Here is a 46,359-nt window from a genome sequence, read left to right on the forward strand (position 1 = left end):
CATTAATAAAACCAAAAAAGTTTCTACTGGAAATTACTGGTTTAGCATCAGCTGGAATGAGAGTAAAAACAAGACTCCAATTAAATTCTCAGGATGGATCTTAGTAAAAAACAGAGAATAAATAATTTCTTTTAAAATATTTATAAAACCACGATATGAAATCGTGGTTTTTTTATTTATTTTTAAATGATTCAACGCATATTATTATTAAATTTGTGATAAAATCAAATACAGAATGAAGAAAATTCTATCTTTCTTTCTTATTTTTTATGTATTCTCTATTTCTTTCGCACAACTGGATAGAGAACATTGGTTTGCGCCAATGGTAGACCGCACAGGAAATGGAAATCCATATCAAAAATTATATCTCTCCACAAACCGTACAATACCGTTTGCTGTAACTATTTATAACAATAATGTTGTCATAGGCACGGTTACGATCAGTAAAAATAATCCACAGAAATTTGACGTTTTAAGAAATTACATCATCACTACTGTTCAGACTGATCTTTTTACGCCCGGAACCAAAGGACTCTATCTGAAAGCAGATTTTCCGTTTTATGCCAATTTGAGATTTTCAGTATTTAATCATGCAGAGATTATCACATCCAAAGGTATTCCTTCAACCGGTAAAAACTTTTATGTTGCCAATGCCCCGATTACTGTAAGCAACGGTATTCTTAATTTTATGACCAGTATTCTGGCCACTGAAGACAACACCACTGTTACTGTTTCAGGATATAAATCTACCGTTCAGTTTTCAAACGGAACCACGGGACTGACAAATCCCACAATGACTTTTATTTTAAATAAGGGACAGTCTTATATTATCGACGGTGTCGGCAATATCGCCGGAAATTTTGATGGATTTATTGGAGCAAAAATTACATCAGATAAACCTGTCAACATTACCAATGGAAATTTCAACGGTCAGTACGCTGGAAATGTTCCCCTAAGTTCAGATATACTGATGGATCAGTCGGTACCTGTTGAGCAGCTGGGTACTCAGTTTGCCCTCGTAAAAGGTAACGGAAGCATCGGAAGCAACATGGAGGGTGCCTTGGTAATCGCAACTGAAAACAACACTCAGGTTTTTCTTAACAATGAAGTATTACCGATAACGACTCTGAATATCGGACAGTATTATGTGGTTCCAGACACAAAATATCAGCTGCAGGGCACGAGCCACTACAATATGTATATCAGAACCACCAAAAACGCATACGTGTATCAGTTTTTGGCCGGAGATTCTTCCGGAGGAACTGAGATCGCCACAGGCGGATTTAATTTTATACCAGCCTTAAGCTGTTACCTGCCTAAACAGATCGATGAAATTGGATTAATTAATGAAAATTTTGTTCATTCTAATGCCAACCCCTCAGGAATACTGAATATTCCGACAAAATTAAATTTAGTAACAGAACGCGGTGCAATCGTGACAGTCAACGGGGTCGTTCCTCCTCCAAGTACAGGTCCTTTCGATATGACAGGATTAACACCTTGGGTTACGTATGGAATACCAAATACGGTAGGAACCATAACGGTTGTTTCCACAAAAGCAATTACTGCCGGGATCACTGCTGGAAGTGATGCAGTAGGATACGGAGGATTTTTTGCCGGATTTTCTACGCAACCCGTGATTATAAAATCCGGTGGAAACTGTGTGCCTGGAATTGTTTTAACCGTCGATCCTATTATCTACGAAACTTATCAGTGGTACAGAAACGGAAATATTATCCCTGGGGCAAACGGACCATCATTTACCCCTGTGTTATCAGGAAACTATACCTGCTCTGTAACGATGGGAAGCTGCGCACCTTTGGTAACAGCAGCATTTAAAGTTTTAAACTGTTTAAAAGAAACCACCGCCAGTTTTAATATTTGTGACGGTAAAATCATAACTCCAGCCTTTACCACTTCGACACAGACGCCGGTAGTTTCTACAGTAGCAATAACGTCTGCACCCACTTTAGGAACAGCCGTTATTAATACAGCAACGGGAGTGATTACTTACACAGTGACTAATCCGGCTGCAGGCGGAACAGATACATTTACCTATACTTTCTGCGGAAACGATCCTGATTTCCCTGATTGCGAATCTATAACGGTAACCCTGAACATTCAGCCTGTGACCGTAAATAATGCGACGCTGACGGCATGTAATGTCAATGGCTTAGGAACATTCGATTTAACAACAGCAAACGTTACTTTAAACACTCCGGTAACCAAAACATATTATACGAGTTTACTGGCAGCACAAACCGAAAATGCAGCAGGTTTGATTACGGTGCCTAATGCCCACTCTGCTCCCAACGGAACAATTGTCTATGTTGTTGTTAAGAATCCAACAGGCTGTAAGAATATTGCCGAGATTACGCTCAACTTATTTCCGTTAGCAGTGGTTACACCCGGAAATTTCGGAAACCAATGTGACGAAAATCTCGATGGAACGGTAAACGTTATTTTATCTGATATCACCCCTTTGGTTCTGAATAATCCTGCATATTTTACCAATGTGAGATACTACGCTCAGCTGGCAGATGCAAACTTAGGAAACAACAATATCCTTCCCAATAACTGGAGTTACACCGTAAACACAACGATCTATATTAGGGTGGAATCTCCTAACGGATGTGCGCCTGTTATTCAGCCTATCAACTTTACGGTAGGAACAAGACTTCCATTGATCACAACTTCTGTAATCACGACTTTCTGTGACGATGATCTGGACGGAAGCAAAGTAGTAAATCTATCCCAATTTATCCCTCAATTTACGATAGATCCTTCGGTTAGCATAACTTACCACGCAACGCTACTTGATGCACAGAATGACACGGCACCAATCAACGGAACGGTCACCCTTACCGGAACGCAGACTTATTATATCAGATTTGAAAAAGCAGGCTTCTGCCCGAATGTAGGAACTTTAAGAATCACACTTAAAATTCCAAAAAAATCTGACATCCTCGTTGACAAACTGATTTGTCCGAAGACTAAGACAACGCTGGATGCAGGTCCTGGATTTACGTCATACCTTTGGAGCACTGGTGCTACTACTCCATCCATCACCAATGTAGGCGCAGGAAATTATTGGGTAGAACTTACTTTTGACGGCTGCGTTTACAAACAGTTTGTCAATGTATCTGAATCTGTTTTACCGGTAATTACTTTAATCGATATTAATGGAACTACCGTCACTATTGGCGTTACAGGTGGAACTCCGCCTTACGAATATTCACTGGATAACAATACCTGGCAAAGCTCAAATGTATTCTACAATGTTCCGCAGGGCAATCATAAAATCTATGTGAGAGACTCTCAGAAATGTGATGTGGTAGAAAAGACTTTTGTGATTATTAATCTGATTAACACCATTACTCCTAATGCAGATGGCCATAATGATGATATCGATTATTCTTCATTAATGACCAAAGACAATCTTGAATTCAGAATTTTTGACCGATATGGCGCTGAGTTATTCAGAGGTTCGCCTTCAAACAAATTTACATGGGATGGAAAAATGAAAGGAAGACCTGTTTCTACAGCGACTTACTGGTATTTCATTTCCTGGACCGAGTTTGGAAATTCTACCACTGTGAAATATACAAGCTGGCTTTTGGTAAAAAACAGAAATGACAGTCTGTGGGACAAATAATTCTGAGTATTTAAGTTTAGAACCCTATTTATAACATTCATTAACAGTTTAAATATAAAGTTTAATATAATTTTAACCTGCATCACGGCGAGTATTATTAAATAATGCTGTTTTTCTTCAGTAATTTTGCACATTATATGAAGAATGTTATTACTCTTTTGTTATTGATTTTTATTGCTAAAGTTAATGCACAGATTTTTTCGGGTCAGGTTTTTTTAAGAGACAATTCGGTGTTGTATCTTAACCAGGTTTATGTGACCAATCTTACGACTTACAAAACCGTTCTTACTAACTACAATGGTGATTTTACACTACAGGCAGATCCTGGAGACGTTATCCGTTTTACCTCAATTGTTACAGAGCGAAAAGATGTAAAGCTTTCACCCCAGAGTTTCAACAATAGAAATTTAGTCGAATTAAAAGTTGCTTACCATGATATTCAGGAAGTCGTGATCAACAGATTCCGTCCTACTGGAAATTTGAGATATGACGTTAATTCTTTACGTAAAGAAGACAAAGCTTATGCGCTGAAAAAAGTCATTGGCCTACCGGAGCCTAAAGGTGACGGCACCCCTCCGGAACTTCCTGTTGCAGGTTTTCGGGACGGTGGTCTTACATTCAGTTTAGAAAGTATTTTTGATATTTTATCGGGAGAGCGAAAGAAAAAGCAGCGTTACGTTGCCTATGAAAGGATGACGAATTCTGTAACGCAGATTAAAAATTACCTCGGAAAAGACTACTTTACAAGATTTAAAATTCCTGAAAATCTAATCGATAACTTTCTTCAGTTTGTTTATACCTCAGAAAATGTGGAAGTTTATGTACAGACAGGAAATTTTGAAGCAGTAAAACTTCCAATCGAGAAATACATTCCGATTTACCAGAGAAGATTAAGAAACTCACACCTTCAAGATGTTTTAAAATAAGCATTGCGAGGATGTCTAAAATGTTTACTTAAAAAAAATTTAACGGTCTTTTTTTTTCAATCATTAAAAATATGTTTACTTTTATAGGTGTAAAGCCAATCACACCCGTCTTTTTATTCAAAAAACATATTTGAAGAAAAAAAATAACTTCAATCACCTTGATTTAATATTAAATGAAAAAGTTACTTTTAATCTTTAGTACGCTGATGTTTATCTGTATTTCTGCCCAGAAAAAGGGTAAGGACTACAGCAATATTTTGAAGAGTAAAAACATATACGAAATCAATGCTTTCCTAAGAGATGCCCATGAGGATGATCCCCGGAGATCTGTTCTGAAACCGAAAGTAATGGATCTCATGAAGGAGTATATAAAAAATGCAGCTCCAAATGATTCTAAAGTAAAGCAGATGCAGGATTGGCTTGCTATGCTGAAGAGAAAATCTTCTACAAAAATTACTTTTGATGAGATGAATGCAATCATCAAGCAGAAACAGATTGCAAAATATCAGCGTGAATTACAGGTCGGCCAGTCTGCCGTAGTCTACACACCCAGTTCCCCAAAAAACGTATTCGTAGCATCCCCAACTGTGGCAAAAACTTCTACAGCCATAGCCGACACCGAAGCATCAGAATTTAATATGCTGATGGCAGATAATCCTGTGGAACATAAAAATAAAACTGTCAAAATCCTGAATTCTCTCTTCGACAATGATCCGAATGCAAAAGAATGCATCATTATGATTGAAAATAAATCGGACTGTAATATTATTGTGAGGATAGAAGGTATCGGAACTACAAAATACAGACTTCCTGTTCCTGCAGGAGGAGACAATTCTCTTGTGGTACAAAAAGGCGATTATCTTCTGACAAGCATTGTTTGTGGGGCTCAGTACGCATCTCAGAAAACCATCCAAAAACCGCTGATGGTAGCATTGGGAAGTTCACTGAAAAAATAGTTTCTAAAATCTGATCGTCCGCTTTCTTTTCAGTTTAAATATCAGCAGATTCTATGTTATTTTTGCTAATTTTGCGCGATTTCATATTTAGACATGGGCAAGAACAAACTAGCAAGATTCGCAGAGAATAAAACATTACCAAACGTCATTCAGCCAACAAGAGATGAAGCTCTGAATGGTTTTGAACTGAAGGGAAACTGGAGAAAAGATTTCTTCAAAAATGACCATCCTATTGTAGTAGAATTAGGATGTGGTAAAGGAGAATACACGGTAGGTCTTGCCAAAACATTTACTGAAAAAAACTTTATAGGAATTGATATTAAAGGCGCACGATTTTGGTTCGGAGCTAAAGAAGCTGTAGAAAATGGCATGAACAATGTGGCATTTATCCGCTCTCAGATCGAGCTTGTAGATCATTTCTTCGCCGAAAATGAGGTTGATGAAATCTGGATTACATTTCCGGATCCACAGATTAAGTACCGACGTACAAAACACAGACTGACCCACCCAGATTTTCTGGAGCGCTACAAAAAATTCTTAAAACCCGGCGGAATTGTTCATCTGAAAACGGACTCAGAATTTCTGCATGGGTATACGTTAGGCTACCTTCAGGGAGCCGGCTATGAAATCATCAGTGCCCATCACGATATTTACGGTGCCGTAGAATATGATCCCGGAACACCACATTTAAAAGACATAAAAACCTATTACGAAGACCTTTTTTCGGCAAAAGGAAAAACAATCACGTATATAAAATTCAGGATTAATTAAATCCTTCTCAAGCTGTAAATGATTTTGCAGCTTTTTTTAATGATAATAAAGATGACATTTCTGAGTTTAATTAAAAGTGTAAACAAGTAAACATCAATATGAAAAAGTTTCTTCTCCTTTCAATTCTTATAAATTTCCTAATGAATAGCTGTGGAAGCTCCACGCCGACTACTCAAACGAGACAGCCTGTAAGAAAACCTGCTGTGTCAAATTCAGGAATTAGAGCGAATTCTGTTTCACAGACTGAGAGAGAATATCAAACTTTAATCAAGACCTACAAATCTGAAACTGCAGAAGTTTTAACCAGTCTGCTTAATGATTCTTCAGAAAGCCCTACTGTCCCTATCACCGTGGAAAACAAGTCGAATTGCAATATGGTTTTAACCATCAGTGGAAATAATTACTTTAAAAAAATTCCTATCGGCGTCAATAAAATCGGGTCTGCAATGGTACCGAAAAACCAGAACTATAATCTTTCCGCAATGCTTTGTAATTCTGTGTATCAGAAAACAAAATACATGACAAGCTCCTACAATATTAAATTATCAAACTAGAGAGCCTTTTGAAATTGATTTCCCCACCCTAAAAGGTATAATTTCCATAGCATTTCTTCTATAGGAGCGGAGAAAGAAAAAAACTTTGAAAATTGGCTTTTAATCATTTTTTAAGCAGACTCTAAATAATTTCATTATTTTTTTATCTTTGTGTTCAACACCTGTTCTGAATTATATTCAGAATTTGAAAACACAATTTGATGAAGAAAAAAATATCGAATTTTTTCTTCTTCGGTCTCATGCTTTCGTCATGTGCCTGTGCCAGCAATGGTGACAGAAGTGACATTCTTAAAAGCACCAATATCAATGAGATTGAAGAATACCTCGGGAAAACACATCCTGAAGATCCCAAAAAAAGAATTCTTAAACAGCGTATTATTGCGTTAAAAAATGCCGGCTGGACCAAAGGTGCAAAAGATGCAAAACCTATGGAAGCCAGGCCTGTTTTCATGGAATTGCCTGATCATCCAGGAAAAAAAATAAACAGTGAAACCCACCAGGAAGTTTTTAAAAAGCTGATGGCTGAAACTTCAGATGAACATCGTGAAAAAACCAAGACGCTTCTGAACAATATGTTTAATGAAGATATCAATCATAATGAAGCTGTTCTTCTGCTTAAAAATAATTCCGACTGTGATCTGGTTTTGGAGATATCCGGAAAGAAGTTTTACAATCTCGCCATTCCTGCAAAGGGTGAAAACTTTATTGTGTTAAACAAAGATCTTTATACTTTCTCGGGAAATGTGTGTGATGTGAAGTATCAAAGTTCAAAAGATATCCGCAAAAGTCTGGTTGTTGTTTTAAAAAATCCAGAACCAAAATCGTCCTACGGAAAAGATTTAATCGCTGAAAACGGATCAAATAAAGCTTCGGAAAAAGAAGCTAAGAAAAGTACCCTACCTAAAAGGCGAAAGAAAAAACTGTAATGCGCCTCAATGATAAAAAAACAAAAACCGCTGAAAAGATATTCAGCGGTTTTATTATTTTAAAGATAAATCTTCAATTATTCAGCAGCAGCGTCGAAATCTGCATCTTTATCAGCAGATACTACTTCTCCTTCTTCTTTAGATTTTTCTTTATCAGCTTTTCTCTGAGACTGACCTTCTTTGATAGAATCAGAAACAACGTTTAAGATCATATCGATAGATTTAGAAGCATCATCGTTTCCTGGGATAACGAAGTCTACTTTTCTTGGGTCAGAGTTAGTATCAACAATACCGAAAACTGGGATACCTAATTTCTTAGCTTCAGTTACAGCGATGTGTTCTCTCATGATATCTACAACGAAGATTGCAGAAGGAAGACGCACCATGTCAGAGATAGAACCTAAGTTTTTCTCCAAGTTAGCTCTTTGTCTGTCAACTTGTAATCTTTCTTTTTTAGATAAAGTTTCGAACGTACCGTCTTTTTTCATTTTGTCGATAGAGTTCATTTTCTTTACAGCTTTTCTGATTGTAACGAAATTCGTTAACATACCTCCCGGCCATCTTTCTGTAATATAAGGCATATTAAGTTCAGCAGCGTGCTTAGCAACTACTTCTTTCGCTTGCTTTTTGGTAGCTACGAAAAGAACTTTTTTACCTGCAGAAGTTAATTTTTCTAAAGCGCTGCACGCTTCATCCAATTTAACAGCTGTTTTATGTAAGTCTACAATGTGAATACCATTTTTCTCCATAAAAATGTATGGAGCCATATTTGGATTCCACTTTCTAGTCATGTGACCGAAGTGTACACCAGCCTCTAGAAGGTCTTTTACATTTGCTTTTGCCATGTTTTCTGTTTTTGTTAGTTTACTTTCCGTTTCTTAAACAATCAACAACTTCTTTAGATGGGAGAAGTGTTTGGATGCTAAACGTAACGGGCAAAGTTGCTGTTGGGCTGATTGCTTTCGGCAACTGGCTTCCCAGCTTGGGTTAAAAAATAATTTTTTAAAAATTTTTCTAAAGCTATCCGCCATAAGCCAATAGCCATACGCTTTTTTAACGTTTTGAGAACTGGAATCTCTTTCTTGCTTTTTTCTGACCTGGTTTCTTTCTTTCTACCATTCTTGCATCTCTTGTAAGCAAACCTGCAGGCTTCAACAACAATCTGTATTCAGCATTGATTTCGCAAAGCGCTCTAGAGATACCTAATCTGATAGCTTCTGCCTGACCTGTATTACCACCACCGAAAACATTTACGGTAACGTCATACTGACCAACAGTTTCAGAAAGGATAAACGGCTGATTTAATTTATAAACCATTACGTCTGTAGAGAAATAAGTTGCAGCTTCTTTACCGTTTACTGTAATCACACCAGAACCTGGCTTTACATAAACTCTTGCTACAGAAGTCTTTCTTCTTCCGATTTTGTGAACTATAGACATATTAATTATTTAAATTCGTTAATATTAAGTGTTTTAGGCTGTTGAGCTTCGTGCTTGTGCTCAGTTCCTTCATATAAATAAAGGTTTTTGAACATAGCAGATCCTAATTTAGTTTTTGGAAGCATACCTTTTACAGATTTTTCCAATACTTTTAAAGAATCTTTCTTTAGAAGTTCAGTAGCCGTCATAGACTTTTGACCTCCAGGATATCCTGTATGCCAAATGTAAGTCTTGTCTTCCCACTTGGTTCCGGAAAGTGTAACTTTCCCAGCATTCAAAACAATAACATTATCACCACAATCTACGTGAGGTGTAAAGTTTGCTTTGTGCTTACCTCTCAAAATCTTTGCAACCTTAGAAGCTAGTCTTCCTAACGGTTGTCCTTCAGCGTCTACTACAACCCATTCTTTATTTGCAGTAGCTTTGTTCGCTGAAACAGTTTTGTAACTTAATGTATTCACACGTTTTAGTTAAAGATTAAACATAATTTTCCCCATAAGGGTGTGCAAAGGTACAAATTATTTTTAGATTGTGAAAACTTATTTAAACTTAATCGATCTGCATCTATAGATAAGGAAAGATTTAAAGTTCTGAAATATTTTTTCGGAGATTAATTTTGAAGTATCGATCAGTTACGCAGAGACTTATTCGCTCTAAAGCTTGCGATTAAATAGTACGCCACAAAAACAGTGGAAAATTTCAGAATGGCAGGAATTGCCAGTTCCAGATTAAATATCAGAGAACCTACAAATACCAACAATCCCATCGTCGCAAAAGAACTGAGCAATTTTTGGACTAATGTGAATTTAGGTGTATCAAGATAGTAAGATAAGCCCCAGGCTAAGCCGAACGCAACTGCATAAAAAATATCAAGATCAACATTTTCACTGCTGATGAAAAAATAATTGATCACAAAACTGAGAACCGTTCCCAAAGCGAAATACATCAGTGCTTTCTGCATACCTTTTTTATATGACGCAAAAATAATGAATTTTTTGAAAGGAAACTCGTATAGTTAAATTAGTCCTTTCCGCTGTAAATTTTAAAATTTTGTATTTCGAAAATAAGTGAAAAGACCTGCTTATAATGACTGCACAGAAAAATTAATTTTTTTGTCTTCCATTACGTTTTAAATAACTACAAAGTCACTTCATTTAATAATGTGATACAATTATTTATTATCCACAACCATCTAACTTAACGTCACACTAAAGATGATCATATTTATCAATAACCGTATCAGACATAAAACTCAAAATCGGGAATGTGCATTTCTACAATTTCATTTAAATATTTAAAAATCAACATCTTAAATATTTAAAATAAGTTTTTATTAAATTGTTATATTTGGAAACTTAGAAATTTTCTACAAACAATATGGAAACCCAAAAATATACTCCAACAAACAAAGTAAGAATTGTAACCGCAGCTTCGTTATTCGACGGGCACGATGCGGCCATCAATATTATGCGCCGTGTGATTCAGGGAACGGGATGCGAAGTCATTCACCTTGGCCACGACAAATCTGCTGAAGAAGTAGTAAACACAGCAATTCAGGAAGATGCCAACGCCATTGCCCTGACTTCTTATCAAGGTGGTCACAACGAATATTTTAAATACATCTACGACCTTTTAAGAGAAAAAAACTCTCCGCAAATTAAAATTTTCGGTGGTGGTGGCGGTGTGATTCTGCCCGAAGAAATCGAAGATATTATGTCTTATGGAATCGACAGAATTTATTCTCCGGACGACGGCCGCGAACTTGGTCTTCAGGGAATGATCGATGATTTGGTGAAACGATCAGATTTCGCAACCGGAAAGGAAGTGACTGCTGAAGATTTGGATAACATCAGTTTCGAAAACTCGACCAGCATCGCAAAAATCATTTCTGCGGTTGAAAACTTCTCAGAAGAAAAACCGGATTTGGTAAAAGCGATTGATGAAAAATCAAAAGATTTAAATATCCCAATCATCGGGATCACAGGAACCGGTGGAGCGGGAAAATCTTCTTTAACTGATGAATTGGTAAGACGTTTCTTACGTTCAAATCCGGGTAAAAAGATTGCGATTATTTCCATCGACCCTTCAAAAAAGAAAACAGGAGGTGCGCTTTTGGGTGACAGAATCCGTATGAACGCCATCAATGACCCAAGAGTTTATATGCGTTCGATGGCGACGAGAGAAAACAACGTTTCTGTTTCTCCATTTATTCATTCAGCATTAAATGTGTTGAAACTGGCTTATCCTGATGTTATCATTCTGGAAACTTCGGGTATCGGACAGTCAGGTTCGGAAGTTTCAGATTTTGCTGATGTTTCAATGTACGTGATGACGCCTGAATACGGAGCTTCCACACAGTTGGAAAAAATCGATATGTTGGATTATGCAGACTTGGTTGCATTAAATAAATCCGACAAACGTGGCGCTCTCGATGCGCTTCAGGCGGTAAGAAAACAGTTCCAGAGAAACCATTTGCTATGGGAAAGTCCGTTGGATGATATGCCGGTTTACGCTACAAAAGCATCTCAGTTCAATGACCACGGAACGACCGATTTGTACAATAGATTAGTCGATAAAGTTAATGCTAAATATTCTGATTTAAATCTAAAAGGTTTTGTTGAACAGGAAGTTTCCGAAGATATCACGATCATTCCTCCAAAAAGAGTCCGTTATCTTTCTGAAATCGTTGAAAACAACAGACAGTACGATGCCAACGTTGAAAAACAGGCAGAATTAGCAAGAAAAATGTATCACATTGAAGGCGTAAAAAGTTTCCTTTCAAACGAAACTCTGGATGCTGAATATCAGAAGGCTGAAAAAGACCTTCAACAGGAAAACATCGACTTCTTAAAAAATTGGGATGACACCAAACAGGCTTTCAAAGCTGAGTTTTATTCTTATTTCGTTCGTGGAAAAGAAATCAAGGTGGAAACCTCAACTGAATCTTTATCTCATTTAAAAATTCCAAAAATATCTTTACCAAAATATACCGATTGGGGAGATTTGATTAAATGGAAGGGTCAGGAAAATCTTCCGGGCGGATTTCCTTACACCGCCGGAATTTATCCTTTCAAAAGAACAGGAGAAGACCCTACGAGAATGTTCGCAGGAGAAGGCGGACCGGAAAGAACCAACAGAAGATTCCACTATGTATCTGCGGAAATGGATGCAAAACGTTTATCCACAGCGTTTGACTCCGTGACGTTATACGGACAGGACCCTGCTCTACCACCGGATATTTATGGTAAAATCGGAAATGCGGGAGTTTCTATCGCAACATTAGATGATGCTAAAAAACTGTATTCCGGTTTTGATTTGGTGAATGCAATGACATCAGTTTCAATGACCATCAACGGACCTGCGCCGATGTTGCTGGCATTCTTTATGAACGCGGCCATCGACCAGAATGTTGAAAAATATATTGCTGAACATCAATTAGAAGCAAATGTTGAAAAAGCTTTAAAAGAAAAATTTGACGACAAAGGTTTGGAAAGACCAAAATACAATGGCGAATTACCACCTTCCAATAATGGTTTAGGTTTAAAACTATTAGGAATCACGGGAGATGAAGTAATTCCTGCGGAAGCTTATGCTGAAATTAAGGCTAAAACGATTGCAACAGTTCGAGGAACCGTTCAGGCAGACATTTTAAAAGAAGACCAGGCTCAGAATACTTGTATTTTCTCCACTGAATTTGCCTTGAGACTGATGGGTGACGTTCAGGAATATTTTATTACTGAAAAAGTGAGAAATTTCTACTCGGTTTCTATTTCCGGTTATCACATTGCAGAAGCGGGTGCGAATCCGGTTTCTCAGTTGGCATTTACCTTGGCAAATGGTTTCACTTATGTGGAATATTATTTGTCAAGAGGAATGGATATTAATGATTTCGCACCGAACTTATCTTTCTTTTTCTCCAACGGTATCGACCCTGAATATTCAGTAATCGGACGTGTGGCGAGAAGAATCTGGGCAAAAGCAATGAAACTGAAATATGGTGCAGACGAAAGAAGCCAGATGTTGAAATACCACATTCAGACTTCAGGACGTTCGCTTCACGCGCAGGAAATTGATTTTAATGATATCAGAACAACGCTTCAGGCGCTTTATGCAATCTACGATAACTGTAATTCACTACACACCAATGCTTATGACGAGGCGATTACAACTCCGACTGAGCAGTCTGTGAGAAGAGCTATGGCCATCCAGTTGATTATCAACAAAGAATTAGGATTAGCTAAAAACGAAAATCCGCTTCAGGGTTCATTTATTATTGAAGAACTGACAGATTTGGTAGAAGAAGCTGTGTATGCAGAATTCGACAGAATCACGGAAAGAGGTGGCGTTTTGGGTGCGATGGAAACGATGTATCAGCGTTCAAAAATCCAGGAAGAATCGATGCATTACGAATGGCTGAAACACACCGGAGAATATCCAATTATCGGTGTAAATACTTTCTTAGGAAAAGACGGTTCACCAACGGTTCGCCCGGGAGAAGTTATCCGTTCGACTGAGGAAGAAAAGCAGGTGCAGATTGAAACCCTTCATAATTTCCAGAAATCCAATGAAGATAAATCTGAAGCTGCCCTGAAAACGCTTCAACACGCTGCCATCAATCAGCAGAATTTATTTAATGTGATGATGGATGCTGTAAAATACTGTTCGCTTGGGCAGATTACCAACGCTTTGTTTGAAGTGGGTGGGAAATATCGTAGAAATATGTAGGTCCGTAGTCGGACTGGCAGTTTTTAATACTAAATGTTTTAAACATAAATCAAACCTCAAGGAAATTTCTTTGAGGTTTTTTCTTAATTTAGATTCAAATAAAAACTGTAAGAATGAAAATTATTCAAAATAGAAATCTTGTTGAAGAACTTGGTAAAACTTGTCAAAACACAATGAAAAGTTTTTGAACTAGTAGAATTAAACTTTATATTTAAAATAGCATGCAACTAAAAATAATATTTACATTCTTTATAATGATAACAATGTGTGGTGATAATATTGTTAATGCCAGTGATAAAAACACATATCATATAAATACAGAATTATTAGATAAAAATACGGTTAGAGTGAAGTTTAGCTTTTCAAGAAATAACGCCGGATGTGGAATCATTAAAAATGCTAACTGCTATGAAGTTGAAGTTGTTGACATCTCAAATCAAATTTTGTATGGTAAACTTCTCAGATTATATGTGATTTGCCCCGAGATACTTAACGGTATTTTACATAAAGAATATTACAACATCAAAATTACAAACGATATGACAAGTTTGGAAAAAACAGTTAATATGAGCTGTTCGAATAATCTTAAAAACCAAAATATCAGAGAAGCTCTTTTATTAAATATCGAGTAATCATGTTTTTCCATCGATGAAAGGTGGATCGTCACCGACCGAATTGTTTTATAATTTCCGTAGCTGTGATGGAGAAAAGTGGAAGAAGTTTTAAAGAGCTTTACAACAAGCGGCCAGCAATTAGCAGAATTCCTTCTATGTGATGATGGATGCCGTGAAATACTGCTCACTTGCGCCGATTACCAACGCTTTGTTTGAAGTGGGTGGGAAGTATAGAAGAAATATGTAAGTCCGTAGCAGGACTGGCGGTTTTAATACTAAATTTTTAAAATCATAAATCAAACCTCAAGGAAATTTCTTTGAGGTTTTTTCTTACTTTTACGCTCACATAAAAACAATTAAAATGATGAAATATTTTTTATTCCTTTTTGGAATTATTTTCAGTGGACTTTTTAATGCGCAGGAAGCTGACAACAATCTTCAGGGTTATTTTATGACCAATTCCTCAGAATCTCTGTATTCTTATTTTGCTTTTGACGGTAATGGAAAAGTAGATATTGCAGGATATGGAAAGGGCGACTATTTTGTAAAAAATGATTCTGTGATCGTCTTTCCGGACAAAGATATCTTTATTTTTAAAATGAATAAAAATCGTCTGAACGGGATTTCTGATTGGGTGAAAAACACCAAATGGGATTTGAAGAAAGACAGTATTGCTGAAAATAACAGGAAAGATGATGCTTTGGCTAAGAAAAATGCGCAACTTCTCTATGAATATTACCAAAAAACCAGAAAGAAAAGCAATGATTTGGGAAGACTTTTTGATGAAAGTGCTATGGGAAATTACACCAAAACCATTAATGATCTGTGCAGTAAAGGACTTACCAAAGCCTGTATGGAGAAATTCGGTTTAATGGTGATGGAAGACGTTGGCGGAATGGGTGCTGTCTTAACAAGCAAAACGAAAAAGCCCAAACTCAATCCTGAAATCATCAAACTGGGACAGAAAATCATCAGCATGGGTGAGGTGGAAGGCCATACCGTTTTAGGAAGTTATTATTATAGTATAGGCGACAAAGTAAAAGCTGAAAAAGAATGGCAGAAAGGCACAGATGAAGGAAGTACGAAAGCAGCGATGGTGCAGTTCGAAGCTGAAATGTCGGAGGCTCAGTAAGTATTTTATTTTTAAATATCTCAAGCAACAAAAAAAGGTCGGCGCAAAAATTTATTTTGCGCCGACTCTTGTTTATATTATTACTAGGAAATTATTTTTTATTAAAATCTCCCGCAAAAACTGAAGTCATCTTATCTTCACTGATGTATCTTTTCAACACTTCGTTCACCTGACCGACTTTTAATGCTTTTACTTTTGTTTCCAAAGCATCATAATCTTCCAAAGGAACTCCATATTGCAATTGCTGGTTAACCAATGTCATTAAAGATCCGTCGGTACCCAAATTGGTTTTTCTGGAAGTCAGCCAAGAGTTTAGATTAGACTTGAATTCATCTTCCGTGAAACCTTCTTTCACCGCCTTGTTTACTTCCTCTTTCAAAGCGTTGTTGACGTCACTTTTCTTTGTCGGGTTAAAAAATGAATACCAACCCCAGGATGCCACATCATTGATTACCGGTACGCTCATGTAAGAACCGGCTCCGTAACTGATTCCTTCCTTTTCACGTAGTCTTGTAGGAATTCTTGAAGTTAAAAATCCTCCGCTACCCAACATTTCGTTCGCAATTAGAAGGGCAGGATAATCAGGACTTTTTGTATCCATTGTGAAGCTTATCTTTCCTACGGCAGCGGCGTTCTCCTTATCCGGTGTTATAAAATCTTTATCCTGTTTTTTTGTTGCAAAAAGTTCAGGTTTTACATATTCATATTTCGATTTTGAATTCCATTTACCAAAGGTTTGTTCAAGCATCGCTGAAGCGGTTTTTACATCTAAATCTCCGACCATACTTCCCACTCCGTTATTGCTTCCCAAAATTTTATTGTAGAAATCTACAAGATCTTCTCTCTTCACTTTTTTGTTGTTGTCAATCTGTTCTTGAGTAGAAGATGTGTAGTAGATGCTTTCTTTAGGATAAGCTTCCGTCATTTTTTCGATTTCGGTAAAGGCAATGGACTGTGGATCGTTCAATGAACTTTCAAGATAGGTATTGTATTCATTTACCGTTTTTGCCAGTTCAGCTTCCGGGAAATTAGATTCAGTAAGGATTTCTTTAACTAATCCCATTACTTTAGGTAAATTTTCTTTGTAAGTGCTGACGTTAACGTATAAAGTCTGCCCGCCGAATCCGAAACTCACATTCGATTTCCATTGGTCAAGCATATCCTGAATCTGCTCCTTCGTATGCGATTTTGTTCCGGTTTTCATAACCTGTGCCATCAGAGAACCGACGTGAGATTTGCCTTTTAAATCATTAGCATTACTTACCGGAAACCTGAAGCTTCCAACTACTTTTCCGCCTTTTATTTCTTTTTTAACAATACCATATTTCATCCCGTTGCTTAATTTACCTTCCGTAAGATTAGCTTTAAGATTTTTTATGCTTGATTCAAAAGGTGCAACTTCTTTTTCAAGAGCCTTACCTTTATAATCTTTTGTAAGTGCTGCAATTTGTTCGTCAGAATATTCCAGATTTTTGACTCTCACCTCATCTTTCGTTGGGATGAAAATTCCGATTGTTCTGTTATTGTCTTTAAAATATTTATCAGAAACTCTTTGAACATCGGCTAGCGTTAATTTCTCTATATTATCACGGTAAAGCATTGATAATTTGTAATTTCCGGCACCTACAATCTCAGTTAAACTGATTGCTAAATTAATCGTATTATTTTTCGTGTTTTCAATCTGTTTCAGGATTTTAGCTTTTGCTCTTTCAACATCCTGAGCAGTGTATTTTATTGCAGTGATTTTACTGAGCTCTGTTCTGAAATCATTCTGTACAGCTTTAATATCTTTATCAGCAGGCACTTCCAGTCCAAAATACATAAACGCAGCATCTCTCACCGTAGGCTGATAAGAATAAACAGACGCAGCTTTGCGGGAATCAATCATCGCTTTATATAAATATCCTGAAGGATCTGAGGTAAGAATCTCTGATAGAGCATCCAGAGCTGCATAATCTTTATCTGCGTAAGGAGCTGTGTGATACAGAGCACCTACAATTTTACTTTCTCCGGAACGCTTTAATTCCACAAAACGCTCACCATCCTGAGCCGGCTCTACAGTATAAGGCTGATCGAGCACTCTCGCCGGTTTTGGAATAACTGAGAAATATTGTGTAACATAATTAAGCGCCTGTTTCTCATCAAATTTTCCGGCAACTATCAAAGTAGCATTATCCGGCTGATAAAATTTCTCGTAAAACTTTCTCAACGTTGGTGCTTTTACTCTTTCGATATCTTCTTTGCTACCGATGGTACTGTTTCCGTAGTTATGCCATAAATATGCTGTCGAAACGATACGTTCCATCAAAACACTACCCGGATTGTTTTCTCCAATTTCGAATTCATTTCTTACAACAGAAAATTCTTTATCCAAATCGGTTTGTAAAATCGTTGCATTGACCATTCGGTCAGCTTCCATTTCCAAAGACCACTTCAAGTTTTCATCGCTGGATGGGAAGATTTCATAGTAATTGGTTCTGTCGTACCACGTCGTACCATTGGCATTTCCACCTTTATCAGATAACTGCTTTTTAATATCACCTAATTTTTTGGTACTTTTAAACAGCATATGCTCGAGTAAGTGCGCCATTCCTTTTTCTCCGTATCCTTCATGTTTAGAACCAACATTGTAAACAATATTTACAATCATGTTACTCTGTGAGGCATCAGGAATTAAGAGAACTTTCATGCCGTTACTGAGCGTGTATTCTTTAATACCTTCAGTGTTGCTTACAAATTTGGGAGTTTCAGTTTTTTGGGAAAATACAGGATTGATACTGCCGGTAAAAAAGAGGACAGCAGTACCCAATAAAAAATTTTTCATGTAATTATTTTAAGGTTTTAAATTTATAAAATTTTTTAATGTCACAAATAGATATTTCACCTTGCTGATGATTTTTTTAATTAATGAGATATTTAAAATACCTCGGACTGCAACTTTTTCATATCATAATTTAATATTAATATTGCGACATGAAACCCAAATCCATCTTCAACTGGAGCAGCGGAAAAGATTCTGCTCTTGCCTTATACAAAATTTTAAAAGAAGATCATTTTGAAATTACCTCTCTCTTAACAAGTATCAATCAGGAGTTTCAAAGAATTTCGATGCATGGTGTATCTGTTTCATTATTAGAAAAACAAGCCGAGAGTTTAGGATTTCCTTTAATTAAAATGGAAATACCCAGAGAACCGTCAATGGAAGAATATCAGAAAATTATGTCTAAAACCATGAAGGAGATCAAATCTCAAGGCATTACCCATTCTGTTTTTGGAGATATTTTTCTGGAAGATTTAAAAGAGTATCGCGAGAAACAACTGGAAAAGATCGGAATAGAAGCCGTCTTTCCATTATGGAAACAGAACACTGGCAAACTCATCCATGAATTTTTAAATTTGGGCTTTAAAACGATTGTCACCTGCGTCAATGAAACCTATCTCGATAAAAGTTTTGCCGGAAGAATTATTGATAAGAACTTCCTGAAAGGCTTACCTGAAAACGTTGATCCGTGTGGCGAAAATGGAGAGTTTCACACTTTCACTTTTGATGGTCCGATTTTTAATAAGCCAATTGCATTTGAAATCGGTGAAACAGTTATGAAGACGTATCTTAAACCAAAATCGTCAGAGAATGATGAAGACGGAGAATATGTCTTTTGGTTTAGTGATTTGATTCCAGAATAATTGATTTTTCAGAATATTAATTTTTTTTATATTTTTAGCAAAACAAACTAAATGCTGAAAAAATCCTTCCTTCTATCAACACTGTTCATCTTAATTCTCTCCTGTCAAAAACCTCAAGAAGTAGCTCCAATTGATAAAAAAGCCATCGCCGATTCTGCTGTTGCGGTTTATCAAAAAAAACTTTACACTCTTCAGCTCGATTCTGTATTTTCAAAATACACGTTTAATGGCAGCGTGGCCGTCTTTAAAGATTCTGTAGAAATTTTTAGAAAAAATAACGGTTTCTCTGATTTTAAAAATAAAAAAGAAATAGACCACCAAACCGTTTTTGCCATAGGATCTGTCAGCAAACAGTTTACTGCTGTCCTGATTTTATTGAAAATGGAAGAAGGAAAATTAAATCTGGAGGATAAGGTTTCAAAATACTTAAAAGAATTTCAGACTAAAGATTACGGCAACATCACCATTCATCAACTTCTGAATCACACTTCCGGACTGAATAATTTTGGTGAAAAACTATTATTTAAAAGTGGATCAGGTTTTAATTATTCCAATGACGGCTTTAATGCTTTAGGAAAAATCATTGAACAGGTTTCGCGGAAATCTTATGATGAGAATGTGATAGATTTATTCAAAAAAATCGGAATGAAAAACTCTTCCACGGGAAATCTTTTTGAAGGAGAAAATTTTGCAGGAGCTTATTTGGGGAATGAGAAAAATTTTGAAAAAATCGCCAACATGCCCAAAAGATTAGGTAATAAAGAAATCGGAACCGCTGCTGGCGGAATTCTCTCAACAATCGATGATCTTCATCTTTGGAACAATTCTCTCTACTCAGGAAAAGTGATACAACCGGAAACTTTAAAAAAATTCTTAAACAAAAGCGCCGAAAGACAACATCCGATTTTCGGGAAAATGGGTTACGGTTACGGAATTATGATGAATACAGGAAAACCTTTGGCGTATTTTCACAGCGGTTACATTAAAGGATCGCCTTCGCTCAATATTTATTATCCTGAAACCAAAACTTCAGTGATTATTTTATCAAATATTGCCGATGAAGAAAAAGGGAAAAGCAATACGTTCAAACCTCATCGTGAGATCAAGAATTTTACGGATATGATGGAGAATGTTTCTTTCAACTAAATCAATCAGCTTCTGAAACTTTGATGAAGTTCTGAATTTTCTGTAAAGACTTTTTATGCTCAAGGAAATTGATAATTGCAAAAACTACTAGCGTTTGCAGCAGCAAAGGAACAAACAGCATAATAAAAAAAGGTGTAAGACCACTATTTCCTTCTTTTAAAAATAAATAAGTATATGCTTTACCATTACCGTTTACTCCCTGAATCATTGTCGTAATACTGACAATTATAAGTCCTAAATTCTGTTGGTACATTGAGTAAAATATTTTTCCTCTGTACTTAAAATCTTTTTTAAAGTATTTCCAAATTTTGTAATTGCTTAGTATAAAGAAAACAGGTACAGCAATGAAAAAAGCATTCTGAATTTTAAAAAACAACTTGAAAGTTTCTTCATTTGGAGAAATGTAAATCAGTAGCAAATTTAAAACAAAAGAAATCGCAGCAATGGAGATTGCTTTTTTAAAGATTTTTCGATAATTTGCTTTTACAATTTTTTTGAAAATAGCAGGTATATGCTCAAGAGAAAAAGCAGAATATGTTGTCATTTTAAATTCAGGTTCCCAAGCAATTTTAGTTTTAAAAAAAGCCTGATCAAAACTTAGATTTTCATAAATTTGAAGATCTGAAATCTGGGAAATCATATGATCACGAACTTCCAGTAAAATATCTAATGGAAGTTTATTCAAAATCAGATATTCGTCAATCTGCTTCTCTTCTGCTGAGGTAATCATTTTTAAACTATTTAGATTAAGACATTTACTTTTTTACTTCTGAAATACAGCAGTTGAATTTGGACGAATCCAGTGTAGATGCTAAAAACTTTAATGATTTCAAAATCCCCAAAAAGTTCACCTTGGGTAAAATAACCTACCACTAAAAATAACATACATCCTAAAATCAGGTTTTTCAAAATCAAAGGATGAAAAGTCAATTCAATGTATTCTCTGAACTTCATTTTTCTGAATGCAAAATTGTATAAAAGCATGAATAATGAGACAACACCTAAACTGATTTGCATGATGTAGAAATAATCATTGAAAAATAAAAATGCAGCTAAGCCAATCAGAGAAAGACATATTGATGAAAAAATGATGTTACTGAACCTGGATTGCAAAACCGTCTTTTCAATTCTCGCAATTTTTTTGAATGATAAACATCAGCATTCACCATTTCCAGCTCATGTTGCCAGGAAACTTTTGTTTTAAGAAATGCTTCCTGAAAACTGAAGTTTTCTTGCACCAGTTCTGAAATTTGGATTACAAAATGATCATAGACTTCGTTTAAAATAACAGTGCTGAGATTTTTTCTTCGCAGGAAATCTTTTACTTCCTGCTCCTGAAACTTGTTCATCATATATTGAAAATGGTATTTAGATTGAATAAATAAGATTTCATTTCGGCTTCCTGATCGGCTTGCTGTTTCATCCCTTTCTCAGTCAAAAGATAATATTTGCGGTCCCTGCCGTTTATTTTTTGAATTTCAGAGATAATCAAACCGTCACCTTCCAATTTGTGCAACAAAGGATACAGAGCGCCTTCTGTCATTTCCAGCTCCCCCTCTGTCAATTCCTTTGCCCGCTGGGTCATTTGGTAACCATACATCTTCACCTCTTTTGAAAGTAATTTCAAAATGATGTTCTGCAAAGTTCCTTTATAAAGACTGTTTTTTTTCAATTCGTAATTTTATACATAACAAATCTATGTATAATTTTCTTATGTATCAATTTTTATTGAATAATTTTTAAAAACTTATTTTTACGGTATGAAAAAAATGTATTTCATAGCCATCTATCCACCGCAGGAAATTATCGATAAGGTAAAGATCTATAAAGAAGATTTAGCTTTAAACTTTAATAATTCTAAAGCTTTAAAAAATGATGCACACATTACTTTATTTCCTCCGTTCAACAGAACTGTAGATTTAGAAAGTGATATTCTGGCGGCCTTTCATAAAATCGACACCAACGTTTCTCCATTTGAGATTACCCTGAACGGTTTCGGAAGTTTTCCGAATCCTAAAAATCCGGTTCTGTTTATAAAACCAGAAGAAAATGAACATTTGAAAGATCTGCATTTGAGAGTAAAAGAAAAATTTAGTTTTACAGAATATTCCTTCAACCCTCACATAACCGTAGGATACAGAGATTTGAGCTGGGAAAATTATTTAAAGCCTGGGGAATCTATCAAGAAAAAGAATTTAAAACTAAATTTATCGTTGACAGGATTTCACTTCTACGCCATGACGGAAAATGGATTTCGATCGCTGAAAAAATGCTTGAACACCGATAAATTTATATGTAAAGATTACAATAATACTTTCACTGAAAATGCAGAAACACTTATCTTTGATGCGATGATTTCAACAGAGAAAATAATTTTAGGTATTGACCCAGGAACTGCCATTATGGGTTTCGGACTTATTTCGGTAAAAAAGGGAAAGATGGAAATGATTTCCATTCATGAATTAATTTTAAAAAAATATCCCAATCACGAAACAAAACTGAAATATATTTTCGACAAAACCTTAGCCTTAATCGATGAATTTCATCCAGATGAGGTTGCTTTGGAAGCTCCATTTTTTGGTAAAAATGTACAGTCGATGCTGAAACTAGGACGTGCCCAGGGTGTTGCGATGGCAGCAAGTCTCCACCGGAATATACCTATCACAGAATATTCTCCAAAAAAAATAAAGATGGCCATTACCGGAAACGGAAATGCCAGCAAAGAGCAGGTTGCGGGAATGCTGAAAAACCTTTTAAATCTTAAAGAATTTCCTACGAAATATTTGGATGCATCTGATGGACTGGCTGTCGCAGTCTGTCACCATTTCAACTCCGGAACTATTGCTGATACAAAATCTTACACAGGTTGGGAGAGCTTTCTAAAGCAAAATCCTGATCGGTTAAAATAAATTTCACCCATTATAAATAAAACATTGAAATTCAATAGATTGCTTGCTCGATGATGATTACTTGGTAAAACATATTACTATTTGTAACATTGGTATGATTTTTTATACTAATTTTGTATAAATTTTCAATAATGAAAAACATTCAACAAACTATAAATCAGAACAGTCATTCAATAAATTGGTTTCAAAAATTCCTGATGATCTGCTCTGGAGGAAACATTCACATCCTCAGAAAAACGCCCAGCGAGTGGAATAAATTTTCCGGAATCGGTGGAATTGTATTATTTACCGCAATTTTTGCAACCCTTTCGGCAGGCTACGCAATGTTTACGATTTTCGATGATATCTGGATCTCGGTGGGATTTGCAATTTTGTGGGGCTTAATGATCTTTAATCTTGACCGATACATTGTTTCGTCGATAAAAAAAACAGGAACATGGTGGAATCAGATTTTGATGTCGATTCCCAGATTGATCTTAGCAACATTTTTAGGAATCATTATCTCTAAACCATTGGAGCTGAAAATTTTTGAAAAGGAAGTCAACAAGCAATTGAATACCATCATTCAAAGAAATAAAAAACAGCTTCAGGGTGAAATGAGCGGAAGAATTCTTCAGCAGAGCGGGCCTTTTGACACCGAAAAAAAACAGATCTCTGATAAAATCGCACAGTATCAAAAATCTTATGACTCTGCTGCTGTAGAACTTGAAAAAGAAATTCTCGGTACAAAAACCGGACTTACGAGTGGTAAAGAGGGCTTCGGCTCTAATGCCAAAAGAAAACAGGAACTGAAAGAACAGCGAAGAGTTGATCTGGAAAATTATCAGAAGCAGGCAGCTCCGCGACTGGAATATTTAGATAAGGAAATTTCGAAAGTTTACACCAATTTAGAAACCGAAAGAAAATCAACAGAAACGATTGAGGATAAATTTAACGGTTTTGCTGCCAGACTTCAGGCATTGGATGAGCTGGGGAAAAATTCAGCAATTATCGCGACCGCAGCTGCTTTTATTATGGGACTTTTTATCTGTCTTGAGATTTCTCCGGTTTTGGTTAAATTAATTTCACAGGTAGGGCCTTATGATTATCTTTTAGAAAAAACTGAAAATGATTTCAGACTGTATTCAAAAGAAAAGATAGAAAAAGGAAACTTTCTCACCGATTTCAGGATTGATGATTTTAAAGAAAATCTAAAAAAATAATTTCACTACAGGCCTTTCAGTTTTACTGAAAGGTTTTTTTATATATAGTCGGTTTTAAATTTATGTTAAATACTGCAAAGGGAATATTTTTTGTATCCAGTCATGCATGCCTTCGAGTGTCGTCAATCATTATTTCTACATTCCTGAAACTGAAATATTAAGAATTATATATCAGTCAGGCTCGATTTATGATTACTTAAAAGTTCCACAGGGAATCTTTGATAAATTCAGGGCAGCAAAATCTAAAGGGCAGTTTTTAAATGCTGTTATTAAGAGAAAATTTAAATTCAGAAAAATATCCTGAATCAATATAAACCACCACAAAATATTATTATGATACTAGAAAAAGGAACCTCAGCTCCCGACTTTGAACTTAACGCAACTCCTGATCAGAAACTGAAACGTTCAGATTTTTCAGGGAAAAATTTAATTTTAGTTTTTTATCCTGCAGACTGGAGTCCCGTATGCGGAGACCAGGTCGTCCTGTATAATGAAATGCTGAGTATTTTCCATAAATACAGTGCGGATATTGTTGGAATCTCTGTTGACAGCTCCTGGTGTCACGACGCTTTCAGTTCAGACAGAAAACTACATTATCCTCTCTTAGCAGATTTCAATCCGAAAGGCGAAGTTTCAAAAGCTTACGGAGTATACAATGAAGAAAACGGGACTTCACAGAGAGCTTTATTTGTCATTGATACGGAAGGAATTATCCAATGGAGTTATCTGTCTCCAGATGGAATTAATCCGGGAGCAGACGGAATCATCGAAGCATTAGAAACATTAACAAAAAATCAATAAATATTATGTCTTTAACCATACCAGTAAGTGAAAATGATCATATAGTAGGTGATCCCAATACCGCAAAAATAGTTCTTGTAGAATATGGAGATTACGAATGCTCACACTGCGGAGATGCATTTCCGATCGTTAAAAAATTTGTAGATGAAAACAGAAAAGAGGTAGCTTTTGTTTTCAGAAACTTCCCTCTAAAAGATGCTCATCCAAATGCAATGGCCGCCGCTGCAACAGCAGAAGCATCTGCAAAACAGGGTAAATTCTGGGAGATGCACGATCAGATTTTTCAGAGCCACGCAGATTTAAGTGAGGAAACGCTGGCGCAACTTGTGGAAGCAGTCGGACTTGACCCTGATGCTGTAAAAAACGATATCGAAAGTGCAGAACTGCAGAATAAAATTGAAGAAGATTTCGAAGGCGGCGTGAGAAGCGGTGTTAATGGTACTCCATCATTTTTTGTCAATGGTGAAAAGTGGGAAGGCTATGACGGAACTGAAGAATCTCTTTCTTCTTTGCTGTCAGAATAAAGATCCATTTAAACGAAATAAAAAACTCACAGAAAAATCTGTGAGTTTTTTTATTTATGTATGACGATTAATTATAAAGAATAATTCGGAGCTTCTGAAGTAATGATAACGTCATGTGGATGAGATTCTTTCAATCCGCTTCCTGTGATCATTACCATTTTGGTGTCTTTCTGTAGAGCTTCAATATCTTTTGCTCCACAGTAACCCATTCCTGCTCTAAGACCTCCGGTCAATTGGAAAATTACATCTTCTAACTTCCCTTTGTGCGGAACTCGACCTTCAATACCTTCAGGCACGAATTTCTTAGCCTCACTCTGGAAATATCTCTCTTTTCCACCTCTCTTCATTGCCGAAAGACTTCCCATTCCCTGATACGCTTTAAACTTTCTTCCCTGATAGATAATTTCTTCTCCTGGAGATTCATCAGTTCCTGCTAAAAGTGAACCTACCATTACAGCTCCTGCTCCACTTGCGATCGCTTTTACTATATCTCCTGAAAGTTTAACACCTCCATCAGCGATTACGGCTACATTTTTAGATTTAGCATATTCGTAAACATTGTAAATTGCTGACAACTGAGGAACACCGACACCGGCAACAACTCTTGTCGTACAGATAGAACCGGGACCAACACCTACTTTAAGCACGTTAGCTCCAGCTTTGATCAAATCTTTTGCTGCTTCAGCGGTTACGATATTTCCACCTACCAAATCCAGATCCGGATATGCTTTTCTGATTTCTGAAATTTTATCCAAAACTCCTTTAGAATGTCCGTGGGCAGAATCGATAGCAATAATATCTACTCCAGCTTTCACCAAAGCAGCAATTCTATCCATTGTATCTTCACCTACTCCAACTCCGGCACCTACCAGTAAGCGCCCGTTTTCGTCTTTGTTTGCGTTTGGATATTCTAACTGATTATCGATATCTTTAATAGTAATTAAACCTACCAGCTTATAATCTTTATCTACAATTGGAAGTTTTTCAACTCTGTTTTTAAGAAGAATTTCTTTAGCCTTTTCCAGGTTTGTGCTCTTGTCAGAAGTAATCAAATGCTCTTTGGTCATGATTTCTTCGACTTTCATATCAAGATTTTCCTGATATTTCACGTCTCTGTTGGTAATAATTCCAATTAAAACATTATCCGGATCTACCACCGGTAGACCAGAAATTTTATATTTAGCCATTGTTTCTTTAGCCTGAGCCAAAGTATGATCTTTTGTAAGAGTCACAGGATCAGAGATCATTCCGTTTTCTGAACGCTTTACACGGTTTACCTGTGCAGCCTGCTCAGCAATCGTCATGTTCTTGTGTATGAAACCTAAACCACCAACTCTTGCCAAAGCAATAGCCAGTTCGCCTTCCGTAACCGTATCCATTGCAGCGGAAACTATCGGAACATTAAGCGTGATTTTATCGGTAAGTCTTGATTTTAAAGAAACCTGATTAGGTAAAACTTCTGAATAAGAAGGTACGAGAAGAACGTCATCGAAAGTGATGGCTGTCTCTACAATTTTGTTATGAATAGACATCTTTACTTTCTTGCAAAATTAAGGCTTTTTAGCGAGATACGAAAATGCTTTTTAATAGTTTAAATAAAACTTAATAATCAATATTTTATATTAAAAAAGGCCGCAATCTAAAAGATTGCGACCTTCCACAATATAAAAATAAGTTAATATGAATTATTTATCTGAAACATTATTAATCATCATTGAAATGTCATCAGCAGTGAAACTTCCTTTAACATCTACGAAGACCAGTTCTTTATCTGAGTTTACGGTAATCAGCATATTTTTGATAGACTCGCCTTTCTGCTTCACTCTTACATTAACGTTATTGCCGTCATGTTTAATGGTTGCCCAGTCTTCGTAATTATTGTTGTTTAAATAATTGGAATAATCATTGAGCATTTTTTTGTTTCCGTTTTCGACGGTCATAATTTTTATTTTAGACACTTTCTTTACGAGATCATATACCGCTTCGCTTTCTCCATCTTCTTTCAGTGCTCTTTTGATGTAAGGCTTCGCAAGAAACAGCGGAACATTAAAACTCACGAATCTGGCTCCCTGATAATCATAATCTGCATTCGAAAAGAATTCCATATTCGGTTTTTTCGAAACTACGCAAGACTGCATGAAAGAAAGGGCAAAGATGGCTATTACTACAATTTTTAGGATTTTCATGGCTTCTGTTTTAATTAATTGATAGATGAAAGACTTCCCCCTGACGTTTTACTCACATCAGAATCAATTTTAGGATTTCCTCTGTATCTTACCGAACCTCCTGAAGAGGCTTTCACTCTCATCTTATCTGTTACATTTACAGAAACACTGCTTCCTGATGTAGATTCCACTTCTGCGTTATTGATTCTTAAACTTTCCGCTTTTACAGCTGCTCCACTGCTCACATCAATCATCCCTAAATCTGAATTTCCTTCTAAGCTGACACTTGAACCGCTGGAACTTTTAACCATAATTTTGCCTGAAGTAATGCTTGCCTTGACAGTAGAACCTGAGCTAACCCCAAAGTCGATGGTATTGTTTACTATAAACTTTCCGGCAACATTCGATCCTGACGAAGCATCAATTTTCACATTATTTTCTCTAATAGAATTCACAACATTGAAAATAGAACCTGACGAAGTCTTGATATTATTCATATTTGGAGAAGAAATATTGACGCTTAAATTTTTAAATTTCATCTTCTTGGCGCCCTTATTATCGATGTAGATCTTTAAAACGCCATTCTCCACTTTTGTAATGATATTCTGGAGTTTATCAGAATCTGCATAAACTTTCACACTGGTTGCATTTTCCTGTTTGAAAACAACATTTACTCCTGTGCTTACTTCTATTCCTGAGAAGTTACCCACATTTCTGTTTTCACCATTTAGATAAGACGAATCACTGTCAGCATTAAAACTGTTTTTTACGGTTGTTGTGGTTGAAGAGCCCGTTTGAGTTTCTCCGGAATTTATAATTTTGTTGACGTCATCCATTGAAAGTTTTCCATCCAGCATCACCAGAATATTCTCGCCGTTCCCGCTGTCTATTCTTAAAAGAATATCTTCAAGAATTCCGTTTTTGGCTTCGGAAGAAAGAAATTTAACTTTGCTGTCCCCATTTTTCACAGACATCATCTCGCTGTAATTCATGTTTTTGAGGTAAGACGTAATTTCTTTATTCAGCTGATTGAGATTATTTGAAGATTTTCCGTCTTCAGGACTTTCTGTAATCAGAACTTTTAATCCGTCGATTTTTGCAAGCAGAGGTTTAATCTGATCCAGTTCAGAATCTGCAATATTCAGATTGCTGAGCATTCCAAACATAGGCTTGGCAATTTTGATAGAGGTAACACCTTCAACTTCCTGATACTTATCGAATAGCTGATCCAGTTTTTCTTTCTGCCCGTACACATCGAAAAAATGTGAAAAAGCGAGCGCGAATATGATGAATATTTTTTTCATGACTTTAATTTAAATTTAGTTGACTACAAGCGCCTGATCAGTTGCGTAATCTATAATTGATTTCTGTTAGTATTCTACATTGTCCATTACTTTGGGTTGAGCCAAAGCCTGATTCATGTTGTTGGCCACAACCTGAAAGGAATATTTTGTAACGTTGATTGCCTCTTCTACATTATCGATTCTTTTACCATTTACGATAACATAAGAATCTCGGTAACCGGTGGAATCTTTAATATTTTGAACTCCGGTATTGTTGACATATCTTGGTTTGGTTTCCTTTTTAATTCTGCTTTTCTTTGAGAGAATTTTATCTAAAACATCCACTTCAGCCAAAGAAACTTCCTGAAAGATCGAATCTTTTTTCTCACCCGAAATTGAGTCGCTGCTCAGTACAGCAACCTGAGTCTGATGCTCGTGATTTTCTTTAATGAAATCAGATTTTTGCTTTTGAATTTCATTTTCAACCAATTGCGCCTGATCTTCAACATTTCCGTTTTGATCAAGGTTAAAAATAAATCCGGCACTGACAAGCAAAATTATACTCGCAGCCATCCAAAACCATTTTGGAAATGAAGGTTTGGCTTTGCTTATCGGAATAATGTCAGCTTCATCACTGGCACTATTCTCTGCTTTCTGAAGAAAATCTTCAAAATCCCAGTTCATTTTTTCTTCTTTTAAGTCTTTGAAGACTTCTGTATATTTATCCTGATATTGATCGTTGTTCATAGCTCATCAGTTGTGAGATTTGTTCTTTTACTTTTTGTCTTGCCCGCATAAGATTCACTCTTACTGCATTTTCTTCCATTTCCAGCATGGTGGAAATTTCAGACACATCATACTCTTCTACATCTTTCAAATGGATGACCATTTTCTGCTTCTCAGGAAGCTGATTGATAAAACCAATGATCTGTTCCTTCAGATTGTTCACATCCATACTGTAGAGTTCCGACCGGTGAAGCTGCAGATCTGCAAAACCCAACTGCACGTCGTGGTGTTTCAAACGGTTGAGGCATTCATTTTTCACAGATTTCAATGCGTAAGATTTAAAATTTCCAAACTGCTCCAGCTCATCTTTCTTCTGCCAAAACTTGATCATTAAATCCTGCACCACATCTTCTGCCTCATCACTGCTCATGACAAATCTTTTCGCAAAACGATACATCTCATCTTTGAGAATGAAAACCGTATTCTTGAAAGTCTCTTGGGTCATAAGTTTGTTTCTATAAGTAAGACATCTAAAAACTGAAATATATTACATCCAAAACAAAAAAACTTCAAAAAAGTTTGAAGTTTCATTATAATACGCGCTAATATTCGTCGAAAATATGTTTTAAAATTGCCTTGTCATCGTCTGTCAGCGGCAGTTTTCTTCTTGCCATCACTTTCTCGGCAACTTCGTAGGCTTTGTCTAATTTAAATCTTTCATCATCTTTAAATCCGCCCCAAGAAAAGCTTTCAATAAGATTCGGCGGAAATCCTTCTCTGAAAATATTGGAAGCTACACCAATCACTGTTCCTGTATTTAACTGCGTGTTGATTGCGGTTTTAGAATGATCTCCCATAATCAGACCGGCAAATTGCAATCCTGTATCTTCAAAATGTTTGGTTCTGTAATTCCAAAGTTTTACACTGGCGTAATTATTTTTAAGATTAGAAGAATTGGTATCTGCACCCAGATTACACCATTCGCCGATCACAGAATTTCCTATAAAACCGTCATGACCTTTATTAGAATATCCGAAAATGATAATGTTATTCACTTCGCCACCCACTTTAGAATGAGGTCCAACAGTGGTTGCACCGTAAATTTTTGCGCCTAAATTAAATTTAGACTCTTCACACAACGCTATCGGGCCCCGCAGATTACAGCCTTCCATCACTTCTGCATTTTTCCCGATATAGATTTTACCGGTTTTGGTATTGATGGTAGAAAATTCTACCTGAGCTCCTTCTTCAATGAACAGATCTTTTTTATCACCTAAAAATCCGTTGGTGGAAGACAATTCCTGAGAAGTTTTCCCCTGGGTCAATAATTCAAAGTCAAAATCGATGGCTTTATCATTATAGGTAAAAAGATCAGTCGGTTTTTTAAAGAAAATAAGTTCTTCTTTGATATCGGTCATTTTCTCAATCTGATTCAGAGAAAAACCTTTCATATTGATTCTTGCAGCAATGAGCTCATCTTCATACACCAAAGCTTCGCCCAACTGTAAATCTTTTATCTGCTGAACAATGGTGTGGGTCGGTAAAAAATTAGTTACCAGAAAAAGACTTTCTACATCTTCGGGATTTTTAAATTTACCCTGAAGATAATTTTCGGTGAAAAAAGAAACGTCTGTATTTTCTAAAATTTTCTGCCACCTTTCAGAGAAGGTTAAAATTCCGCATCGCATTTCTGCTACAGGACGGGTAAAAGTAAGTGGAAGAAAATCTTCCCAATATTGTGCATCGGAGAATACGAGTTGCATTTTTTTAGATGTTAGTTGTTAGATGTTAGACGTTAGATATTTAAAAGCTTGAAGTTTCACGGCTTTATTATCTAATTTCTACTCAGAGCAAAAATACAAATCCTGAGATTAATTTTGGCTACGGAAATTTTAATTGTGAAAAAATTTAACCATAAAAAAAGTCTCCCAAAATTTGGAAGACTTTAAATATTTTTAAAACAAAAAATTACTTAGAGAATTTCTTGTATTTATTCATGAACTTGTCTACTCTACCTGCAGTATCAACTAATTTAGTCTTTCCTGTGTAGAAAGGGTGAGAGCTAGAAGAGATTTCCATTTTGATCAATGGGTACTCTACACCTTCGTGCTCGATAGTGTCTTTAGTGTCAGCAGTAGATTTTCCTACAAATACCTCGTCGTTACTCATATCTTTGAAAACAACAAGTCTATAATTTTCTGGGTGAATTCCTTTTTTCATAATACAATTTTTTAAAAAAATTAAAGTTTTGCTTTCGAAATAGTAATGGTATTTCTCTGCTAAATTTTAGGTTGCAAAAATACAATATTTTTTATAATATACAAATAGTTATGTAATAATTTTTCACAGATTACAAATAGTCTGGTATAAAGTAATTTCAAACCGCCTCAATAGCATACGACAGTAAAAACAATAAAACCGGAACATATGAAAATTGAAGTATTTTCGTTAAATTTGAAATCTATATTAAATTTTACTTTCGATGAAATTCAAATTACTTCTGTTTTGTTCTTTCTGGGTACTTGTTTTTGCCGTTTCGTGTAATAAAGATGAGATCTCTTTTGATGCACCTTCCCAGGAACTGAGTTTTTCGAGAGATACTGTATTTTGTGATACCGTTTATCATCAGGTAAGGTCTGAGACCTATGCTGTGAAAGTGTACAACAATGAAGATAAAGATATTATGATCCCAAGAATCAGTCTTGAAAAAGGGGCTGCTTCTTTATATAAGATTAATGTTGACGGAAAAGCCGGTCATGATTTCACCAACGTTCCACTAAGAAAAAAAGACAGCCTGTATATCTACGTTGAAATTGCCCCACAGGCTACTGGCCCTGAGGCAATTGCAGAAGACCGTGTGGTTTTCACGAGTCCGGCAGGACAGCAACATGTCACTTTATTCTCTGTCGTTCAGGATGCTGAATTTTTTATACAGACTCCTACAAACCCCAATGTTTTAAGCAGCAATACTACATGGACTAACAATAAAGCAAAAATCATCTACGGTGATCTCACAATAGATCCAAGTGTAACTTTAGACATCCAGGCTGGAACGAAAGTATATTTCCATAAAAACAGCGGAATGAAAGTAGCTGCAGGAGGAACTTTAAACATCAACGGAACTCAAAGCGACCAGGTTATTATGCGTGGAGACAGAAATGATTCCTACTACGATACCATTCCAAAAAACTGGAACTCTATCAGAATGGCGGCAGGTTCTCTTTTAAATATGAATCACACCAGACTTTTCGGCGGAACAAGAGGCCTTGAAATGAAACAGGCCAGTGCAATTATCAAAAACTCGTTCATCCACACTTTTCAGGAATACGGAATTTACGCAGTTGCTTCTGAGATAAATGGGAGTAATTTGGTAATGAATAATTGTGGTGAAGCCGCAATCGGGATTTTCAAAGGTGGAAATCACACATATACTCACTCTACCATTGCCAACTATTCAGCAACGATGGGATCTCTTAACCGCTTGGGGATTTTCGCAACGAACGAATGGAAAAACGAAAGTGGGCAAACCGAGCAGGGCGCATTGCAGAATTTAAATATCCTGAACAGTATTGTATACTCAGACAGAGACGATTCCGTAAACTTTGAACAGACGCCAGGACAGCAGTTTCAGTACCGTATTCAGAATTCTTCTATAAAATACGCAGGAGCTTCTGGTTCAGGCTTTACATTTGATAACAATCCTATGAATGTGATTCAAAGTATAAAAAATGAAGATCCGAAATTCGTGAATTATTTTGCTGCTCAAATGAATCTTCGTGTGAAAGCAGATTCTCCGGCAAGAAATAAAGGTGCAGTTTCAATTGCAGCAACCGTCCCGACGGATATTGTCGGAGCTACAAGAACTACAAGTCCGACTTTGGGAGCTTATCAATAATTTAAAGTGTAGAAATGGATTTTAATATCTTCAAAATTGCTAGTCTACTTATTCTTATTGTAGTTTACTTAGCTGTGAGAAAGTTTTTTAAAAGAGTTGCCAACTTCACAGAAAAATTGGGACAATCAAATACTCAAGAAAGAGAAGACGAAATAGAAAAGCTGAATGCCAAAATAAGTATATTGGAGCAACAGATTAATCACAAATCTTAATGGAAATTACAAATCTGCAGCAGCAAGTCGATGAATGGATCAAAACCATTGGCGTCCGTTATTTCAATGAACTGACGAATCTGGCAATGCTGACCGAAGAAGTTGGCGAAGTTGCAAGAATCATTGCCAGAAGATACGGCGAACAGAGCGAAAAGGAAAGCGACAAAACCAAAGATTTAGGCGAGGAATTAGCCGATGTTTTGTTTGTAACCTTATGTTTAGCCAATCAAACCGGGACCAATCTACAGGAAGCCTTTGATAAAAAAATGAAAGTGAAAACTGATCGCGACAAAGACCGGCATCAGAACAATGAAAAATTAAAATAATGTAGGAAGTGAGATGACAGAAGCCGGAAGTTTAAAACAAGATTTAAACTGCCAGCCTCCTACCTCCAGCTTCCGGCTAAAGAATATGAAGTTAGAAAAATCAAAATTAACAGGAAATAAAACCATACAAATCAGCGGTTCGAAAAGTATTTCGAATCGTTTATTGATTTTAGAAGGTCTGTTTTCAAACATACAGATTGGGAATTTATCCAATTCTCAGGATACACAATTATTAAAAAAAGCACTGTCTTCGGAGTCTGAAACTGTTGACATTCATCATGCAGGAACGGCGATGCGTTTTCTGACATCCTATTATTCAATTCAGGAAGGTAAAACGACCATTCTTACCGGTTCAGGAAGAATGAAAGAAAGACCGATAAAAAATTTGGTAACCGCTTTACAGAATTTGGGAGTTGAAATTGAGTATTTGGAAAATGAAGGTTTTCCACCGTTGAAAATTACTGGAAGAAAGATTACTGAGAAAAAAGTGAATGTTCCTGCAAATATCTCGAGCCAGTTTATCACATCTCTCCTGCTGATTGCCGGAAAACTGGAAAACGGTTTGGAAATTAATTTAGTAGGCGAAGTGACTTCAAGGTCATACATCGAAATGACACTCAATATTTTAACCCGTTTTGGAATTAAAAATAATTTCGAGGGAAACACAATCAAAGTAGAATCCGTCATCAATCATCGATCACCAACCATCAATTATGAAGTTGAAAGCGACTGGAGCTCTGCGTCATACTTCTACTCATTCGCTGCGATTGGAAGAGAAACGGTTCATCTGAAAAGCTTTTACCAAGAATCCACACAAGGAGATTCTGCGATTGCAGAGATTTATGAAAAGTTTTTTGGGATTAAAACTATTTTCACGGAAGGCGAACATAAATTGACTCTTCAACCTATTGAGGATTTTCATTTTCCTGAAAAGATTGTTTTGGATATGAATAACTGTCCGGACATCGCACAAACACTCTGCGTAACCGCGGCAGCATTGAAGATTCCATTCGAAATTTCTGGATTGGGAACTTTAAAAGTTAAAGAAACCGATCGACTAGCAGCCCTTCATAATGAATTGAAAAAGCTAGGAACAGAAACGGAAATTACAGATTTGACGATAAAATCTTTAGCGTTTAAAAATGCGGAAGAAAATATTTCGATTAAAACCTATCAGGATCACAGAATGGCGATGAGTTTTGCACCGTTTTGTCTAATAAAAGAATTGAATATTGAAGATGAAAATGTGGTAGAGAAATCTTATCCGATGTTTTGGGAAGATTTGGAAAATATTTTGACAAATTAGACTCATATGAAAAAGTACATCTTCATCTTAACGTTTTTAATTCCGGCAACATTCTGGGCGCAATATCTTTTACCTAACGAAGAAGTTGTTTATTCATTTGAAACTAAAAATGGAAAGCGAATGTCTTTGGTTAAGGATAAAAAGAACGGATACATTCAGTACCGTTTTGGCAGCAAAAACAAAGTTGAAATGGAATTTCCTGCAGAAAGAACGAAAGAAAGCTGGAAGAAATTTCATTACAACTCGTACATGAGAGGCGGCGGAAAAGACAACGCCGGAATGGAAATCGATAATCTTTTATTTAAAAATAATGGATATGAATATGTTCTGTTCAGAGCGTATCATTCTGAAGGAAACGATTACTCTGCGGGAATCATCATCAAAGACAGCAAAGGAAAAGAAAGCAGAATTTCAGGAAATTACAAAACTGTAAAAGGATGTATCTGTAATTTGGAAGATACAGGAATGATTGAAAAAGAAGATATCGGATTGAGTTTTTAATCATTTTTTATGAAAAATTTCTTTACGCTCTTCACAATTTTACTTTTCACAATTTCCCAATCTCAGGAATTGAAAGATCTCGTTGTTCCTAAAGATTATGTAAAAATTGCTGAAACAACAGGAGATTTGGATAAAGATGGAATTGACGAAACGATAATTATTTTTGATTCTCCTAAAAAGGTGGAATCTTTTTATAATCGTAAAAGCCCACAAAGAGAACTTTTCATATTGAAAAACAGTAGTGGAAAACTTAAAATCTGGACAAAAAATTCAACCATAATTTTACCAAAAGAAATTGGATTTTCACCAGAATCTAATCCTTTGCCGGAAATAACAATAAAAAAAGGGACTCTGATTGTTACACAATCATTCAGCACAAACTCAAGACATACACAGACTTACAAGCATACCTATCGTTATCAAAACGGTGATTTTCATTTGATCGGTTCACTTCAGAACTTTGATGACACCTGCGAATTCAATATGTATGATGAAATTAATTTTTCAACTGGAAGAGCAATCGTGGATCAAAAATATTATCCCTGTTTTCAGGAAGATAAAATAGCTCCAGCCGCAGATTTTCATAAAGAATTTAATTATAAGCTTAAAAAACTTATAAAAATGAATAATTTTAAGCCTGGAGAAAATTCAATTAAAATTCCTAATTCAGATAAACATTTACAATACTAATGTCACAAACAATCATCATCACCGGAACATCCTCAGGAATCGGTTTCGTGTTAGCGGAATATTTCGGGAAGAAAGGTCATAAAGTCTACGGTCTGAGCCGAAAATTTACCGAAAGCTCCTACTTTAAATCTATCCCGACAGATATTACAGATAACAATGCTGTTCAGAATGCCATTGCAGAAGTTTTAAAAACAGAAACAAGAATTGACATTCTGATCAACAACGCCGGAATGGGAATGGTGGGTGCCGTGGAAGATTCTACAAAAGAGGATATTCTACAATTATTTAATCTGAATCTTGTCGGTGCCGTTCAGATGATGAGCGCAGTTTTACCAAAAATGAGAGAGAATAAATTTGGCAAAATTATCAATGTTTCGAGTATCGGAAGTGAAATGGGGCTGCCTTTCCGTGGATTTTATTCAGCTTCAAAATCTGCTTTAGACAAAGTGACAGAAGCCATGAGATATGAAGTTTACCCATGGAACATCGACGTCTGCTCGCTTCACTTGGGCGATATTAAAACCAATATCGCAGAAAACAGAGTAAAGACTTTAGTTTCAGAGCCGTACGCAAATGTTTTTGAAAAGGTGTACGCTCTGATGAATTCTCACGTTGGCGACGGAACCGAACCTTTGGAAGTCGCTGAATATGTTGATCAACTTTTAACTAAAAAGAAGTGGAAAGCTCATTATTATTTCGGTAAATTCGGCCAGAAAATCGGAGTTCCTTTGAAATGGATATTACCGCAGGGAACGTATGAGAATTTAATGAAGAAGTATAATAAACTGTCTTAGATTCAGTTATTACAGTACATTTAAATCCTCCTAAATAAAACAGCATCTTTGTTATTCCTATTGAACCTGAACATTGAGAGAAAATTCTCTGCCTGGAATTCTATGGAATGATGAAAAAAGTAGCACTTTATTATTAGTTGAAGTTATTTCTAAACATATTTTTTATCCTGTTCTGCGTTTTTACACAAGCGCAGAAGAAGTATTATTTTCTGATTGATTCTGAAACGAAGGTTAAGAAAAAGGTAAAAGATTCTGTTTCTGCAGTAAAATTTCTCGATTCTCTGGCGCAGAGTAATTACTTTTTTACCGAATTGAAAGACGTGAAAATAAAAGGCGACAGTACGGAAATTATCTACGATAAAGGAAAAAACTTCAATGAAACTTTTGTTACGCTTTCTGATTCTATTGTTACGAGATATAAAATTGAACGTGATTTTTTTACCAAAAATTTAGATTCTACAAAAAAGGTCATCAATAAAAAATATATTGACGAAGGTTTTGCATTCAGCAGAATAAAATCAAAATATAAAGGTCAGAAAAACGGGTATCCGATCGTTGAGTTGGATATCAGCAAGAATAATAAGCGAACCATTGACGGTTTTGTTGTAAAAGGATACTCCAGAGTTCCTAAAAGATTTATGAAAAATCTTGAAAAAGAATTCAAAGGCAAAACATACGATGATAAAAACCTGATTTCAATTAATAAAAATTTTCAAAGCCATGCCTTCGTAAGTCTTGAACGGCCTCCACAAACACTTTTCACTAAAGATTCTACGCAGATTTATCTTTTCATGGAAAAGAAGAAGACGAACAGTTTTGATGGAGTGATTGGTTTTGGAAATGATAAAACAGAGAAATTCACCTTAAACGGAACGCTGAATGTGAATTTTAGAAATATGTTCAACGGTTTTGAAACCGTTAATTTATACTGGCAGAGAAACCCGGACAAAGGTCAGAACTTTGATCTCCAGGCAGACATTCCCTATTTATTTAAATCAAATGTTGGTTTGAATATGAAGGTGAATATCTTCAGACAGGATTCTACTTTCGCCAATGTAAAAGCACTTCCGGCATTGTATTATCACATGAACAGCCGGAATAAAATCGGGTTGAGAGGAACTTTTGAAAGCTCTACAATCATCGATTCTCTCTACGTTCAGGGAAAAGATTACAACAAAAAAGGAATCGGAATCTGGTTTGAAATGATCGAACCTACAGACATTGATTTATTTCTTTACAAAACCAAAATCAACGCAGGATATGATTATCTTACGACAGTTTATACCAAAGATAATATTACTGCTCCGCAAAATCAGTTCTACTTTTTCGGGGAACACAATTATCATATCAACGGAAATCATTTTCTCAACATCAAAGCCGAGGGTGCCATGATGGATTCAAAAGTGGATTTCTCAGCCAATGAACTTTACCGTTTTGGGGGATGGAATTCTCTCCGGGGTTTCAACGAAAGTTCTCTAGCAGCAGATTTTTATTATTACGGAGGATTAGAATACCGTTATCTCATCGGTAATCAGGCCTTCTTTGATGTCTTTGGTCAGTATGGACAGCTGAACAATAAGTCGCTTAATGTAAAGCCAAAATTATACAGCGTCGGGCTTGGCTTTAACTTCTTTATTCCAATCGGCTTGATGAGTTTCCAATTATCAAACGGAAATGAATTTGGAAATCCATTTAAGTTTAATGATATTAAAATTCACTGGGGAATCTTAAGCAGATTCTAGCAAAAACATTTAGATTTTTATTTCGTTAAAAAATTTGTCGACATTAAGATACCAGAAACTCATTATTACTTTCAAAAATAGTGACTGATTATTTTGATCCGATTAAGATTTGCAGCGTGCATTTGATATGAACTATCTGAAATTCCGTTAAAAGATCATCGACCTCTAAAAATCAGGAACTACAGTTCTAAAATAAAATATCGCTCTTTCAAAATAAAGCTTTTTTCAAAACTCCTTCTGAAAACTTACGGAGACTGCTCAATAGATTAAATTACGATTCTCCTTTAAATTACTGCGAAAACATATCTTCGATTTTTTCTTTAAAGGTTTAAAATCCTAAAATCACATTTCCACCACATATTTTACACACTGAAAGTGGAGTTATTTTCACAAACAACTTTATTCATCATTGTTTGAACTCTCTCCTATTACCCACACTAAAGTGGAGTTATCGTCATTAATTAAATTATTCAATTCAACTTAATAATCAATTATAAATACAATATATTCAACAATAAAAATAATATGATTTTAATTTGATACTTAAATTAAAATTTACATAACTTTGTCGCACCTTAAAATTATATAAAAACGTGAAAAATTTGAAAACTAATTTAGCAATATGTTTTGCAGTAGTTGGAATTTCTACAAGCCTTAGTGCGCAAGACACGAATACAGACAACCACACAATCGGGATCACAATTCCCGAGGTCGCTTTGGTAGACATAGAGCCTGCAGCGAGCAAAAATATCACCATGGGATTCACCGCTCCTACGGAGGCCGGTCTTCCTATTGTGGCAAGTGGTACGAACAACAGTTTATGGTTGAACTACTCATCCATTAAATCTGATGTTGATGTTACCCGTAACGTATCTGTGAAGTTAAATGCTTTAGTTCCCGGAATTGACATTAAACTGACAGCAGCGGCAGCTTCAGGTGCAGGTGATGGAACTTTAGGTACACCTTCAGCACAACTGACATTAAGTGCAGCCGATCAGACAGTAGTTTCAGGAATAGGAAGCGCATATACAGGAGACGGTGCCAGCAACGGACATAATCTTACTTATGAATTGGCGCCAGGTGCTGCTTCTATTGCATCCTATGCTGACCTTCAAGCGACTACAACAGCAACTGCAACCGTTACGTACACCATTTCGGACAACTAAAATCTGAAAAAACTTATACAATTAAATTAAGGAGAAATCGCAACAGCTTTTTCTTCTTAATTGCCTATTGCGATTTTTAATTTCAAATCCTTTGACAAGAAATGATCAAGCGTATCTTACTTTTTCTTGCCCTTATCTTCCAGTTCGCATCTTTGCATGCCGGTATTGTCATTCTGAATGGACTTACCCATAATTACAAAGTTGAAAACGGACAAGTTTACAAAGGCAAAATTGCTATAGAAAACACGAAAAACAGTCCGCAGAGCGTAAAAATATTCCTGCAGGATTTCAGCTACAATGCTGAGGGATCTATTTTTTACTCTAAAACAGATTCTCACAAGAAATCAAATTCTGCCTGGATCAAACTGAACACCAATCTTGTTACGTTGAAAGCAAAGGAAAAAACCGAAATTTTCTACGAGATTACTGTACCAAAAACTGTTGTAAAAGAAGGCAGCTATTGGAGCGTCGTTATTGTAGAGCCTGTGGACGATATCAAACCAAATGATAACAGAGATGGCGTAAATATTTCGTCCATTGTTCGTTATGCCATTCAGATTATTACAGATTTCGATGCAGAAAAAGCGAAACCTGAGCTCAAATTTGAATCTGTGAAGATCGAGAAAGAAGAAGGAAGAAAAGTTGTAAAAATTGCCATCGCCAATACTGGAAATTTATATTGCAAACCTACCACAAAATTAGAAATTTACAACCGGAAAACAGGCGATAAAATAGGAAGTTTTTCAAGTCCTGCAATGGGTTTACTGCCATCCAACTCAAAATCATTTCATATCGATATCAGCAAAGTTCCGCCCGACAAGTATAATGCTGTAATCATCGCAACAGACGAAGAAGAGAATGCATTCGCTCTCAATGTGGAACTAGAAGTAAAAAATGATTAAAATTTGGACACTATATATTTCTATACTTTTCCCAACGCTTTTTCTTTCTCAAAAACAGTCTGGAGAATTTATCTCTAAAAAAGACAGCCTCAAGCCGGGAACAACAACTTCTATTTCATTTACAATAGAAAATACAACCGCGGAAAATAAATCGTACACAATTGATATTGAAACTCCGAATCGTTTTCTCATACCCATTGTCAGTGAAAATGAGATCTCTGTTCCTGCAAATGATATCAGAGTCTATGTACTGGCTCTTAAAATTTTGACAGAAATTCCACAGGGAAACTATGTTATTAGTCTTAATGCAAAAGACATAAAAACAGGACTGATACTGAAAAGAGAATCAGAAATAATTATTAACCGGACAAAAAAAATATCACTGAGCCTGCTTCAATCTCCGGAATTTATAAAAGCTGGCGAAACGATCAGAGCCGGTTTTGTCTTAAAAAATGAGGGTAACAGATCAGAAAATCTAATTCTTGAAAGCCGAAATGCAGTCATTCAGCAAGGTTCACGAATACGTTTATCACCCGGCGAATCGAAAATTATTGATCTGTCTAAAAAGACGGATATTAATTTGGGTAAAAACGAGTTTCAGAATTTAAGTCTCTCCGTTCACTCATCAGAAAATCCCGCAGAGAGCCAAACTGCATACACAAGTGTCAAAATAATTTCGGTGAAACCGTTAGATGATGATATTTACCACAGAATTCCCGTGTCAGCGTCTCTATCTTTTATAGGAATGCAGAACCGTGGCGAGTACAATAACGGTTTTCAGGGTGAAATTTATGGTAAAGGGAGTGTAGACAAAGACAATAGAGGTTTTCTGGAATTTCGTGCAGTAAGCGAAAATCCTGTAGAGTTTAATTCTTTCACGCAGTATGAGGAATACTTTATCAATTATAAAAACAAGAACTTGTATATTCATCTCGGTGACAAAACATATTCTTCATCATTTCTCACCGAGTTTGCCCGCTACGGCCGTGGTACAGAACTGAAGTATGAGTTTAAAAAAATAAGCATCGGTGGGTTTTATAATCATCCCCGGTTTTTCCGTGATATCAAAGATGAATTTAATGTATATACTCAAATGAAGATCGGTAAAGAATCTGAAATTACTGCAGGCTACCTGTATAAAATTCCCCGAACTGAAGAAACGGGCTTCGGTTTTAACAATACGCGGCTTGACTCTGATGCACACTTACCATTTCTGACAGGCAAATTTAAACTTGATAATCACTTAAACATCCTGAGTGAAGTAGCCTACAGCAAAACTGTCCTGACCGAGGGGAATGCTTATATGATACAGGCAACGGCAAATTATGAGAAAGTAAATGGTAATGTAATGTACACCAAAGCAAGTCCGAAATTTGCAGGATATTTTACCAATACCAACACCTTTAACGGAAACCTTCAATACAGAATTTCAGACAGACTGAACATCTTTGGGAATTACACACAGGATGCAAGGAATTTTCAGCGTGACACTTTGTTTTTGGCAGCACCGTACCGTAAGTTTTTACAGTATGGAAGCAACTACCGATACACAAAGGGCGGAAACGTAATTTTCTATAATGGTTTTCAGAAATACCAGGACCGTTTGGAGCCAAGACAGTTTGATTATTTCGAAAGATTTTTTAAATTGAGTGTAGATCAACAGATCGGTGCGTTTCACCTAAATCTCGAAGGTCAGTTTGGAAAAACAGATAATTATCTTACGGGTTTTGAAGGTCACTCAAATTTGTATACCGCTAATCTGAGTTTTGAAAAATTTAAAACCTCTTTCAATTTATATGGAAGCTACGCTTTGACTTCGCGTTATCAGATGCAAAATCAGAAACAGATTTATTATGGAGCAAGAATTTTAAGCAGATTTTCTCCTAAATCACAACTGAGTATATTTTATCAGAATAATTATCTTCCCGAAGAATATTTTAATGACCGAAATCTGTTTGAAATATTATATCATCAGCAGTTGCTTTTAGGTCATGAACTGGATCTTTCAGGACGCTACACGTTACAGCGTGGAGAATTGGGAAACAAAGATTTTATTTTTTCACTACGGTATACTTTGCGGATGAATGTGCCGGTACAGAAAACTGCAGAATACACGACATTGATTGGCAATATCCAAAATCTCGGTGTCAGAAAAACGTCAGGAGTAAGGCTCATGCTGGGTAATCATCTTACAGTAACCGATAAGCACGGGAATTTCGTTTTTAAAAATATTGTTCCCGGTGATTATTTCCTGGAAATAGATCGATCGACTACAGATTTGAACGACATCTCCGATGTTCAGCTCCCTGCAGAAATTTCATTATCAGCAAAAGAAAATGTATTTAATTTTGGATTGACCGTTTCTTCACAGATTCTGGGGGAAATCATTTTAAATGAAAACAAAAAAGAAATTTCTACTTCTGAAATCTCTGAATCCAAAAAAAAGAAAAAGAATCACATCATCATCGAAATTTCAGATGGCAGACAAACCTACAGAAAAATAGGTTTTCTGGGTGAAAAATTTGATTTCACTTACCTGCGGCCGGGAGATTGGAACTTAAAAGTTTACAGAAACGGTTTAGACAAACGTTACAGGATATCGATGGATCATTATAGTTTTACACTGACACCTTCTGAAACAAAAAATGTAGTTGTCAATGTCGTGAAACAACAGACAGAAGTAAAATATCAACAGGAAACCGTAAAGGTTGGATACCAAGAAACCGGCAAGCGAAAATGAGAGTATTAGATCGTTTTATATTGATGATATGCTTTTCTATATTTACAGCTATCAGTTCTCAAACCACAGGAAACAGAACGGTATCTGTATCACTACCTGTCGTGGCTCTATTGGATGTTGAGCCCAGTGGAAATCTCAATTTTAATTTCATTGCTCCAACTGAAGCAGGAAGACCATTAGTAAATCCCGCATCAGACAATACGAAGTGGCTGAATTATACATCAGCACTTGCTCCGGGAGGCGTAAGCAGAAGAGTTACAGCATCAATCAACCAGACAATTCCCGGAGTCGATATAAAATTACAGGCGGCAACAGCTTCTGGAATGGGAGCTGGAGTTCGCGGAACACCTGTTGCACAGATTACATTATCAACGGCGTCTACAACGATTATCCACGGAATTGGCGGTGCTTATACAGGAACCGGAACTAATAATGGTCATCGAATCACCATTTCTATGACAACAAATAATTATTCAAATTTATCTACACGAAGCAATACTCCTGTAGTCATCACATACACCATCACTGAATAAATAAGATATATGATCCTGCAAGAACTGCTGTTAAAATTTTGTTTTCCATTTCTGATAGTATTGGGAGTAAAAGCAAATTCCCAAACTTTAACTGTATCGGGATCAAACTGGACTGTTCCAATAACTCCAATCATGGAAGCCGGAGCTAATCATCAGGGAACTTATGAAAGTAATGCTAATCAGATACTGATAGCCGCTTCTGTGCCGTTGCTTTTAGGGGGCGGTAAAGTTTCTGTGCACTATGAAGCCAATCCAGCCTGGAATAGCTCATTAATATTATCCGCCAAAAGAACAGGCAACGGAACGACACTGTGCGTGCTCTGTACGTTAACAGGAGGAACAAGCTATTTAGCATTTACGCAGACAGCAGTAGAACTTTTCAGAATCCAGGCAGTATTAGCTTTGGCGTCTTACTCCAACATTCCAATTCAGCTTCAGTTAAGCGGAGTTTCAGTCACCATACCGGCTTCGTCCTACCAAAGCAGAGTTGTCTTTACAATCAGTGCCCTTTAACAACATCTTTCAACCGAAAAGGAAATAACGCATAGAATTTTCAGGAGCTTTATCCAGCTCTCCACTATATCTTTTTTGTGCCCCCTGCCTTTGCCAAACAACAAAAAAGGATGCCGTTGCGATCTGGGCTAGGGAGGAGTGGTGGATAACGCGATTTCGTCATTACCGACTTCTTTGACGTCTAATTGTTTAATGCCAGATGTTCGATGTCAGATGTCAGATGTCAGATGATTGATGATTGATGATTGATGATTGATGATTGATGATTGATGATTGATGATTATGCAAAATTACATTTTGTGAAGCAATTAAATATTTTCACGGATTTTCTTCTTTTATTTTTAAATTCAGATACTCTAAACCCTTGAAGTATTAGATAAGCTAATATCGCCTAACAAGTGTGAAATAATAACCGCAGCGCGGTGCACTGTTCATAGAACGACAATTATCCTGATTGTTAATATAAGCTCCATAGGAGCGACCTGTTGTTTCCTTTACAATTTATCTACAACAGAAGAATTGACAGATACAGAGTTCGCTTGCTTACCTGAATTTCAAAGCTAATCTCAGACCCTGAACTTAGCTCCCGTAAAACGTAATATAATATTGAGATTCCTTTAACAAACACCTCGAACATTAAACACAAAACTCTAAACCCGAAACATCAATCTCACACCACGTACTAGGCTATTTTTACTTTTTACATTTACCTTTTTCCTTGCCTTCTTCCTTTTTCACAGAAGTATATCACAAAAAAAATCCTCAATCAAGTAAATGATTGAGGATTTAAAAAAACTGGCGGCGACCTACTCTCCCGCTTTCGCAGTACCATCGGCGCTGGTGGGCTTAACTTCTGTGTTCGGAATGGGAACAGGTGAGCCCCACCGCTAAAACCACCCT

At 36.2% G+C, this 46,359-nt stretch carries 45 protein-coding genes, 1 rRNA gene and 1 pseudogene; 30 read left to right on the forward strand and 17 right to left on the reverse strand.

Annotated elements, in window-relative coordinates; all coding sequences use genetic code 11:
- Positions 1-235 precede the first annotated feature (235 nt).
- The 6 genes from OMO38_RS15170 (at position 236) to OMO38_RS15195 (ending at position 7,788) form a co-directional block, all read left to right on the forward strand.
- On the forward strand, positions 236-3,655 hold the full coding sequence (locus OMO38_RS15170) for a T9SS type B sorting domain-containing protein (RefSeq protein WP_264751034.1): 3,420 nt from the start codon (positions 236-238) through the stop codon (positions 3,653-3,655).
- 137 nt (positions 3,656-3,792) lie between these two features.
- Entirely contained in the window at positions 3,793-4,581 is a 789-nt protein-coding gene (locus OMO38_RS15175; RefSeq protein ID WP_264751035.1) for a hypothetical protein, read from the forward strand.
- A gap of 173 nt (positions 4,582-4,754) precedes the next feature.
- Positions 4,755-5,537, forward strand: coding sequence for a DUF6759 domain-containing protein (locus OMO38_RS15180; RefSeq protein ID WP_264751036.1), 783 nt, complete (start codon positions 4,755-4,757; stop codon positions 5,535-5,537).
- 93 nt (positions 5,538-5,630) lie between these two features.
- On the forward strand, positions 5,631-6,308 hold the full coding sequence (trmB, locus tag OMO38_RS15185; RefSeq protein WP_264751037.1) for a tRNA (guanosine(46)-N7)-methyltransferase TrmB: 678 nt from the start codon (positions 5,631-5,633) through the stop codon (positions 6,306-6,308).
- A gap of 140 nt (positions 6,309-6,448) precedes the next feature.
- Entirely contained in the window at positions 6,449-6,862 is a 414-nt protein-coding gene (locus tag OMO38_RS15190; protein ID WP_264751038.1) for a DUF6759 domain-containing protein, read from the forward strand.
- Between the two features lie 200 nt (positions 6,863-7,062).
- Positions 7,063-7,788, forward strand: a complete 726-nt coding sequence (locus OMO38_RS15195; protein ID WP_264751039.1) for a DUF6759 domain-containing protein — start codon at positions 7,063-7,065, stop codon at positions 7,786-7,788.
- 77 nt (positions 7,789-7,865) lie between these two features.
- Here the strand turns inward: OMO38_RS15195 and rpsB are convergent, their stop codons facing one another.
- The 4 genes from rpsB to OMO38_RS15215 form a co-directional block, all read right to left on the reverse strand.
- Positions 7,866-8,633: a 30S ribosomal protein S2 gene (gene rpsB, locus OMO38_RS15200; protein WP_047445142.1), complete on the reverse strand. Its 768-nt coding sequence runs from the start codon at positions 8,631-8,633 to the stop codon at positions 7,866-7,868.
- 208 nt (positions 8,634-8,841) lie between these two features.
- Positions 8,842-9,228, reverse strand: coding sequence for a 30S ribosomal protein S9 (rpsI, locus tag OMO38_RS15205; protein WP_129535866.1), 387 nt, complete (start codon positions 9,226-9,228; stop codon positions 8,842-8,844).
- Between the two features lie 5 nt (positions 9,229-9,233).
- Entirely contained in the window at positions 9,234-9,689 is a 456-nt protein-coding gene (gene rplM, locus OMO38_RS15210) for a 50S ribosomal protein L13 (RefSeq protein ID WP_264751040.1), read from the reverse strand.
- A 167-nt stretch (positions 9,690-9,856) separates the two neighbouring features.
- A complete protein-coding gene (locus tag OMO38_RS15215) occupies positions 9,857-10,189 on the reverse strand; it encodes a hypothetical protein (RefSeq protein ID WP_264751041.1) in 333 nt (110 codons plus the stop codon).
- 416 nt (positions 10,190-10,605) lie between these two features.
- On the opposite strand from OMO38_RS15215, the gene OMO38_RS15220 reads away from it, so the two are divergent.
- The 3 genes from OMO38_RS15220 (at position 10,606) to OMO38_RS15230 (ending at position 15,699) form a co-directional block, all read left to right on the forward strand.
- Complete coding sequence (locus OMO38_RS15220; RefSeq protein ID WP_264751042.1) at positions 10,606-13,953, forward strand: methylmalonyl-CoA mutase family protein; 3,348 nt, start codon at positions 10,606-10,608, stop codon at positions 13,951-13,953.
- Between the two features lie 254 nt (positions 13,954-14,207).
- Positions 14,208-14,585 (forward strand): hypothetical protein, encoded by a 378-nt coding sequence (locus OMO38_RS15225; protein WP_264751043.1) that lies wholly within the window; start codon positions 14,208-14,210, stop codon positions 14,583-14,585.
- Positions 14,586-14,928: 343 nt separating this feature from the next.
- Positions 14,929-15,699: a hypothetical protein gene (locus tag OMO38_RS15230; RefSeq protein WP_264751044.1), complete on the forward strand. Its 771-nt coding sequence runs from the start codon at positions 14,929-14,931 to the stop codon at positions 15,697-15,699.
- A 91-nt stretch (positions 15,700-15,790) separates the two neighbouring features.
- On the opposite strand, the gene OMO38_RS15235 is transcribed toward OMO38_RS15230, so the two are convergent.
- Positions 15,791-18,523, reverse strand: coding sequence for a M16 family metallopeptidase (locus OMO38_RS15235; RefSeq protein ID WP_264751045.1), 2,733 nt, complete (start codon positions 18,521-18,523; stop codon positions 15,791-15,793).
- A gap of 149 nt (positions 18,524-18,672) precedes the next feature.
- Here OMO38_RS15235 and OMO38_RS15240 point away from each other — a divergent pair, with 149 nt between their 5' ends.
- A complete protein-coding gene (locus OMO38_RS15240; RefSeq protein ID WP_264751046.1) occupies positions 18,673-19,383 on the forward strand; it encodes a Dph6-related ATP pyrophosphatase in 711 nt (236 codons plus the stop codon).
- A 51-nt stretch (positions 19,384-19,434) separates the two neighbouring features.
- Positions 19,435-20,529, forward strand: a complete 1,095-nt coding sequence (locus OMO38_RS15245; RefSeq protein WP_264751047.1) for a serine hydrolase domain-containing protein — start codon at positions 19,435-19,437, stop codon at positions 20,527-20,529.
- Position 20,530: 1 nt separating this feature from the next.
- Here OMO38_RS15245 and OMO38_RS15250 read toward each other — a convergent pair whose 3' ends face one another.
- The 4 genes from OMO38_RS15250 to OMO38_RS15265 are packed head-to-tail and all read right to left on the reverse strand — an operon-like array spanning position 20,531 to position 22,201.
- Positions 20,531-21,259 (reverse strand): hypothetical protein, encoded by a 729-nt coding sequence (locus tag OMO38_RS15250; protein ID WP_264751048.1) that lies wholly within the window; start codon positions 21,257-21,259, stop codon positions 20,531-20,533.
- Positions 21,260-21,270: 11 nt separating this feature from the next.
- Positions 21,271-21,546 carry a hypothetical protein gene (locus OMO38_RS15255; RefSeq protein WP_264751049.1) on the reverse strand — a complete coding sequence of 92 codons (276 nt, stop codon included), beginning with the start codon at positions 21,544-21,546 and terminating at the stop codon, positions 21,271-21,273.
- A gap of 44 nt (positions 21,547-21,590) precedes the next feature.
- On the reverse strand, positions 21,591-21,881 hold the full coding sequence (locus OMO38_RS15260; protein WP_264751050.1) for a hypothetical protein: 291 nt from the start codon (positions 21,879-21,881) through the stop codon (positions 21,591-21,593).
- Complete coding sequence (locus OMO38_RS15265) at positions 21,878-22,201, reverse strand: PadR family transcriptional regulator (protein ID WP_264751051.1); 324 nt, start codon at positions 22,199-22,201, stop codon at positions 21,878-21,880. Before OMO38_RS15265 ends, OMO38_RS15260 begins: the two co-directional genes overlap by 4 nt.
- A 97-nt stretch (positions 22,202-22,298) precedes the next feature.
- Here OMO38_RS15265 and OMO38_RS15270 point away from each other — a divergent pair.
- The 6 genes and pseudogenes from OMO38_RS15270 to OMO38_RS15295 form a co-directional block, all read left to right on the forward strand.
- Positions 22,299-22,628: pseudogene (locus OMO38_RS15270) on the forward strand (2'-5' RNA ligase family protein); the annotation flags it as partial.
- 255 nt (positions 22,629-22,883) lie between these two features.
- Positions 22,884-23,438, forward strand: a complete 555-nt coding sequence (gene ruvC / locus OMO38_RS15275; protein ID WP_264751076.1) for a crossover junction endodeoxyribonuclease RuvC — start codon at positions 22,884-22,886, stop codon at positions 23,436-23,438.
- Between the two features lie 131 nt (positions 23,439-23,569).
- Entirely contained in the window at positions 23,570-24,640 is a 1,071-nt protein-coding gene (locus OMO38_RS15280; protein WP_264751052.1) for a DUF4407 domain-containing protein, read from the forward strand.
- A gap of 106 nt (positions 24,641-24,746) precedes the next feature.
- Positions 24,747-24,944, forward strand: coding sequence for a KTSC domain-containing protein (locus OMO38_RS15285; RefSeq protein WP_264751053.1), 198 nt, complete (start codon positions 24,747-24,749; stop codon positions 24,942-24,944).
- A 29-nt stretch (positions 24,945-24,973) separates the two neighbouring features.
- Positions 24,974-25,441, forward strand: coding sequence for a redoxin domain-containing protein (locus OMO38_RS15290; RefSeq protein ID WP_264751054.1), 468 nt, complete (start codon positions 24,974-24,976; stop codon positions 25,439-25,441).
- Between the two features lie 5 nt (positions 25,442-25,446).
- On the forward strand, positions 25,447-25,965 hold the full coding sequence (locus tag OMO38_RS15295; RefSeq protein ID WP_264751055.1) for a DsbA family protein: 519 nt from the start codon (positions 25,447-25,449) through the stop codon (positions 25,963-25,965).
- 71 nt (positions 25,966-26,036) lie between these two features.
- Here OMO38_RS15295 and guaB read toward each other — a convergent pair whose 3' ends face one another.
- From guaB to OMO38_RS15330, 7 genes are all read right to left on the reverse strand, one after another.
- The gene (guaB, locus tag OMO38_RS15300) at positions 26,037-27,497 is read right to left on the reverse strand and encodes an IMP dehydrogenase (protein ID WP_264751056.1); all 1,461 of its coding nucleotides are present in this window, start codon (positions 27,495-27,497) and stop codon (positions 26,037-26,039) included.
- Between the two features lie 153 nt (positions 27,498-27,650).
- Complete coding sequence (locus tag OMO38_RS15305) at positions 27,651-28,151, reverse strand: DUF4252 domain-containing protein (protein WP_264751057.1); 501 nt, start codon at positions 28,149-28,151, stop codon at positions 27,651-27,653.
- A 14-nt stretch (positions 28,152-28,165) separates the two neighbouring features.
- Positions 28,166-29,434 carry a DUF4252 domain-containing protein gene (locus tag OMO38_RS15310; RefSeq protein ID WP_264751058.1) on the reverse strand — a complete coding sequence of 423 codons (1,269 nt, stop codon included), beginning with the start codon at positions 29,432-29,434 and terminating at the stop codon, positions 28,166-28,168.
- Between the two features lie 66 nt (positions 29,435-29,500).
- Positions 29,501-30,160 carry a hypothetical protein gene (locus OMO38_RS15315; RefSeq protein WP_264751059.1) on the reverse strand — a complete coding sequence of 220 codons (660 nt, stop codon included), beginning with the start codon at positions 30,158-30,160 and terminating at the stop codon, positions 29,501-29,503.
- Positions 30,135-30,644: an RNA polymerase sigma factor gene (locus OMO38_RS15320; protein WP_264751060.1), complete on the reverse strand. Its 510-nt coding sequence runs from the start codon at positions 30,642-30,644 to the stop codon at positions 30,135-30,137. Before OMO38_RS15320 ends, OMO38_RS15315 begins: the two co-directional genes overlap by 26 nt.
- Before the next feature lie 97 nt (positions 30,645-30,741).
- Positions 30,742-31,902: a GlmU family protein gene (locus OMO38_RS15325; protein ID WP_264751061.1), complete on the reverse strand. Its 1,161-nt coding sequence runs from the start codon at positions 31,900-31,902 to the stop codon at positions 30,742-30,744.
- Positions 31,903-32,107: 205 nt separating this feature from the next.
- On the reverse strand, positions 32,108-32,359 hold the full coding sequence (locus OMO38_RS15330; RefSeq protein ID WP_047445187.1) for a type B 50S ribosomal protein L31: 252 nt from the start codon (positions 32,357-32,359) through the stop codon (positions 32,108-32,110).
- A 262-nt stretch (positions 32,360-32,621) separates the two neighbouring features.
- Between OMO38_RS15330 and OMO38_RS15335 the strand changes: the two genes are divergently transcribed.
- From OMO38_RS15335 to OMO38_RS15395, 13 genes are all read left to right on the forward strand, one after another.
- On the forward strand, positions 32,622-34,034 hold the full coding sequence (locus tag OMO38_RS15335) for a hypothetical protein (protein WP_264751062.1): 1,413 nt from the start codon (positions 32,622-32,624) through the stop codon (positions 34,032-34,034).
- 14 nt (positions 34,035-34,048) lie between these two features.
- Positions 34,049-34,246 (forward strand): hypothetical protein, encoded by a 198-nt coding sequence (locus OMO38_RS15340; RefSeq protein ID WP_264751063.1) that lies wholly within the window; start codon positions 34,049-34,051, stop codon positions 34,244-34,246.
- Positions 34,246-34,572: a nucleotide pyrophosphohydrolase gene (locus OMO38_RS15345; protein WP_264751064.1), complete on the forward strand. Its 327-nt coding sequence runs from the start codon at positions 34,246-34,248 to the stop codon at positions 34,570-34,572. Before OMO38_RS15340 ends, OMO38_RS15345 begins: the two co-directional genes overlap by 1 nt.
- Before the next feature lie 85 nt (positions 34,573-34,657).
- A complete protein-coding gene (locus OMO38_RS15350; protein WP_264751065.1) occupies positions 34,658-35,878 on the forward strand; it encodes a 3-phosphoshikimate 1-carboxyvinyltransferase in 1,221 nt (406 codons plus the stop codon).
- A gap of 6 nt (positions 35,879-35,884) precedes the next feature.
- The gene (locus OMO38_RS15355; RefSeq protein ID WP_264751066.1) at positions 35,885-36,379 is read left to right on the forward strand and encodes a hypothetical protein; all 495 of its coding nucleotides are present in this window, start codon (positions 35,885-35,887) and stop codon (positions 36,377-36,379) included.
- Positions 36,380-36,388: 9 nt separating this feature from the next.
- A complete protein-coding gene (locus tag OMO38_RS15360; RefSeq protein WP_264751067.1) occupies positions 36,389-37,069 on the forward strand; it encodes a hypothetical protein in 681 nt (226 codons plus the stop codon).
- The gene (locus OMO38_RS15365; protein ID WP_264751068.1) at positions 37,069-37,863 is read left to right on the forward strand and encodes an SDR family oxidoreductase; all 795 of its coding nucleotides are present in this window, start codon (positions 37,069-37,071) and stop codon (positions 37,861-37,863) included. Before OMO38_RS15360 ends, OMO38_RS15365 begins: the two co-directional genes overlap by 1 nt.
- Before the next feature lie 137 nt (positions 37,864-38,000).
- Positions 38,001-39,605, forward strand: a complete 1,605-nt coding sequence (locus OMO38_RS15370) for a BamA/TamA family outer membrane protein (RefSeq protein ID WP_264751069.1) — start codon at positions 38,001-38,003, stop codon at positions 39,603-39,605.
- Positions 39,606-40,198: 593 nt separating this feature from the next.
- Positions 40,199-40,771, forward strand: a complete 573-nt coding sequence (locus OMO38_RS15375) for a hypothetical protein (protein WP_264751070.1) — start codon at positions 40,199-40,201, stop codon at positions 40,769-40,771.
- A gap of 101 nt (positions 40,772-40,872) precedes the next feature.
- The gene (locus OMO38_RS15380; protein WP_264751071.1) at positions 40,873-41,673 is read left to right on the forward strand and encodes a DUF3324 domain-containing protein; all 801 of its coding nucleotides are present in this window, start codon (positions 40,873-40,875) and stop codon (positions 41,671-41,673) included.
- The gene (locus OMO38_RS15385; RefSeq protein WP_264751072.1) at positions 41,666-44,413 is read left to right on the forward strand and encodes a COG1470 family protein; all 2,748 of its coding nucleotides are present in this window, start codon (positions 41,666-41,668) and stop codon (positions 44,411-44,413) included. Before OMO38_RS15380 ends, OMO38_RS15385 begins: the two co-directional genes overlap by 8 nt.
- Entirely contained in the window at positions 44,410-44,946 is a 537-nt protein-coding gene (locus tag OMO38_RS15390; protein ID WP_264751073.1) for a hypothetical protein, read from the forward strand. The genes OMO38_RS15385 and OMO38_RS15390 overlap by 4 nt, the downstream gene beginning before the upstream one ends.
- Positions 44,947-44,955: 9 nt before the next feature.
- A complete protein-coding gene (locus OMO38_RS15395) occupies positions 44,956-45,459 on the forward strand; it encodes a hypothetical protein (protein WP_264751074.1) in 504 nt (167 codons plus the stop codon).
- A 793-nt stretch (positions 45,460-46,252) separates the two neighbouring features.
- Here the strand turns inward: OMO38_RS15395 and rrf are convergent.
- Positions 46,253-46,357: ribosomal RNA gene (gene rrf / locus OMO38_RS15400) — 5S ribosomal RNA — on the reverse strand.
- Positions 46,358-46,359: the final 2 nt, after the last annotated feature.

Origin of the sequence: Chryseobacterium kimseyorum, from assembly GCF_025971945.1 — a bacterium.
In the GTDB taxonomy this organism is placed as follows: Bacteria; Bacteroidota; Bacteroidia; order Flavobacteriales; family Weeksellaceae; genus Chryseobacterium; species Chryseobacterium kimseyorum.

Excerpts from the sequence above, each read along its gene's own strand:
- rpsI (WP_129535866.1), bottom strand. The coding sequence starts at position 9,228 with ATGTCTATAGTTCACAAAATCGGAAGAAGAAAGACTTCTGTAGCAAGA.
- OMO38_RS15340 (WP_264751063.1), top strand. The coding sequence starts at position 34,049 with ATGGATTTTAATATCTTCAAAATTGCTAGTCTACTTATTCTTATTGTA.
- OMO38_RS15290 (WP_264751054.1), top strand. The coding sequence starts at position 24,974 with ATGATACTAGAAAAAGGAACCTCAGCTCCCGACTTTGAACTTAACGCA.
- OMO38_RS15330 (WP_047445187.1), bottom strand. The coding sequence starts at position 32,359 with ATGAAAAAAGGAATTCACCCAGAAAATTATAGACTTGTTGTTTTCAAA.
- OMO38_RS15380 (WP_264751071.1), top strand. The coding sequence starts at position 40,873 with ATGATCAAGCGTATCTTACTTTTTCTTGCCCTTATCTTCCAGTTCGCA.
- OMO38_RS15230 (WP_264751044.1), top strand. The coding sequence starts at position 14,929 with ATGATGAAATATTTTTTATTCCTTTTTGGAATTATTTTCAGTGGACTT.
- OMO38_RS15215 (WP_264751041.1), bottom strand. The coding sequence starts at position 10,189 with ATGCAGAAAGCACTGATGTATTTCGCTTTGGGAACGGTTCTCAGTTTT.
- OMO38_RS15285 (WP_264751053.1), top strand. The coding sequence starts at position 24,747 with ATGCCTTCGAGTGTCGTCAATCATTATTTCTACATTCCTGAAACTGAA.
- trmB (WP_264751037.1), top strand. The coding sequence starts at position 5,631 with ATGGGCAAGAACAAACTAGCAAGATTCGCAGAGAATAAAACATTACCA.
- OMO38_RS15395 (WP_264751074.1), top strand. The coding sequence starts at position 44,956 with ATGATCCTGCAAGAACTGCTGTTAAAATTTTGTTTTCCATTTCTGATA.
- OMO38_RS15320 (WP_264751060.1), bottom strand. The coding sequence starts at position 30,644 with ATGACCCAAGAGACTTTCAAGAATACGGTTTTCATTCTCAAAGATGAG.
- OMO38_RS15315 (WP_264751059.1), bottom strand. The coding sequence starts at position 30,160 with ATGAACAACGATCAATATCAGGATAAATATACAGAAGTCTTCAAAGAC.
- OMO38_RS15365 (WP_264751068.1), top strand. The coding sequence starts at position 37,069 with ATGTCACAAACAATCATCATCACCGGAACATCCTCAGGAATCGGTTTC.
- OMO38_RS15245 (WP_264751047.1), top strand. The coding sequence starts at position 19,435 with ATGCTGAAAAAATCCTTCCTTCTATCAACACTGTTCATCTTAATTCTC.
- OMO38_RS15360 (WP_264751067.1), top strand. The coding sequence starts at position 36,389 with ATGAAAAATTTCTTTACGCTCTTCACAATTTTACTTTTCACAATTTCC.
- rpsB (WP_047445142.1), bottom strand. The coding sequence starts at position 8,633 with ATGGCAAAAGCAAATGTAAAAGACCTTCTAGAGGCTGGTGTACACTTC.
- OMO38_RS15235 (WP_264751045.1), bottom strand. The coding sequence starts at position 18,523 with ATGAAAAATTTTTTATTGGGTACTGCTGTCCTCTTTTTTACCGGCAGT.
- OMO38_RS15180 (WP_264751036.1), top strand. The coding sequence starts at position 4,755 with ATGAAAAAGTTACTTTTAATCTTTAGTACGCTGATGTTTATCTGTATT.
- OMO38_RS15170 (WP_264751034.1), top strand. The coding sequence starts at position 236 with ATGAAGAAAATTCTATCTTTCTTTCTTATTTTTTATGTATTCTCTATT.
- OMO38_RS15255 (WP_264751049.1), bottom strand. The coding sequence starts at position 21,546 with ATGCAAATCAGTTTAGGTGTTGTCTCATTATTCATGCTTTTATACAAT.
- OMO38_RS15335 (WP_264751062.1), top strand. The coding sequence starts at position 32,622 with ATGAAATTCAAATTACTTCTGTTTTGTTCTTTCTGGGTACTTGTTTTT.
- OMO38_RS15310 (WP_264751058.1), bottom strand. The coding sequence starts at position 29,434 with ATGAAAAAAATATTCATCATATTCGCGCTCGCTTTTTCACATTTTTTC.
- OMO38_RS15250 (WP_264751048.1), bottom strand. The coding sequence starts at position 21,259 with ATGATTACCTCAGCAGAAGAGAAGCAGATTGACGAATATCTGATTTTG.
- OMO38_RS15240 (WP_264751046.1), top strand. The coding sequence starts at position 18,673 with ATGAAACCCAAATCCATCTTCAACTGGAGCAGCGGAAAAGATTCTGCT.
- OMO38_RS15325 (WP_264751061.1), bottom strand. The coding sequence starts at position 31,902 with ATGCAACTCGTATTCTCCGATGCACAATATTGGGAAGATTTTCTTCCA.
- OMO38_RS15385 (WP_264751072.1), top strand. The coding sequence starts at position 41,666 with ATGATTAAAATTTGGACACTATATATTTCTATACTTTTCCCAACGCTT.
- OMO38_RS15295 (WP_264751055.1), top strand. The coding sequence starts at position 25,447 with ATGTCTTTAACCATACCAGTAAGTGAAAATGATCATATAGTAGGTGAT.
- OMO38_RS15220 (WP_264751042.1), top strand. The coding sequence starts at position 10,606 with ATGGAAACCCAAAAATATACTCCAACAAACAAAGTAAGAATTGTAACC.
- OMO38_RS15195 (WP_264751039.1), top strand. The coding sequence starts at position 7,063 with ATGAAGAAAAAAATATCGAATTTTTTCTTCTTCGGTCTCATGCTTTCG.
- OMO38_RS15305 (WP_264751057.1), bottom strand. The coding sequence starts at position 28,151 with ATGAAAATCCTAAAAATTGTAGTAATAGCCATCTTTGCCCTTTCTTTC.
- guaB (WP_264751056.1), bottom strand. The coding sequence starts at position 27,497 with ATGTCTATTCATAACAAAATTGTAGAGACAGCCATCACTTTCGATGAC.
- OMO38_RS15175 (WP_264751035.1), top strand. The coding sequence starts at position 3,793 with ATGAAGAATGTTATTACTCTTTTGTTATTGATTTTTATTGCTAAAGTT.
- OMO38_RS15225 (WP_264751043.1), top strand. The coding sequence starts at position 14,208 with ATGATAACAATGTGTGGTGATAATATTGTTAATGCCAGTGATAAAAAC.
- OMO38_RS15280 (WP_264751052.1), top strand. The coding sequence starts at position 23,570 with ATGAAAAACATTCAACAAACTATAAATCAGAACAGTCATTCAATAAAT.
- OMO38_RS15355 (WP_264751066.1), top strand. The coding sequence starts at position 35,885 with ATGAAAAAGTACATCTTCATCTTAACGTTTTTAATTCCGGCAACATTC.
- OMO38_RS15390 (WP_264751073.1), top strand. The coding sequence starts at position 44,410 with ATGAGAGTATTAGATCGTTTTATATTGATGATATGCTTTTCTATATTT.
- OMO38_RS15260 (WP_264751050.1), bottom strand. The coding sequence starts at position 21,881 with ATGATGAACAAGTTTCAGGAGCAGGAAGTAAAAGATTTCCTGCGAAGA.
- OMO38_RS15350 (WP_264751065.1), top strand. The coding sequence starts at position 34,658 with ATGAAGTTAGAAAAATCAAAATTAACAGGAAATAAAACCATACAAATC.
- OMO38_RS15345 (WP_264751064.1), top strand. The coding sequence starts at position 34,246 with ATGGAAATTACAAATCTGCAGCAGCAAGTCGATGAATGGATCAAAACC.
- OMO38_RS15190 (WP_264751038.1), top strand. The coding sequence starts at position 6,449 with ATGAATAGCTGTGGAAGCTCCACGCCGACTACTCAAACGAGACAGCCT.